Origin of the sequence: Buttiauxella cochleicola (assembly GCF_021283185.1) — a bacterium.
GTDB lineage: Bacteria > Pseudomonadota > Gammaproteobacteria > Enterobacterales > Enterobacteriaceae > Buttiauxella > Buttiauxella massiliensis.
Window position 1 is genome coordinate 1 of the sequence record NZ_JAJSOS010000017.1, and the last position, 57,671, is coordinate 57,671.

The 57,671-nt window shown below is 52.2% G+C and carries 49 protein-coding genes (1 of these 49 running past the window's edge); 28 read left to right on the top strand and 21 right to left on the bottom strand.

Going from position 1 to position 57,671, the window contains the following annotated elements; all coding sequences use genetic code 11:
- Positions 1-155 precede the first annotated feature (155 nt).
- On the bottom strand, positions 156-1,076 hold the full coding sequence (gene ldtB, locus LVQ76_RS20645) for a L,D-transpeptidase (protein WP_034458635.1): 921 nt from the start codon (positions 1,074-1,076) through the stop codon (positions 156-158).
- Between the two features lie 234 nt (positions 1,077-1,310).
- Here ldtB and LVQ76_RS20650 point away from each other — a divergent pair, with 234 nt between their 5' ends.
- The gene (locus LVQ76_RS20650) at positions 1,311-2,906 is read left to right on the top strand and encodes an ABC-F family ATPase (RefSeq protein WP_232865153.1); all 1,596 of its coding nucleotides are present in this window, start codon (positions 1,311-1,313) and stop codon (positions 2,904-2,906) included.
- A 48-nt stretch (positions 2,907-2,954) separates the two neighbouring features.
- Here the strand turns inward: LVQ76_RS20650 and LVQ76_RS20655 are convergent, their stop codons facing one another.
- Both LVQ76_RS20655 and LVQ76_RS20660 read right to left on the bottom strand, forming a co-directional pair.
- Positions 2,955-5,318 carry a glycoside hydrolase family 31 protein gene (locus tag LVQ76_RS20655; protein ID WP_232922358.1) on the bottom strand — a complete coding sequence of 788 codons (2,364 nt, stop codon included), beginning with the start codon at positions 5,316-5,318 and terminating at the stop codon, positions 2,955-2,957.
- A gap of 15 nt (positions 5,319-5,333) precedes the next feature.
- The gene (locus tag LVQ76_RS20660) at positions 5,334-6,635 is read right to left on the bottom strand and encodes an MFS transporter (RefSeq protein WP_151994476.1); all 1,302 of its coding nucleotides are present in this window, start codon (positions 6,633-6,635) and stop codon (positions 5,334-5,336) included.
- Positions 6,636-6,931: 296 nt separating this feature from the next.
- Between LVQ76_RS20660 and LVQ76_RS20665 the strand changes: the two genes are divergently transcribed.
- The gene (locus LVQ76_RS20665; protein ID WP_232865155.1) at positions 6,932-8,005 is read left to right on the top strand and encodes a LacI family DNA-binding transcriptional regulator; all 1,074 of its coding nucleotides are present in this window, start codon (positions 6,932-6,934) and stop codon (positions 8,003-8,005) included.
- On the opposite strand, the gene moeB is transcribed toward LVQ76_RS20665, so the two are convergent.
- Together moeB and moeA are read right to left on the bottom strand one after the other, a co-directional pair.
- Positions 7,993-8,754, bottom strand: coding sequence for a molybdopterin-synthase adenylyltransferase MoeB (gene moeB / locus LVQ76_RS20670; protein WP_232922359.1), 762 nt, complete (start codon positions 8,752-8,754; stop codon positions 7,993-7,995). The two genes, LVQ76_RS20665 and moeB, sit on opposite strands and share 13 nt — an antisense overlap.
- Before the next feature lie 2 nt (positions 8,755-8,756).
- Positions 8,757-9,989 carry a molybdopterin molybdotransferase MoeA gene (gene moeA, locus LVQ76_RS20675; RefSeq protein ID WP_232922360.1) on the bottom strand — a complete coding sequence of 411 codons (1,233 nt, stop codon included), beginning with the start codon at positions 9,987-9,989 and terminating at the stop codon, positions 8,757-8,759.
- A gap of 394 nt (positions 9,990-10,383) precedes the next feature.
- On the opposite strand from moeA, the gene LVQ76_RS20680 reads away from it, so the two are divergent.
- The 5 genes from LVQ76_RS20680 to gsiD all read left to right on the top strand — a co-directional run bounded on the left by LVQ76_RS20680 (position 10,384) and on the right by gsiD (position 16,666).
- Entirely contained in the window at positions 10,384-11,331 is a 948-nt protein-coding gene (locus LVQ76_RS20680; protein ID WP_232865158.1) for an isoaspartyl peptidase/L-asparaginase, read from the top strand.
- Complete coding sequence (gene gsiA / locus LVQ76_RS20685; RefSeq protein WP_232922361.1) at positions 11,331-13,181, top strand: glutathione ABC transporter ATP-binding protein GsiA; 1,851 nt, start codon at positions 11,331-11,333, stop codon at positions 13,179-13,181. Before LVQ76_RS20680 ends, gsiA begins: the two co-directional genes overlap by 1 nt.
- 37 nt (positions 13,182-13,218) lie before the next feature.
- Entirely contained in the window at positions 13,219-14,757 is a 1,539-nt protein-coding gene (gene gsiB, locus LVQ76_RS20690; RefSeq protein ID WP_232922362.1) for a glutathione ABC transporter substrate-binding protein GsiB, read from the top strand.
- 74 nt (positions 14,758-14,831) lie between these two features.
- Positions 14,832-15,752, top strand: coding sequence for a glutathione ABC transporter permease GsiC (gsiC, locus tag LVQ76_RS20695; RefSeq protein ID WP_232865161.1), 921 nt, complete (start codon positions 14,832-14,834; stop codon positions 15,750-15,752).
- Positions 15,753-15,754: 2 nt separating this feature from the next.
- A complete protein-coding gene (gene gsiD, locus LVQ76_RS20700; protein ID WP_232865162.1) occupies positions 15,755-16,666 on the top strand; it encodes a glutathione ABC transporter permease GsiD in 912 nt (303 codons plus the stop codon).
- 68 nt (positions 16,667-16,734) lie between these two features.
- Here gsiD and rimO read toward each other — a convergent pair whose 3' ends face one another.
- The gene (rimO, locus tag LVQ76_RS20705; RefSeq protein WP_232904360.1) at positions 16,735-18,048 is read right to left on the bottom strand and encodes a 30S ribosomal protein S12 methylthiotransferase RimO; all 1,314 of its coding nucleotides are present in this window, start codon (positions 18,046-18,048) and stop codon (positions 16,735-16,737) included.
- Between the two features lie 207 nt (positions 18,049-18,255).
- Here rimO and LVQ76_RS20710 point away from each other — a divergent pair, with 207 nt between their 5' ends.
- The 4 genes from LVQ76_RS20710 to LVQ76_RS20725 all read left to right on the top strand — a co-directional run bounded on the left by LVQ76_RS20710 (position 18,256) and on the right by LVQ76_RS20725 (position 21,523).
- Entirely contained in the window at positions 18,256-18,564 is a 309-nt protein-coding gene (locus LVQ76_RS20710) for a hypothetical protein (protein ID WP_232865163.1), read from the top strand.
- The gene (locus LVQ76_RS20715; protein ID WP_232922363.1) at positions 18,565-19,776 is read left to right on the top strand and encodes a serine hydrolase domain-containing protein; all 1,212 of its coding nucleotides are present in this window, start codon (positions 18,565-18,567) and stop codon (positions 19,774-19,776) included.
- A 142-nt stretch (positions 19,777-19,918) separates the two neighbouring features.
- A complete protein-coding gene (locus LVQ76_RS20720; RefSeq protein WP_255666865.1) occupies positions 19,919-20,302 on the top strand; it encodes a biofilm formation regulator BssR in 384 nt (127 codons plus the stop codon).
- Positions 20,303-20,404: 102 nt separating this feature from the next.
- Positions 20,405-21,523, top strand: coding sequence for a PQQ-dependent sugar dehydrogenase (locus LVQ76_RS20725; RefSeq protein WP_232922364.1), 1,119 nt, complete (start codon positions 20,405-20,407; stop codon positions 21,521-21,523).
- Positions 21,524-21,527: 4 nt separating this feature from the next.
- On the opposite strand, the gene LVQ76_RS20730 is transcribed toward LVQ76_RS20725, so the two are convergent.
- Positions 21,528-22,154 carry a glutathione S-transferase family protein gene (locus tag LVQ76_RS20730; protein WP_232922365.1) on the bottom strand — a complete coding sequence of 209 codons (627 nt, stop codon included), beginning with the start codon at positions 22,152-22,154 and terminating at the stop codon, positions 21,528-21,530.
- 250 nt (positions 22,155-22,404) lie between these two features.
- On the opposite strand from LVQ76_RS20730, the gene dacC reads away from it, so the two are divergent.
- Positions 22,405-23,610 carry a serine-type D-Ala-D-Ala carboxypeptidase gene (dacC, locus tag LVQ76_RS20735; protein ID WP_232922366.1) on the top strand — a complete coding sequence of 402 codons (1,206 nt, stop codon included), beginning with the start codon at positions 22,405-22,407 and terminating at the stop codon, positions 23,608-23,610.
- Between the two features lie 141 nt (positions 23,611-23,751).
- Here the strand turns inward: dacC and deoR are convergent, their stop codons facing one another.
- Positions 23,752-24,516 (bottom strand): DNA-binding transcriptional repressor DeoR, encoded by a 765-nt coding sequence (deoR, locus tag LVQ76_RS20740; protein ID WP_232922367.1) that lies wholly within the window; start codon positions 24,514-24,516, stop codon positions 23,752-23,754.
- A 71-nt stretch (positions 24,517-24,587) separates the two neighbouring features.
- Entirely contained in the window at positions 24,588-25,196 is a 609-nt protein-coding gene (gene ybjG, locus LVQ76_RS20745; protein WP_232904356.1) for an undecaprenyl-diphosphate phosphatase, read from the bottom strand.
- Between the two features lie 200 nt (positions 25,197-25,396).
- On the opposite strand from ybjG, the gene LVQ76_RS20750 reads away from it, so the two are divergent.
- Positions 25,397-26,617, top strand: a complete 1,221-nt coding sequence (locus LVQ76_RS20750; RefSeq protein WP_232865170.1) for an MFS transporter — start codon at positions 25,397-25,399, stop codon at positions 26,615-26,617.
- A gap of 84 nt (positions 26,618-26,701) precedes the next feature.
- Here the strand turns inward: LVQ76_RS20750 and LVQ76_RS20755 are convergent, their stop codons facing one another.
- The 7 genes from LVQ76_RS20755 to metG form a co-directional block, all read right to left on the bottom strand.
- Positions 26,702-27,760, bottom strand: a complete 1,059-nt coding sequence (locus tag LVQ76_RS20755; RefSeq protein ID WP_232922368.1) for an ABC transporter ATP-binding protein — start codon at positions 27,758-27,760, stop codon at positions 26,702-26,704.
- A gap of 3 nt (positions 27,761-27,763) precedes the next feature.
- Complete coding sequence (locus LVQ76_RS20760) at positions 27,764-28,123, bottom strand: carbohydrate ABC transporter permease (protein ID WP_232922369.1); 360 nt, start codon at positions 28,121-28,123, stop codon at positions 27,764-27,766.
- Positions 28,123-28,638 (bottom strand): carbohydrate ABC transporter permease, encoded by a 516-nt coding sequence (locus LVQ76_RS20765; RefSeq protein WP_232922370.1) that lies wholly within the window; start codon positions 28,636-28,638, stop codon positions 28,123-28,125. Before LVQ76_RS20765 ends, LVQ76_RS20760 begins: the two co-directional genes overlap by 1 nt.
- Positions 28,616-29,521: a carbohydrate ABC transporter permease gene (locus LVQ76_RS20770; protein ID WP_232922371.1), complete on the bottom strand. Its 906-nt coding sequence runs from the start codon at positions 29,519-29,521 to the stop codon at positions 28,616-28,618. The genes LVQ76_RS20765 and LVQ76_RS20770 overlap by 23 nt, the downstream gene beginning before the upstream one ends.
- A gap of 9 nt (positions 29,522-29,530) precedes the next feature.
- Positions 29,531-30,862 (bottom strand): ABC transporter substrate-binding protein, encoded by a 1,332-nt coding sequence (locus tag LVQ76_RS20775; protein WP_232922372.1) that lies wholly within the window; start codon positions 30,860-30,862, stop codon positions 29,531-29,533.
- 23 nt (positions 30,863-30,885) lie between these two features.
- Entirely contained in the window at positions 30,886-31,821 is a 936-nt protein-coding gene (locus tag LVQ76_RS20780; protein ID WP_232922373.1) for a TauD/TfdA dioxygenase family protein, read from the bottom strand.
- Between the two features lie 191 nt (positions 31,822-32,012).
- Complete coding sequence (gene metG, locus LVQ76_RS20785; RefSeq protein ID WP_232922374.1) at positions 32,013-34,046, bottom strand: methionine--tRNA ligase; 2,034 nt, start codon at positions 34,044-34,046, stop codon at positions 32,013-32,015.
- A gap of 163 nt (positions 34,047-34,209) precedes the next feature.
- Here metG and apbC point away from each other — a divergent pair, with 163 nt between their 5' ends.
- The 6 genes from apbC to LVQ76_RS20815 all read left to right on the top strand — a co-directional run bounded on the left by apbC (position 34,210) and on the right by LVQ76_RS20815 (position 39,702).
- On the top strand, positions 34,210-35,322 hold the full coding sequence (gene apbC, locus LVQ76_RS20790) for an iron-sulfur cluster carrier protein ApbC (protein WP_134185311.1): 1,113 nt from the start codon (positions 34,210-34,212) through the stop codon (positions 35,320-35,322).
- Positions 35,323-36,162: 840 nt separating this feature from the next.
- On the top strand, positions 36,163-37,851 hold the full coding sequence (locus tag LVQ76_RS20795) for a sensor histidine kinase (protein WP_232865178.1): 1,689 nt from the start codon (positions 36,163-36,165) through the stop codon (positions 37,849-37,851).
- Positions 37,845-38,573 (top strand): two-component system response regulator BtsR, encoded by a 729-nt coding sequence (gene btsR / locus LVQ76_RS20800; protein WP_232922375.1) that lies wholly within the window; start codon positions 37,845-37,847, stop codon positions 38,571-38,573. The genes LVQ76_RS20795 and btsR overlap by 7 nt, the downstream gene beginning before the upstream one ends.
- A gap of 56 nt (positions 38,574-38,629) precedes the next feature.
- A complete protein-coding gene (locus LVQ76_RS20805) occupies positions 38,630-38,893 on the top strand; it encodes a type II toxin-antitoxin system Phd/YefM family antitoxin (RefSeq protein WP_151994450.1) in 264 nt (87 codons plus the stop codon).
- Positions 38,877-39,146 (top strand): Txe/YoeB family addiction module toxin, encoded by a 270-nt coding sequence (locus LVQ76_RS20810; protein ID WP_232922376.1) that lies wholly within the window; start codon positions 38,877-38,879, stop codon positions 39,144-39,146. Before LVQ76_RS20805 ends, LVQ76_RS20810 begins: the two co-directional genes overlap by 17 nt.
- A gap of 85 nt (positions 39,147-39,231) precedes the next feature.
- Positions 39,232-39,702, top strand: coding sequence for a YehS family protein (locus LVQ76_RS20815; RefSeq protein WP_232904351.1), 471 nt, complete (start codon positions 39,232-39,234; stop codon positions 39,700-39,702).
- A gap of 45 nt (positions 39,703-39,747) precedes the next feature.
- On the opposite strand, the gene LVQ76_RS20820 is transcribed toward LVQ76_RS20815, so the two are convergent.
- Positions 39,748-40,716, bottom strand: a complete 969-nt coding sequence (locus LVQ76_RS20820; protein ID WP_232922377.1) for an XdhC family protein — start codon at positions 40,714-40,716, stop codon at positions 39,748-39,750.
- 2 nt (positions 40,717-40,718) lie between these two features.
- Entirely contained in the window at positions 40,719-41,291 is a 573-nt protein-coding gene (locus tag LVQ76_RS20825) for a nucleotidyltransferase family protein (RefSeq protein ID WP_232922395.1), read from the bottom strand.
- A gap of 205 nt (positions 41,292-41,496) precedes the next feature.
- On the opposite strand from LVQ76_RS20825, the gene LVQ76_RS20830 reads away from it, so the two are divergent.
- Genes LVQ76_RS20830 through LVQ76_RS20840 form a run of 3 tightly spaced genes read left to right on the top strand, consistent with a single transcriptional unit; the run spans position 41,497 to position 46,078 of the window.
- On the top strand, positions 41,497-44,286 hold the full coding sequence (locus LVQ76_RS20830; protein WP_232922378.1) for a xanthine dehydrogenase family protein molybdopterin-binding subunit: 2,790 nt from the start codon (positions 41,497-41,499) through the stop codon (positions 44,284-44,286).
- Positions 44,283-44,837, top strand: coding sequence for a (2Fe-2S)-binding protein (locus LVQ76_RS20835; protein WP_120065299.1), 555 nt, complete (start codon positions 44,283-44,285; stop codon positions 44,835-44,837). Before LVQ76_RS20830 ends, LVQ76_RS20835 begins: the two co-directional genes overlap by 4 nt.
- Entirely contained in the window at positions 44,834-46,078 is a 1,245-nt protein-coding gene (locus LVQ76_RS20840) for a cytochrome c (RefSeq protein ID WP_232865182.1), read from the top strand. The genes LVQ76_RS20835 and LVQ76_RS20840 overlap by 4 nt, the downstream gene beginning before the upstream one ends.
- 93 nt (positions 46,079-46,171) lie before the next feature.
- Here the strand turns inward: LVQ76_RS20840 and LVQ76_RS20845 are convergent, their stop codons facing one another.
- Positions 46,172-46,327 (bottom strand): hypothetical protein, encoded by a 156-nt coding sequence (locus LVQ76_RS20845; RefSeq protein WP_232922379.1) that lies wholly within the window; start codon positions 46,325-46,327, stop codon positions 46,172-46,174.
- Positions 46,328-46,946: 619 nt separating this feature from the next.
- Between LVQ76_RS20845 and LVQ76_RS20850 the strand changes: the two genes are divergently transcribed.
- The gene (locus LVQ76_RS20850; RefSeq protein ID WP_232865185.1) at positions 46,947-48,746 is read left to right on the top strand and encodes a carbon starvation CstA family protein; all 1,800 of its coding nucleotides are present in this window, start codon (positions 46,947-46,949) and stop codon (positions 48,744-48,746) included.
- A gap of 51 nt (positions 48,747-48,797) precedes the next feature.
- Here the strand turns inward: LVQ76_RS20850 and LVQ76_RS20855 are convergent, their stop codons facing one another.
- Complete coding sequence (locus LVQ76_RS20855; RefSeq protein WP_232865186.1) at positions 48,798-49,181, bottom strand: hypothetical protein; 384 nt, start codon at positions 49,179-49,181, stop codon at positions 48,798-48,800.
- Positions 49,182-49,382: 201 nt separating this feature from the next.
- A complete protein-coding gene (locus LVQ76_RS20860; protein WP_502258300.1) occupies positions 49,383-51,797 on the bottom strand; it encodes a DUF3772 domain-containing protein in 2,415 nt (804 codons plus the stop codon).
- Positions 51,798-52,235: 438 nt separating this feature from the next.
- Here LVQ76_RS20860 and fimA point away from each other — a divergent pair, with 438 nt between their 5' ends.
- The 5 genes from fimA to sfmF form a co-directional block, all read left to right on the top strand.
- Positions 52,236-52,787, top strand: a complete 552-nt coding sequence (gene fimA / locus LVQ76_RS20865; RefSeq protein ID WP_232904344.1) for a type 1 fimbrial major subunit FimA — start codon at positions 52,236-52,238, stop codon at positions 52,785-52,787.
- Positions 52,788-52,904: 117 nt separating this feature from the next.
- Entirely contained in the window at positions 52,905-53,600 is a 696-nt protein-coding gene (gene fimC, locus LVQ76_RS20870) for a type 1 fimbria chaperone FimC (RefSeq protein ID WP_255666861.1), read from the top strand.
- Between the two features lie 34 nt (positions 53,601-53,634).
- A complete protein-coding gene (locus LVQ76_RS20875; protein WP_232922380.1) occupies positions 53,635-56,202 on the top strand; it encodes a fimbrial biogenesis usher protein in 2,568 nt (855 codons plus the stop codon).
- Positions 56,203-56,219: 17 nt separating this feature from the next.
- The gene (gene fimH, locus LVQ76_RS20880; protein WP_232865188.1) at positions 56,220-57,224 is read left to right on the top strand and encodes a type 1 fimbria D-mannose specific adhesin FimH; all 1,005 of its coding nucleotides are present in this window, start codon (positions 56,220-56,222) and stop codon (positions 57,222-57,224) included.
- Positions 57,217-57,671: the 5' portion of a fimbria assembly protein gene (gene sfmF / locus LVQ76_RS20885; RefSeq protein ID WP_232865189.1), read on the top strand. 64 nt of this gene lie beyond the right edge of the window; 455 of the gene's 519 nt are visible here — the first part of the coding sequence; it begins with the start codon at positions 57,217-57,219; the stop codon falls past the right edge of the window. The genes fimH and sfmF overlap by 8 nt, the downstream gene beginning before the upstream one ends.

Here is a 57,671-nt window from a genome sequence, read left to right on the forward strand (position 1 = left end):
CAGTGAGATTGATAATACCGAGAGCTTGTGAAAGTTCCATTTAAAAAGGGTCCATGTTGTGCATGAACCCTTTTTACACGAGCCACCGGATCGGTCAACTGATCCTTAAACGATCAGCATTAACCCGCAGGTCGCTTTTTTGCTCAAGCAACAGATTAGTTCAGGCGAACCGGCATACCGGAACGGCCCAGAATAGCCTGGTCTACTACGGCGCTATCAACATCAGGCTGAGCGGTAATCGCAGTCACATTGCTTTTCAGCGTGATTGGCACGATTTCAGTCGAGTTGAACTGCTCTTCAGTCGTAGACAGTGGGTTGTGTACTTCAATGTAGCGCGAACCATCAGGCTCAACAGTTGCTTTCACTGGTTCATTGATGAACTGAACACGAGTCCCGACTGGCACTTTCTCGAACAGGAACTTAATGTCTTCATTACGCAGGCGCACACAACCGTGGCTTACACGCAGGCCGATACCAAAGTTCGCGTTGGTACCGTGAATTGCATACAGGCGGCCAATGTACAGTGCATACAGACCCATAGGGTTGTCTGGGCCAGCTGGAACAACGGCTGGTAATGGCGTACCGGCAGCGATGTACTCCGCATGCATTTTTGCAGTCGGCGTCCAGGTCGGGCCTGCTTTCTTACGTTCTACTTTGGTCGTCCAGTTCAGCGGGGTGTCTTTACCCAACTGGCCGATACCGATTGGCAACACGATTACAGTGTTAGTACCCGCAGGGTAATAGTAGAGGCGCATTTCAGCACTGTTGATGACAATGCCTTCATGAACGGTATCCGGCAGGATGAGCTGCTGAGGAATGTTCAGGATGGTGCCTGGTTTTGGCAAATACGGGTCAACGCCTGGGTTTGCTTCCAACATGTTGGAAAGCCCCATTTGGTAACGCGCTGCATATTCTTCCAGCGGTGCGGTGCTACCTTCAGGAATTGTAACAACCTGGTTTTGACCAATCAGACGGCTGCCATCGGTTGGCAGAGGATAGGTCACGGCAGAAGCTGTTTTGCTAAAAGCCACAACAGCCACAAATGCCAGTAAAATTGTGCGTAGTTTCATATTCATGTTATGCAATGTATTTATGGCCATGCAGGCTAGTTAGTGAAGAAACGGAGCGATTTGAGCGCGCATTATATGTGCATTCCCTCAGCCTGGGAAATCAGATGTGGATTAAATCACACTTTTTTGCACATTGATTATTTTATCACCAGCGCACAAGCAGAGCGATCTGCACGTTGAGTTATGGCATAATGTGCCCGATCTCACATAATACAAACCTTCTTTTACCAGGACATCTCTGTGCTAGTTTCCAGTAACGTCACAATGCAGTTCGGCAGTAAGCCGTTGTTTGAAAATATTTCTGTCAAATTTGGCGGCGGCAACCGTTACGGCTTGATCGGCGCTAACGGTAGCGGCAAGTCTACCTTTATGAAGATCCTCGGTGGCGATTTAGAGCCAACGCTGGGTAACGTTTCACTTGATCCGAACGAACGCCTCGGTAAGTTGCGTCAGGATCAATTTGCCTTTGAAAAATTCACCGTTCTCGACACGGTAATCATGGGCCACGCTGAACTCTGGGAAGTAAAAGAAGAGCGCGACCGTATTTACGCGTTACCAGAGATGAGCGAAGAAGACGGCTACAAAGTGGCCGACCTGGAAGTCCTTTACGGCGAAATGGACGGTTACACCGCTGAAGCACGCGCGGGTGAGTTGCTGTTAGGCGTAGGCATTCCTGTAGAACAACATTACGGCCCGATGAGCGAAGTTGCTCCAGGCTGGAAACTGCGCGTGTTGCTGGCGCAGGCACTGTTCTCGAACCCAGAAATCCTGCTGCTTGATGAACCGACGAACAACCTGGACATCGACACCATTCGTTGGCTGGAAACCGTGCTCAACGAACGTAACAGCACCATGATCATCATTTCGCACGACCGTCACTTCCTGAACATGGTGTGTACTCACATGGCGGATCTGGACTACGGCGAACTGCGTGTTTATCCAGGCAACTACGACGAATACATGACAGCGGCAACACAAGTGCGTGAACGTCTGTTGTCTGATAACGCGAAGAAAAAAGCGCAGATTGCTGACCTGCAATCCTTCGTTAGCCGCTTTAGTGCCAACGCCTCTAAATCTCGCCAGGCGACTTCTCGTGCTCGCCAGATTGATAAAATCAAACTGGACGAAGTTAAAGCATCCAGCCGTCAGAACCCATTCATTCGCTTCGAGCAGGACAAGAAACTGTTCCGTAATGCGCTTGAAGTTGAAGGTCTGGCTAAAGGCTTTGATAACGGCCCGCTGTTCAAAGGCGTTAACATGCTGCTGGAAGTGGGTGAGAAACTCGCCATTCTGGGTACCAACGGCGTGGGTAAAACTACTCTGCTTAAAACTCTGGTCTCTGAACTGACGCCAGATGCAGGTACTGTGAAGTGGTCTGAGAACGTGCAAATCGGCTATTACGCACAGGATCACGAATACGAATTTGAAAATGACCTGACTGTGTTCGACTGGATGAGCCAGTGGATGCAAGAAGGTGACGACGAGCAAGCGGTGCGCAGCATCCTTGGCCGTCTGTTGTTCAGCCAGGACGATATCAAAAAGCCTGCGAAGGTGCTGTCCGGTGGTGAAAAAGGCCGCATGTTGTTTGGTAAATTAATGATGGAACGTCCTAACGTTCTGGTCATGGATGAACCGACCAACCACCTGGATATGGAATCCATCGAATCGTTGAACATGGCGCTGGAAATGTACCCGGGCACGCTGATCTTCGTTTCTCATGACCGTGAATTTGTTAGCTCGCTGGCAACCCGCGTGATTGAGATTACGCCAGAGCGCTTGATTGACTTTACCGGTGGCTACGAAGATTACCTGCGTAGTAAAGGTATTGACGGCTAATTTAGCGTTAAAAGAAAAAACCGCCGAATTCGGCGGTTTTTTTATGTTTCAGATCTTCCAGCTATCCTGTTCTTTCCCATCAACGATCAAACGGCGTTTCTCACCCACCGGCAACGTTAACGTCATCTCTTTCCACGCTGGGATGTAATAACCTTTACGGGTGAACTCCACGCGGATCTCGTCTGCCGTACAGCGAATTTCCCAGTTCAGCCACAGCGCGTTGCCTTGCTGATAACCCCATGACTCGCCGTCATCTTCAAACAGGCTACCGTGAGAAACACCGCTACCTTGCAGCGGATACACTTTCAGCTCACGTACATTATCAGCGCTCGCTAACACATGCGTAATACGTGCAGAATGCGGCAGGGCAGCACCAGCGCGAACCAGTAGTGGCAGGCGTTCCAGCGGGGCGTCGATAACAATACTCTGGCCACCGCTATACCATTGGCCGGTGTAATAGTCGTACCAACCCGCGCCGTTTTCAGGCAGCCACACTTCACGCTCACGTTGGCCTTCTTCCACCACGCTTGCCACTAACACATCACGACCCAGCATAAAGTCGTCGCACTCTTCGAAAGTTTTCGCGTCGTGTTCGTGGTCGAGGAACGTCGGGCGCAGCATCGGCTCGTCGTCTGCATGCGCCTGCCACAGCAGGGTGTAGAAGTACGGCAACAGACGATAACGTGTTTCGATAGCACTGCGAATGGCTGGAGTTATCGATGCATACATCCACGGTTCGTTGACGGTGCTATCGTCATTCCACGAGTGAATAGTGAAACGCGGATGCATCACGCCGTTTTGTACCCAGCGCACAAACAATTCGGCTTCAGGTTTGTCGCCTGAAAAACCGCCGACATCGTGCCCCACGTTATACAACCCAGACAGACTCATGCCCACGCCCATACGGGTGTTGTAGCGCAGCGTATTCCAGTTGGTGCGGTTATCGCCGCTCCAGGTTTGCACGTAACGTTGCATCCCGGCGCAACCGGAACGTGAGATCAAGTATGGGCGTTTTTCGGGAGCAAACTTCTGCTGTGCTTCCAAAGAGGCGCGCATCATCAGCAGTGGCATCACGGGGCGGATATTTTTGATAGCGATCTCTTCACCAAACCCGTGGCAGCGCGCTTCGCCGTCCCACACTTCGTATTCGTTATTGTCATTCCAGGTCGAGTCGATGCCCATTTCCAGCAACTGCGTGGTGACCCCGTTCTGCCACCATTTCACCGTTGCCGGATTGGTGAAATCAAGATGCGAACCTTCGTCATCCCAGAATATAGATCGTTCCGGGCTATCTAACTCCGAATCCTTAATAAACAGACCTTGCTCTACCACTTCCTGATAACGCGGGTGATCCTGCAACAGGCACGGCTTAATATTTGCCGCCAGTTTAATGCCTGCGTCGTGGAACGACTGGCTCATCACTTTCGGTTGCGGAACCTTGTCGTAGTTCCAGTTAAACACGTAGCGCTTGTTATTGATCGAGGTATAACCCGATGACAACTGGAACGAATCGCAAGGGATCGCGTGCTCGTCGCACAGTTTGATAAAGCTCATTAGCTGGTTTTGCGCGTCCGGTGCATCGGTGTAATGCATGGTCGAACCGCTGTAACCGAGGCTCCATTTCGGGCCAAACAGTGTTTTACCGGTCAGACGTACAAACGCTTTGGTGACGTCTAAAACCTGCGGGCCGAGGAACAAGTAGTAATCGACATCGCCAGATTCTGCCTGCCAGCGACGGTAGGGCAGGTGATAGTTGTCGATCTCATTACCCAGATCCAACCAGCAACTGCTCAGGTTGTCGTAAAACATCCCGAAACTGACATCCGGACGGCGCGTAATGGTGAACGGAATGTGTTTGTACAGTGGATCGGTAGACTCCGCGTTATAGCCCATGGCATCGAGGTTGCGCATTTCATAACGCTTGCCGGTACGCTGCAACGGGCCCGCTTTTTCGCCTAAGCCGTAATACTGTTCTTCTTTATAGCGACGCTGATAGTGAGCCACACCGTCGCCATGGGTTTTTAGCAGATAAGCGCTGGTCGGGCGGTCGCTGGCGAGCATCTGCCATTCGTCTGCCTGATTCAGATATTCCCACTCCAGCCATAGCGGCTGGTGGACGGTGACACGCAGTTTATCGGTGCTAATGCGAAGCGTATCGCCGAGTTCTTCCATGGTGAAACCCGGCAACGCAAAACCTTCCAGGCTTTCGCGGTTACGCCCTTCCCAAGGCACATCATTTTCTGGCGCGATACTCCACGTACGGTTCAGCGCCAGCTTGTTTTCGCGTTTAATCAGCACGCGGAACATGCCTTGTTCCAGCACAAAAAGGTTCAGGCGGTGCTTCCCATCCACGCTCAATTCCACGTGGTTGGCATCAGACTTCAATAGTGACCAGTTCTTCAAAATTTTCATCGTTCACAATCCGTTTCAGGCACGCTTGGTGCGACGTTCAGCAATAAAAGAAATCAGGAATACAGCGCCAATCAGGTCAAAGAAGCCCATGGCGATAAAGAGAGGGTTGTAGCCAATTTTGTCAGCGGTGACACCAATCAGCAGTGAGAACAAGAAGCTGGCAATCCAGGCGGCAGAGCCACGCATGCCGTTGACTGTGGCCATCTGGCCTTTATCAAAGGAGTCCACTACCAGTGCACTCAACATGCAGGAGATGATCTGGTGCCCGAAGCCGCCGACTGAAATCAGGGCGATGGTGACGTACGGGTCTTTGGTGATGGCAACCAATGCCAGAGAAATCATCAGGAATGCGCCGGTAACCGAACTTGCCACGATGGAGTTGGTGCGGGAGCAACCAAACCAGCGGGTATAAAGCTTGGTCAGATAGCCACTTGCCACACTACCGAGGTCAGCTGCGAGGAATGGCAGCCAGGCAAACATGGCGATTTGTTTGAGGTCCATACCTCGTTCGTTTGCCAGATACAGCGGAACCCAAAAACTCAGTACCGCCCAGGCTGGTTCAGCCATAAATGCCGGAATCGCGATACCGTAGAAACGTTTATTTTTGCCAACCGTTTTCAGTGCAGTCAGGAAAGGTAATTTCACCGCAGCGGGTTCGTTATCCTGCTTGATGAACTCCAGTTCATCTTTGCTCAGATTCGGGTGTTGTTCAGGGTTGTGGTAGAACAACCACCACAAAATCACCCACAACATTGCCAGCACGCCGGTAAACATAAATGCACCCTGCCAGCCGAAAGAGGCATGAGCAAAATAGACAATTGGCGGAGCAAGCATCGCACCTATAGAGAAACCAACTCCAGCCCAACCTGCGGCAATCGGGCGTTCTTTTTTCGGGAACCATTCGCCAATCGTTTTGGCGTTCGCAGGCGTTGCGGCAGCTTCTGCGCCACCCATAAAGAAGCGCAAAATTGCCAGATGCATCCAGCTACCGGCACCCGCGTGCATCACGCACACCACAGCCCAGATCCCGGCACAAATCAGGAAGCCGAGTTTCAGGCCGATGACATCAATCAACCAGCCGCAAATTGGCTGGAACAGGGTATAGGCAAGCTGGAATGAGGCGACAATCCAAGAATATTGCTCGGTGGTAATGCCGAGGCTGGTTTTCAGCTCTGGGGCTAAAATACCCAGTGAGTTACGGGTGATGTAGTTAACGGTAACGCCTAACAAAAACAGGACCAGCACCCACCAGCGAAGGTTGCGGACGGTGCGCTTTGCCTTAATGGCGGTAACTCCCGGATTTATGCCATGACTCATGTCGTTCTCCACGTAGAAACAGTGTCTATCGGAATGTTTGCCACAATTTTGAAATTGTGAAAATTGTATCTAATTGATTAATAATTATTTTATTTGCTTATTGCCGCGATAAGGCAGGCTGAGTTGCGGCAATGGAGAGAGCGTAAAACAGTTATAAAATGGTCAATAGCGACTTTCATGCAAAAATTTTCATATGAAAGAAGAATTCGTGCGTTCGATAACGAAAATGCCAGTGATAAAGCCCTACACTTCATCGTGAAAATTTTTTCATTGGTGAAATGGGCGCAGATCACAAAATGAGTAAAAAGCTAAAAATTGCCGAAATTGCTGCCGAAACAGGGCTTTCAATTAGCACTGTGTCACGCGTGTTGGCTGGAAAATCGAACACCAGCGAACAAGCTCGCCTGCAAGTGCTGAACTGCGCTGGTCAAAAAGGCGTGCTGGCAGGAATGGCGGCGGGGCGCATGTTACTTAATAGTTTGGTCGTTTTTGCCCCGCAGCGTGCGTTCGATGAGCGATCTGACGTCTTTTATTATCGTGTTACACAGGGCGTGAGTAAGGCGTTGGCACCGCATGAAGTGCGGCTGCGCTACTGTGCTCTCGAAGAAAACGACAGTGATGCCAATATGTTTCTGAGCAAAATGAATGAAGTGGAGACGGAAGCGGCGATCCTATTAGGCATTGATGATCCACACATCCACGATCTGGCGTTCGATCTCGGTAAGCCCTGCGTGTTGATCAACTGTCGCGACCGCAAAATGCGCCTTCCCGGCGTTGCACCCGATCACCAACTGATTGGCGACTATGCGGCAAGCTACTTATTTGAGCAGGGGCACAAAGCTGTGGTTAATTTGCTCTGCCTGCGCCGCTATACGATGGAGTTACGTCTGGCCGGGATTCGTGATGCCTGGGATGCTAACAATCTGCGATTTGATGATGCGCAGCATCTGATTACCGCGCAAAATTTCAGTGCTAAAGAGAGCGAAAGATTAATCAGTGAGTTTCTGGAAAAGACGCCTCGTCATCAGCTACCAACCGCCTTGTTAGTGGGTGGTGATTTTATGGCTGCAGGGGCTGTAAGCGCACTTCAAAATGCGGGACTACGCGTGCCGCACGATATTTCAGTGATGAGTATCGACGGCTTTAACCTGGCCGCTATTCATGATGTGCCGCTGACCTCGGTTCATGTACCGCGTGACCAGCTTGGCGAAGAGGCCGTGCATATACTCCAGCAACGTTTAATTCGTCCGGATGCACCGGTCGGGAATTTACTGCTCAATGGCATGCTGGTAGTGCGCGATTCAGTGCGCCGTATTCGCCCAAACAAGAGCCATACGGCGGTCAGTAGTGTAGGGCTTTATGACGAGTGAGTTCCGCACACTTCACATTGCGGGTTACGCGGCAGTTTCATTTCGCGGAATTGGCAGGTCATCGCATCGTACATCACGATTTTCCCGCTCGCAGGTGTACCGTAATTGGCCAGTAGCTTGATGGCTTCCATCGCTTGCAATGAACCAATTATCCCGACTAGCGGGGCCATCACGCCCGCTTCCACACAGGTCAGCGCATTCTCGCCAAACAGGCGGCTCAGGCAGCGATAACAAGGTTCGCCATCCTGATAAGTGAACACACTGATTTGCCCTTCCATACGAATCGCCGCGCCGGAAACCAGCGGTTTTTTCAGCGTAAAACAGCACTGATTCAGCTGATTACGAATCGCCACGTTATCGGTGCAGTCGAGCACCAAATCGTGCTGCGCCACCCGTTCCAGAAGTTGTGCCTCGTCTAACAGCGCATTCACCGTTTCAATCTGAATATGGGGATTGATTGCCGCCAACATATCTCGTGCGGAATCGACTTTCGGCTGCCCAATCGTGGCATCGCGATGCAGCGTCTGGCGCTGCAAATTGGACAGCGCCACGGTATCAAAATCCAGCAATGTCAGGTGCCCGACACCCGCAGCGGCAAGATACGGGGCGGCAGCACAACCCAGCCCGCCAAGCCCAACAACCAATACACGCGCAGCTTTCAACGCTTCCTGTCCGTCGAAATCAAAACCGCGCAGAATAATCTGGCGGTTATAGCGCAGCATTTCCTGGTCGCTTAATTCAGCGCTCATCTTTAGCCCCCGAACAGGTGATTGAATGGTTCAACCTCAACCCAATCGCCTGCATCAACATTGCCACGCTCGCGTTCCAGCACGATAAAACAGTTGGCCTGGCTAAATGAGCTGAAAATATGCGAACCCTGGTGGCCGGTGCTCAGCACTTCTAATTGCCCGTCTTCACCGGTACGCATGATGCCGCGTTGGAAATCGAGGCGGCCCGGAGACTTTTTCAGGCGTCCGACCGTGCGAGCACGCTGGCGTGGTGGCAGGGCATTTCCTTGCTGACCACTTAATTTGGCTAATAACGGCTGCACGAGTTGATAGAAAGTGAGTGCCGCAGAAACCGGGTTACCCGGCAGGCCGCAGAACCAGCTGTTTTTCAGGCGGCCAAAGGCAAAAGGTTTGCCCGGTTTAATTGCCAGTTTCCAGAAACCAACTTCGCCTAACTCTTCGAGCAATTGCTTGGTGTAATCCGCTTCACCGACGGAAACACCGCCGCTGCTGATAACCACATCGGCCTGGCTGTCTGCTTCGATAAATGCGGCGCGCAGGGCTTCGGGGTCATCACGAATAATCCCTAAATCGATAACGTCACAGCCCAACTGCTCCAGCATGATATGCACAGCAAGGCGGTTGGTGTCGTATATTTGACCGTCGCCAAGTGGTGTGCCTGGCAGCTGTAACTCATCGCCGGTTGAGAACACTGCCGCGCGAACTTTGCGTAATACCGCGACTTCAGGAATACCCAACGAGGCAATCAGCGGTAATTCCGCCGCCGTCAGTTTTTTACCCGCAGGCAACACGCTGCCACCCTGGCGAATATCTTCACCGCGCAGACGCACGTTTTGCCCGTTTTTCACCGCTTCGTTAAAGCGCACGCCGCTTTCAGTCACGGTAGCTTCTTCTTGCATCACAACGGCATCGGTTCCTTGCGGCACAGGCGCGCCAGTCATAATACGAATGCAAGTGCCTTGCGGCCATTCGTCGGCAAAAGGCTGCCCGGCAAAGGCTTTTCCTGCTACCGGCAACGCCGTTCCCAGAGCCAGGTCTTTCAGACGCACCGCATAACCGTCCATTGCTGAATTATCAAAACCCGGAACATCAATTGGAGAAGTGACAGGGTGCGACGTAATACGCCCACACGCCTTCAGCAAGGGGATAGACTCAGATTCGGTGACAGGAACAATACGCGAAAGCATCTGTTCCATTGCGGTTTCAAGCGGGATAAGCCCGGCGGTAAATTCCATGAAAGCTCCTGCGGCGCGGGAAAAATATGTCGGACATTATGGCAGAGAAACGCCGCTGGCTGATATACCCGTCATACTTCAAGTTGTGGGGGTGTTGGCTGCACTCACTTACCCCAGTCACTTACTCAAGTAAGCTCCCGGGGATAAGCTCCCTTGCCGCGTTACTCGGCGAAGCCTCGCCCCTTTGGGGCCAGCGCAAGCGCTGTTCAAAAGGCTGAAGCCTTTTGTCCCACAACTCGAATTATTTAGGGTAAGAGGAGTAACCCAAGGCACCATTTACCTTTACATCACATTTACATCTTTCTATATTCAAAAATCGTCTCAAGCTGGTTCGACTAATCTGATATTTATAGAGAAAGTAAAACCGGACTTACCATGACAGGGCTACGTCGATATGACCAAAGCAGTAATTGCTATCCACGGTGGCGCAGGAGCCATCACTCGCGCGCAACTCAGCCCTGAAAAAGAGCTGCTTTACATCAAAGCGTTATCGGAAATCGTTGAAGCAGGCCAGGCGTTGCTCGAAGCGGGTGGCACTGCGCTGGACGCGGTGACTCAAGCGGTGCGCATGCTCGAAGAATGCCCGCTGTTTAACGCTGGGATCGGCGCGGTCTTTACCCACGACGGCACCCACGAACTCGATGCCTGCATTATGGATGGCAACACCCTTGAAGCCGGTGCGGTGGCGGGTGTGAGCCATATCCGCAACCCGATTCTTGCCGCGCGCCAGGTTTTGGAGCACAGCCCGCACGTTTTGCTGATTGGTAAAGGTGCTGAAAACTTTGCCGAACAGCAGGGGCTTGAGCCGGTTTCGCCCGACATCTTCTTTACTCAGCAGCGCTGGGATCAGTTACAGCTCGCCCGAGCAAGCCAGCAAACCGTGCTGGATCACGACGAGCCGATTAACCCCGGCACCAAATTTGGCACCGTCGGTGCCGTCGCGCTCGATCAATATGGCAATTTGGCGGCGGCTACCTCAACGGGTGGCATGACCAACAAAATGCCAGGACGCGTGGGTGACTCACCGATTATTGGCGCTGGCTGTTACGCCAATAACGCAAACGTTGCGGTCTCATGCACCGGAACCGGTGAAGTGTTTATGAAGACGCTGGCGGCCTACGATATAGCGGCTCTGATGGAATATGCAGGTCTCAGCCTGCATCAGGCGACAGAACGTGTGGTGATGGAAAAACTCCCTGCGCTAGAAGGCAGCGGCGGAGTGATTGCCATTGATAGCGAGGGCAATGTGGCACTGCCTTTTAACAGCGAAGGAATGTATCGCGGCTACGGTTACGTGGGTGATGCTCCGAGCGTCGGAATCTATAGCAGCCAGGAGCATTGATGCCCCATAGTCACGAACTGCCCGATGATGAAGTGCTATCTGTCAGTGCACTCAACGTTAGCTTTCGCCAGGAAAAAGTCGATACCCAGGCGGTGTCAGACCTGTCATTTACGCTAAAGCGTGGTGAAACACTGGCGATTGTCGGGGAGTCTGGCTCAGGGAAATCAGTCACTGCTTTGGCGTTAATGCGCCTGCTCGACAAGTCAGCGAGCCTTGTCGGAAGCGAAAAAGTCCTGCTGCGCCGCCGAAATGGCCAGGTAATTGAACCCGCAGAGTTAAGTTTATCGCAAATGCGTCATGTGCGCGGTGCGGATATTGCGATGATTTTTCAGGAGCCGATGACATCGCTAAACCCGGTGTTTCCGGTTGGCGAGCAAATCGCAGAGTCTATTCGTTTGCATCAAGGGCTCGATAAACACGCGGCGATGGAGGAAGCGCGCCGTATGCTCGAACGGGTACGTATCCCAGAGGCGAAAGCCATTTTAGGGCGCTACCCGCATCAGCTTTCAGGAGGCATGCGCCAGCGTGTGATGATTGCCATGGCGCTCTCATGCCGCCCGGCGGTGCTGATTGCCGATGAACCGACGACGGCACTGGACGTCACCATCCAGGCGCAAATCCTCCAGCTTATTCGCGTCCTGCAAGATGAAATGCAAATGGGGGTGATTTTTATCACTCACGATATGGGCGTGGTGGCGGATATTGCGGACCGCGTGTTGGTGATGTATCGCGGTAAGGCGGTTGAAACGGGGACTGTGGAGCAGATTTTTAATGCACCGCAGCATCCTTACACCAAAACATTACTGGCTGCGGTGCCACGCCTTGGTGCGATGAATGGGCGCGATTTGCCCTGCAAATTCCCGCTGATTGATCCAGATAATCCAGAGCAACAAGAACCGGAAACGGAGCAAGACACCGTCGCCCCCGGTTCCGTTCCCATTTTGCAAGTCAGCGATTTAGTGACACGTTTTGATATTCGCAGTGGCATTTTTAACCGCGTCACCAGCCGTGTTCATGCGGTGGAAAAAGTGAGTTTTGATTTATGGCCGGGCGAAACGTTAGGACTGGTGGGAGAGTCGGGTAGTGGCAAATCCACCACCGGGCGGGCGTTATTGCGGCTGGTAGAAACCCAGGGCGGCAGCATTCGCTTTAACGGGCAGCGCATCGACACGCTGTCAAATGCGGACATGCAGCATGTACGCAAAGACATCCAGTTTATCTTCCAGGACCCCTATGCCTCGCTCGACCCACGCCTGACGGTGGGTTATTCGATTATGGAACCATTACTGGTACATAACGTAATGCCCAAAGAGCAGGCTCAGCAACGTGTAGCCTGGTTGTTGGAGCGTGTTGGTTTGCTGCCCGAACACGCCTGGCGTTATCCGCACGAATTTTCTGGCGGGCAACGCCAGCGTATTTGCATTGCACGAGCGCTGGCACTTAATCCCAAAGTGGTGATTGCCGATGAATCCGTCTCGGCGCTGGATGTTTCGATTCGCGCGCAAATCATCAACTTATTACTCGACCTACAGCGCGAATTTGGCATTGCCTTTTTGTTTATTTCTCATGATATGGCGGTGGTGGAGCGTATTTGCCATCGCGTTGCGGTGATGTATCTCGGGCAAATTGTTGAAATAGGCCCGCGACGCGCGGTGTTTGAAAACCCGCAACACCCGTATACCCGAAAATTAATGGCGGCGGTCCCGGTTGCAGATCCCGCACATCGTCGTCCAAAACCGGTTTTGCTTTCTGATGACATCCCCAGTAGCACGCACAAACTGGGGAGTGAACCGAAGGTTGCAACGCTTGTAAATGTGGGACCGGGGCATTTTGTCGCCCGGCCCCAGTAAAAATAATATTCCGGCCAAGGATAAACAGGGGAACACAATGACCATATTTGAGAATAAAAAATGGCTGCTGGCAGCGGGTCTTGCGACCAGCGTCATCGCTACACCGGCATTTGCTGCAAAGGATGTTGTCGTCGCTGTTGCATCCAACTTCACCACGCTTGACCCGTATGACGCCAACGACACGCTTTCACAGGCGGTGGCGAAGTCGTTTTATCAGGGCTTATTTGGCCTCGATAAAGAGATGAAACTGCAAAACGTGCTGGCTGAAAGCTACAGCGTTTCTGACGACGGGCTGGTTTACACCATCAAATTGCACCCTGGGGTGAAATTCCAGGACGGCACGGATTTCAACGCCGAGGCGGTAAAAGCCAACCTCGACCGCGCCAGCAATCCTGAAAATCATCTCAAGCGCTATAACCTGTATAAAGCCATCGCGAAAACAGAAGCCGTTGACGCCAACACCGTGAAAATTACCCTGAAACAACCGTTCTCGGCGTTTATCAATATTCTCGCCCATCCGGCAACGGCGATGATTTCCCCGGCGGCGCTGAAAAAATACGGCAAAGAAATTGGCTTCCATCCGGTCGGCACCGGCCCGTATCAGCTCGATACCTGGAACCAGACCGATTTTGTGAAGGTGAAGAAATTCGACGGTTACTGGAAACAGGGCCTGCCAAAACTTGACACTATCACCTGGCGCCCGGTAGTAGATAACAACACCCGCGCGGCCATGCTGCAAACCGGCGAGGCGCAGTTTGCCTTCCCAATCCCTTACGAGCAGGCAGGGGTGCTTGAGAAAAACGACAAGCTGGAACTGGTGGCTTCGCCATCCATCATGCAGCGCTATCTCAGCATGAACGTGACGCAAAAGCCGTTTGATAACCCGAAAGTACGTGAAGCGATTAATTACGCGATTAACCGTCAGGCACTGGTGAAAGTGGCGTTTGCCGGATATGCGACCCCAGCCGAAGGCGTTGTGCCGCCATCAATCGACTTCGCGCAAAAATACAAACCGTGGCCGTATGATCCGGCAAAAGCGCGTGAACTGCTGAAAGAAGCGGGTTACCCGAACGGTTTCGAAACCACGTTGTGGTCATCGCACAACCACAGCACCGCCCAGAAAGTATTGCAGTTCACCCAGCAGCAACTGGCGCAGGTCGGCATTAAAGTGAAAGTCACGGCGATGGATGCCGGGCAGCGTGCCGCTGAAGTAGAAGGCAAAGGGCAGAAAGAGAGCGGTGTGAGAATGTTCTACACCGGCTGGTCGGCCTCGACCGGCGAAGCAGACTGGGCACTGTCGCCATTGTTTGCCTCATCAAACTGGCCGCCAACACTGTTTAACACGGCTTTCTACAGCAACCCGAAGGTTGATAAAGATTTGACTGAGGCGCTGAAAACCACCAATCGTGATGACAAAGCGAAGTTGTACAAAGACGCGCAGGACACTATCTGGAAAGAGTCTCCGTGGGTGCCACTGGTGGTTGAAAAACTGGTTTCTGCACACAGCAAAAACCTTAGCGGTTTTTATGTGATGCCGGATACCGGATTTAGTTTTGATGATGCGGATTTGAAATAACAACGGACTGTGCTGTTGTAAGGTGGATTAGCGTAAGCGACATCCACCGCAATACTTAACCCGATGGAGCGCCATTGTTTAACTACTTCCTCAAACGTCTGCTGGGTCTTATCCCTACGCTGTTGATTGTCGCGGTGCTGGTGTTTTTGTTCGTCCATATGTTGCCTGGTGACCCGGCACGCTTGATTGCCGGGCCGGAAGCAGACGCCACAGTTATCGAGATGGTGCGTAAACAGTTAGGACTGGATTTGCCGCTGTGGCAGCAGTTTTTGCATTACATCGGTAATATTTTGCAGGGCGATTTCGGCACATCAATGGTCTCGCGCCGCCCGGTTTCCGAAGAGATCGCCAGCCGCTTTATGCCGACCTTCTGGCTGACTATCACCAGCATGGTTTGGGCAGTTATTTTCGGCCTGTTCACTGGCATTGTTGCTGCCGTCTGGCGCAACCGCTGGCCAGACCGGCTAAGCATGACCATTGCGGTTTCCGGTATCTCTTTCCCGGCATTCGCCCTTGGTATGTTGCTAATGCAGGTTTTCTCTGTCGAACTGGGCTGGTTGCCGACCGTAGGAGCCGATAGTTGGCAGCACTATATTCTGCCCTCGGTGACGCTTGGCGCAGCGGTAGCGGCGGTAATGGCGCGCTTTACGCGAGCCTCGTTCGTTGATGTGTTGCAAGAAGATTACATGCGTACCGCACGCGCTAAAGGTGTGAGCGAAACGCTGGTAGTTATCAAACACGGGCTGCGCAATGCGATGATCCCGGTTGTCACCATGATGGGCCTACAGTTCGGCTTCCTGCTTGGCGGCTCAATTGTGGTCGAAAAGGTGTTTAACTGGCCGGGCCTTGGGCGCCTGCTGGTGGATTCGGTTGAGATGCGTGATTACCCGGTGATTCAGGCGGAAGTGTTGCTGTTCTCGCTGGAATTTATTGTTATCAACTTAGTGGTGGATCTGCTCTACGCCGCCATTAACCCAGCTATCAGGTACAAGTAAGGATGCGACTCTTTAACTGGCGCCGCCAGGCGGTACTGAACGCGATGCCGATAGTTCGGCCACAGCAGGTGCGCACGCCCTGGCACGAATTTCTGCGCCGCTTGCGTAAGCAACCTGTGGCAATGTTTGCTGGGATGTTCGTACTGTTTTTGATTGTTATTGCTCTGATTGCACCGTGGATTTCCCCATTCGATGCGGAAAACTATTTTGATTACGACCGGCTCAACGATGGCCCGTCGATGCTGCACTGGTTTGGCGTGGATTCCCTCGGGCGCGATATCTTCAGCCGCGTGCTGGTTGGCGCACAAATTTCGCTGGCAGCGGGCGTATTTTCTGTATTAATCGGCGCGTTGATTGGCACGTTCTTCGGTTTGCTGGCCGGTTATTACGAAGGCTGGTGGGACAGGGTGATTATGCGCATTTGCGATGTGCTGTTTGCCTTCCCTGGGATTTTGCTGGCGATTGCCGTCGTCGCGGTGATGGGCAGCGGCATGTCGAACGTGATTATCGCGGTCGCCATTTTCAGTATTCCGGCCTTCGCCCGCCTGGTGCGCGGCAACACGCTGGTACTCAAACATCAAACTTTTATCGAATCGGCGCGCAGTATCGGTGCCTCGGACGCGACCATCATCTTTCGCCATATTCTGCCGGGTACGGTTTCGTCGATTGTGGTCTATTTCACCATGCGCATTGGCACGTCGATAATTTCTGCGGCGAGTTTGTCGTTTTTGGGTTTAGGTGCACAGCCGCCAACGCCGGAGTGGGGCGCGATGCTCAACGAAGCGCGAGCGGATATGGTGATCGCGCCGCATGTGGCGATCTTCCCGAGCCTGGCGATTTTCCTGACGGTGCTGGCGTTTAATTTGCTGGGGGATGGGTTGAGGGATGCGTTGGATCCGAAGATAAAAGGGTAATTTCAGCGATAAAAAAGGCGGATGACGCTTGCGCTTATCCGCCCTACAAATGCTAACTTCGTTAAAACTTAAACCACTGAACCCCACAGGTCATATTCGTCCGCGTTTTCAACCTTCACGCGCACCACATCACCTGGTTTCAATTTGGATTCGCCATTCAGGTAAACCGCGCCGTCGATTTCTGGAGCATCAGCCATACTGCGGCCAATCGCGCCTTCTTCGTCAACTTCATCAACGATAACCAGAATTTCGCGACCCACTTTTTCTTGCAGACGTTCAGCAGAGATCTGCTGTTGTAGCTGCATGAAACGGTTCCAGCGTTCTTCTTTTACTTCTTCTGGCACAGGATCGGCCAGTTCGTTGGCAGTAGCACCTTCAACCGGGCTGAACTTAAAGCAACCGACGCGATCCAGACGCGCTTCTTTCAGGAAGTCGAGCAGCATCTGGAAATCTTCTTCGGTTTCGCCAGGGAAGCCAACGATGAAGGTAGAACGCAGAGTCAGATCCGGGCAGATCTCGCGCCATTGCTTAATGCGCTGCAACTGGCGATCAACACTGCCTGGGCGCTTCATCAGCTTCAGAATACGTGGACTGGCGTGCTGCAGTGGGATATCCAGATACGGCAGGATTTTGCCTTCCGCCATTAATGGGATCACATCATCAACGTGCGGATATGGGTAAACGTAGTGCAGACGCGTCCAGACGCCGAGTTTAGCCAGTTGCTCACACAGGCTAACCATGCTGGTTTTCACCGGCTCACCGTTGTAGAAACCGGTGCGGTGCTTCACATCCACGCCGTAAGCTGAGGTATCTTGCGAAATCACCAGCAGCTCTTTCACGCCCGCATCAACCAGACGTTTGGCTTCAGACAACACATCGCCAATCGGACGGCTGTCCAGATCGCCACGCATTGAAGGGATGATGCAGAAGGTACAACGGTGGTTACAGCCTTCGGAAATTTTCAGGTAAGCGTAGTGACGCGGGGTCAGTTTCACGCCTTGTTCCGGCACCAGGCTCAAGAACGGGTTGTGTTTTGGTTTCGGCACATAGTGGTGAACGTGCTGCAAAACTTGTTCGTAGCTATGCGGGCCGGTGATTTCCAGAACTTTAGGGTGCACTTCGCGGATTTGATCTTCTTTGGCCCCTAAACAGCCGGTCACAATCACTTTGCCATTTTCGTTCAGCGCTTCACCGATCGCTTCGAGCGACTCTTGTACGGCACTGTCGATAAAGCCACAGGTGTTAACGATAACCATATCGGCATCATCATAGCTAGGCACTACATCGTAACCTTCGGTGCGCAGCTCAGTCAGAATTCGTTCAGAATCGACGAGGTTTTTTGGGCAGCCGAGGGAGACAAAGCCAATACGGGGTTGTTGCATGGGTTTTACGCTCACAAATTAAACAGAAATAAAAACCGGGCGATTCTACACGGGTTTGGGGCGTGGCTCTACTGGTTGTTTTTTTCCAGCGCACAAGATGAAATTTCAGAATCATTGAAGTGCCTTAGTTTTTGCTTACCAGGGGCGCTGGTTCTATTATCTTCCCGCCTTGTTTATTCTTAACGTCCCGCTTAAAGAGATAATCACATGATGAGAAAAATTATAGCCCTTTCCGGGATGCTGGCCGGTGCCTTGCTGTTATCCGGCTGCAACATTATTCCTACTCCGCTGAACACCCCGCCAGCCACGGCGCAGAAGTTTGTTTGCGGTGGTGAGAAACTGGCAATTGATGGTGATTATGCCTGGTACAACGGCGACCGTTATTCTTACCAACGTATGAGCGGCGGCCAGGCGTTTTACCGTTACCACAGCAGCAATTTCGGCCTGAAGAAAGTCGGTGAAACCCGCACCATGTTCATCGGCCTCGACGCCAAACCTTGTGTGGCGGCAAACTAATTGAAGAATGCATCCCGTCGCCTGAGTACGCTGCTGCTCGGTTTTATGTTGGCGGGGTGTGGAACGCTGTCGAACGTCGCTCCTGAGGCTGAAGTGCCGCAAAAAGCGCAGCGAGCCTGTGGTGCAACGGAGCCACGCGATATCAACCAGTGGCTTCCCGCCATGGTTGAGCAGCAATCCCCGGCAATGGTAGTTGGGGTGATAGATGCTAGTGGGCAGCGCCATTACTGGCATTTTGGTATCACCGATACCGAACACCGTTATCCGGTCAATGAACACACTTTGTTTGCCGTGGGTTCGCTCAGTAAAGGCATGACCGCTGAGGCAACGGCGGTGTTAGTGGCGCAGGGGCGCTTGCACTGGTCAGATACGCTCGAAACCTTGCTGCCGCCATCGCTGCCATTAAGCCGTGATGCTAAAAAAATCACGCTGCTGCAACTGGTGACGCACACTTCTGGCCTGCCACGGCAAAATATGGATTTGCCAATGTTGACGGCCTTTATTCGTTATCTTGGCAACGGTGAGAATTTCTATTCGCATCTTGATAGTGACGATGTTGTTGCAGACCTGGCTGACTTCAGCAAACCTGGCAATGCCGAACCGCGTTACTCAAACCTGGGTTATGCGGTGCTCGATTATGTTCTGCGCTACCAGACCGGCCAGCGAGCAGACCAACTGGTGCAATCTATGATCTTTGATCCTCTCGGGATGCATAACAGCAGCTTTACCCCGCAAAAACTGAAAAGCTATCCGCTACGAGCCATTGGCCATGCGGGAAGCCAGCCGAAGTTTATTCCGCGTGGGCAAGTCGTGCCTGACTGGCAGTTCACCGGCAATATGCTTGGCGCGGGTGGTTTGTATACTGACACTGCCGATTTACTGACTTTTGCCGCCGCGCATCTCGCCAGCACTGGTGATGCAACGTTGGATAAAGCGATTCACGATACGATGCAGGTCTATTATCCGCGGGATAAAGAAGCCGCCAATATTGCCTGGGTGACAGATACCTATGGCGAGCAATCCATCACTTATCAGGTGGGATATATTGGCGGTTACTCCAGCTATATAGGTATTGATCGCGTGAATCATTTTGCCGTTGTGGTGCTGCAAAACAGTTTCACCTGGCAAAATAACCTTGGGCACAGTGTGTTACGCCAGATGCTTGAGGAGCAGCGTCAGGCTGCGACCTGTAGTGTCAATGCCGCTGCGTAATCCTTTGTTTCACTGCGATTGTTAGCCATTGTAAAGGTTGTTGCCGGGGATCAAAAAACACGGCAAAAAAGACAGAGTAGCTTAAAATTTATCCATACTATAAGTGTGTGTTATCGATTTCAACCACATGGAGGGTAAATGCATGACTGGGGAGCCACTCAAACGAGATCTCTTGAAAAAGATGATTATCGCCAAAATAGACATCGCCGCTTATCTCTCTTTGAGAAAAGCCAAAGGCTATATGTCTGTGATTGAAACTGAGCATCTGCGCGATAACCTGTTCGACCTGTCTACTGAGTATCGTGAGAAGGCCATACGCCTCAAATTCCACCTTGCAGCGCAAGAAATGGAAAGTATTAACCATGGAATGAGTGCGGTGTGTTCTGCCGGAGTTTGCCTGATGACCGGGCGCCACGATTGCCCACAATATATCGCCATCGATGCCGAAAAACTGGAAAGCTGCCTGTCTGAACTTTCCGACAGCCTGAAAGATATTATGGGCCACCAACTGGCCGTAGAGTCGTGATATATGGGGGAGGCGACTCCCCCAATTTAAGTTTTTGTAAAATTGCCATCCTACCAATCCTGGAAGACTAACCTTATCGGGTAAACCGATAAGGAGAAGGTTATGCCACGGTCGCCATTACGCTCATTCATCGCTGCAACATTATTATTTTCAGCAAGCTTCAGTTGGGCTGCGGAAGTCAAAGTTGAGGTGCTTCAAAGCAAGCTCGACCACCCATGGTCGTTAGCTTTTTTGCCTGACAGTAAAGGGATGCTTATCACGCTGCGTGATGGGCAATTGCGCCGTTGGCAGCTAGGTGAAGGGCTGAGTGACCCGATTGTGGGTGTGCCGAAAGTCTGGGCGCATGGGCAAGGCGGGTTACTGGATGTTGTTCTGGCACCGGACTTTGAAAAAAGTCGCCGCATCTGGCTGAGTTTTGCCGAAGGCAACAGCGAAGACAAAGCGGGAACTGCCGTGGGTTACGGTACTTTGAGTAACAATATGCAGCGGCTTGAGAATTTCAAAATAGTTTTCCGCCAGGCGCCAAAACTCTCCACCGGCAACCACTTCGGCGGACGCATGGCATTTGATGGCAAAGGCTATCTATTTATTGCGCTTGGTGAGAATAACCAGCGCGCTACCGCGCAGGATCTGGATAAGCTGCAAGGCAAAGTGGTGCGCCTGACGCAAGACGGTGAGGTGCCACAGGACAATCCATTTGCAGGTAAGCAGGGCGCTCTTAGCGAAATATGGTCTTACGGGCACCGCAACCCACAAGGGCTAGCGTTTAATCCCGCCAATGGCGAGCTGTGGCTTAATGAGCATGGCCCACGTGGGGGCGATGAAATAAACGTCTCGCAACCGGGTAAAAACTACGGTTGGCCGCTGGCAACCTGGGGCATTAACTATAGTGGTTTGCCGATTCCCGAAGCGAAAGGTGAAATCGTAGCAGGCACGGAACAGCCTGTTTATTACTGGAAGGTTTCCCCGGCGGTGAGCGGCATGGCGTTCTATAACAACGATAAATTCCCGCAATGGAAAGGGAAGCTGTTTATCGGTGCGCTAAAAGAGAAGAACCTGATTGAGTTGACGCTGAACGGCGATAAAGTCACCGGGCAAAAGCGTTTGCTGGATGACCACGGGGCGCGTATTCGTGATGTGCGCGTCGGCCCGGACGGTTATCTTTATGTCCTGACCGACGAGTCTGACGGGCAATTACTGAAAATTAGCCCATCAGCCTAGTGTATTAACTTAACGGAATCATCACGACTTTCTTGAATGCCGGGCGCTGGGTCAATTGCTGATACCAGCGTTGCAAGTTCGGGAAATCGTTCCACTGCACGTCGAGATTAAGCAGGTTGTAAACGCTTGGGGCAAGGGCGATATCCGCAACGCTAAACTCGTCGCCTCCCAGCCATTTTTGCTTCGTTAGTTCCGCTTCAACGATGGCAAACAGCGTGTTGCATTGCGCGATACTCTCGTCGATCAGTTTTTGGCTGCGCTCTTCCGGCGCGATTCGCACCAGGCTGAAAAACACGCCGCGATGTGGGCCAGCAAGCGTTGTGCCTGCCCAGTCCATCCATTTTTCACCACGCGCGCGAGTGGCGGGGTCGGCAATCCACAAAGTCTCTTTGCCATACTGCGCGGCAAGATAACGCACGATGGTATTGGACTCCCATAACGTTAAGTCGGTGGCGTCATCATGAATACACGGCACCAGCGCGTTGGGATTCATTGCCAGATATTCAGCATCGTGGGTTTTACCAAATTTGCCACCCGCAGGAACTGATTGATACGCCACACCTAATTCTTCCAGGCACCACAACACTTTCTTCACATTTGTCGAATTGTCTCTGCCCCAAACTGTGATCATTTTGTTTCCTCTGTATGTGGGTTTGCACTTCAGTATGCCGTGGGCTGATGAAGAAAACAGCAGTGAACATCAACGGCAGGTAAAAAACTCATCAACGTGGCGGCAAGTCGCGCAGTTATCGAATAAACTTAAAAAACTTTACCAACACTATGTTTCATTATGTGGTTTCGCAAGTTAGCTTACTGGCAACTTGAACGATTGAGTAACGGCGTGCGTCGTGACTTTTTTAGAATGGATACTGGGTGGTGTTATGAAAACTTTGCAAATCCCTGCTTCGCTACGAGCATTACTGGCAGGTACAACCCTGCTGTTGATAGCCGCGCCTGCGGTTAGTGCAGAACAGACTGCTGATGCACCGCAAGTTGATGCTAAAGCCTGGATCTTAATGGATTATGCCAGCGGCAAAGTTCTGGCCGAAGGCAGTGCGGATCTACAACTGGATCCCGCGAGTCTGACTAAACTGATGACCAGCTATGTGGTTGGGCAGGCTATCAAGGCTGATAAGATCAAGCTTACCGATATGGTCACCGTTGGCAGAGACGCGTGGGCAACCGGTAATCCTGCGCTGCGTGGTTCCTCACTCATGTTCCTGAAACCAGGCGATAAAGTCTCGGTTGAAGATTTGAATAAAGGTGTAATTATTCAGTCAGGTAACGATGCTAGTATTGCAATTGCTGATTATGTGGCAGGCAGTCAGGATTCTTTCGTCAGTTTGATGAACAACTATGCGCAGAAACTCAACCTGACCAATACCACTTTTAAAACGGTACATGGCCTGGACGCACCTGGGCAGTTCAGTACCGCACGCGATATGGCACTGCTCGGCAGGGCATTGATTCATGATGTGCCAGAAGAGTACGCCATCCACAAAGAGAAAGAGTTCACCTTTAACAACATCAAGCAGCCGAACCGTAACCGCTTGCTGTGGAGCTCTAACCTTAACGTCGATGGCATGAAAACCGGCACCACTACAGGGGCGGGCTACAACCTGGTGGCTTCGGCGACTTCTGGTGACATGCGTTTGATTTCCGTGGTGCTGGGCACTAAAACCGATCGTATTCGTTTCAATGAAAGTGAAAAATTGCTGACGTGGGGTTTCCGCTTCTTTGAAACCGTTACACCGATTAAACCGGATGCCACTTTTGTTACGCAACGCGTGTGGTTTGGGGATAAAAGCGAAGTGAATCTGGGGGCCGGTGAAGGTGGCTCTGTCACTATTCCTCGCGGCCAGTTGAAGAACCTGAAAGCGAGCTTCTCGCTGACCGAACCGCAGCTTACCGCGCCGCTCAAGAAAGGCCAGGTGGTTGGCACTATCGATTTCCAGCTTAATGGTAAATCAATCGAACAACGCCCGCTGATGGTGATGGAAGCAGTCGAAGAGGGTGGTTTCTTTAGCCGGATGTGGGATTTTGTGTTGATGAAGTTTCATTCTTGGTTCGGCAGCTGGTTCTCGTAATTCCTCCTTCATACTTCGAGCCGCAGATGCGTTGGCTGCGCTCGTGAACCCCAGTCACTTACTTATGTAAGCTCCTGGGGATTCACTCCTTTGCCGCCTTCCTGCGACTCGAATTATTTTGGAGGAGTTGTAGAGGACACTTCACCATTGCAAAGAAACATTCTCCGACGCGGCAAATTCAACAAACGCCGCGTCAGGTTCTTCGTTACTGATAATCAAATCAAAAGCAGCAAGTGGCCCCATACAGGCTGAGCGCACTTTGCCAAATTTGCTGCTATCTACCACCAGCACACGCTGTTGCGCCATCGCTAACGCCCAATTTTTTACTGGCAGCTCATCGAGATTAAAACAGGTTGCCCCGTGACGGGTATGAATGCCTGCCGCTGAGAAGAAGGCGATATCCGGGCAAAAATTGTTCAGGCACTCCTGGAAGTTAATCGGCTTGAAAATCGCATTGCTGGAATGAAACTCACCCCCGCTCAAAATCACCCGGCAGCCTGGTTTATCTTGTAGCGCCAGGAAGGTGTTTAACGAATAACATACTCCAGTAAATTGCAGCTCATCGTCCAGCGCTTCAATGATGTATGGCGTGGTGGTACCGCAGTCAAAAAATACCGTCTGATGTGGGCGAACCATTGCTGCTGCCAGGCGCGCGGCATGGCGTTTCTCGTCAATACGGCGGGTTTTCTGATCGCTTAACAAATAATGGTTGGCGGTGACGCTACGTGGTTCGAGCACCACATAGCCGCCCAATAACACCACGGGACCGGATTCACTGTTGAGATCGCGGCGAATAGTCATTTCAGAGACACCGAGTAGCGCGGAAGCCTCTTTAAGGTGAATTTTGTCGCTGCGTTTAAGCGCCTGAATCAGGCGGTTGATGCGTTCGTCGCGCCGGGTTTCCATGATGCCCTCTGAATATGAAAAACCCGGCATCGCCGGGTTTCGATTAACGCATCTTACCTTTGCAAAAACAGTTAGTCACGCACCCAGCCTTTGCGGATTGGCAGGGCAAAACAGAATCGATAAGCCTGATGCAGGCGGGCGTGAAGTTGTACCCCGAACCAGTTCCATACCATTTGAGCCAGTAAACAAGAACACAGGCCCACCAGTAACCCGCCGAGCATATCCAGCGGCCAGTGCACGCCGAGATACACACGCGACCAGGCAATCGCACAGCCAATCACAAATAACACTACGCCCGACCACACGCGGTGCCAGAACAAAAATGCCAGCGCGAAGGTGAAAATCACCGTGCCGTGGTCGCTTGGGAAGGAGTCATCCGGTGCGTGGTGCAGGAAGTTGTAGCCAAAGCCTGTGACAAACGGCCTGTCATGTGGGAATACATGGCCGATAACCCACGACAGCGACACGCTAATAATGATGGCTAGTGCGGTCTTAATCACCACAACACGTTGCGCGGTCATCTGGCGGCGTTGCCCCCATAACCACAAAATGGCAATCAGCAATGGCACAATGCTAATCAAATCTTTGGCGATAAAAATGGCAAATTTAATCAACCATTCAGAAGAATCCGGTGTTGCATTAATCAGCAGAAAGAGCGACTGATTGAGTTGTTCGATCATAACGTTTTGAGTTCCTTAGCCCGTCAAATGAAGATGATGCCGCACGCCCTGCATCGTGACTATAGGACGACAGCCTACTTTGAGCTTCTTAAGAAAACCTTAAACAAAACAGCGATTCTCTCCCTTAAATAACAATTCACTATCTACCGCGCAGGCAATTTATTACACTTCGTTCGTTTTTCTTCTCCTTTGAGTTTCTCATGCAAAATAATAAGCGACTGGGTCGCCAGGCACTGCTATTCCCGCTGTGCCTGGTGCTCTATGAATTTTCTACGTATATCGGCAATGACATGATCCAGCCAGGCATGCTGGCGGTTGTCGAACAATACAACGCGGGGATCGAGTGGGTGCCGACCTCCATGACCGCATATCTGGCTGGTGGCATGTTCTTGCAGTGGCTGCTGGGGCCGCTGTCCGACCGCATTGGCCGTCGCCCGGTCATGTTGACCGGCGTGGTGTGGTTTATCGTCACTTGTCTTGCGACATTGCTGGCGCAAAACATCGAACAGTTCACATTCCTGCGGTTCTTGCAGGGTGTGAGCCTGTGCTTTATTGGCGCGGTGGGTTACGCGGCGATTCAGGAATCGTTTGAGGAAGCGGTGTGTATCAAAATCACCGCTTTGATGGCGAACGTTGCGCTGATTGCACCGCTGCTCGGCCCGTTGGTTGGGGCCGCATGGATCCACTACGCACCGTGGGAAACGATGTTTGTGTTGTTTGCGGCGCTGGCGGCATTCTCATTCTTCGGTCTGCATCGTGCGATGCCGGAAACTGCGACGCGCCTGGGCGAAAAGCTCTCGCTGCGCGATTTAGGCCATGACTACAAACTGGTGCTGAAAAACGGACGCTTTGTGGCCGGTTCGCTGGCCATCGGTTTTGTCAGCCTGCCGCTGCTGGCGTGGATTGCCCAATCCCCGATTATTATCATTAGCGGTGAAAAGCTCTCGACCTATGAATACGGTTTATTGCAGGTGCCAATTTTTGGCGCGTTGATTATTGGCAACCTGGTGCTGGCGCGGTTAACTTCTCGTCGTAGCGTGCGTTCGCTGATTATCATGGGCGGCTGGTGGATTGTGCCGGGGCTAGTAGTTGCCGCTGTGGCGACAGTGGCATCAACGCACGCTTATTTGTGGATGACTGCCGGGTTGAGTCTCTACGCATTTGGTATTGGCCTTGCTAACGCAGGACTGGTGCGCCTGACACTGTTTGCGAGTGATATGAGCAAAGGCACCGTTTCGGCAGCGATGGGGATGTTGCAGATGTTTATCTTCACCGTGGGTATCGAAGTGAGCAAACATGCTTATCTGTTAGGTGGGAATGGTTTGTTCAGCCTGCTGAATTTGTTGGGTGGTGTGATTTGGCTGGGCCTGATGTTTGTATTCTTAAAAGATAAGACGGTCGGCAACAGAACGGATGCGTAATCTTCTGGTCTTGCGGTAAAGGGTCATTGAGGATTCGTCACGTTCAGGGGAAGCCGGTGTGTGCTGTTCCCCTGAACGCCAGCGCTAGTTAATCCGTGCGCCGCTGTGCTCATCAAACAGATGCGCTAGCTGAACGTCTGGCAGTAACCGCATTTCACTCCCCGGTTTTGTTTGTATCCTGTCTCTGAATACCGCAATCGCCTTTTGATTACCGATATTAAGGGCAATCTGTGTTTCCGCACCGGTGGGTTCTACGACATTCACTTCTGCCACCACCCCTCCTTGTGTAACCTGAGAAAAATGCTCTGGCCGCACGCCGTACAAGACTCGCTGCCCCTGTACGACGGCAGGAACGTTGGCTAACGGCAGGCGCAAACCATCATCGGTGACCACCGATTCACGGTCGACTTTGCCGCTAAGTAAATTCATTGAAGGTGAACCAATAAACCCGGCGACAAAAGCATTGCGTGGGCGATCGTACAGCTCAAGTGGCGTACCGACTTGCTCGATGACACCATCTTTGAGCACCACAATCCTGTCGGCCATCGTCATCGCTTCGACTTGATCATGAGTCACATAAACCATGGTGGCGTTCAGGCGCTGGTGCAGTGCTTTAATTTCGGTTCTCATCTCGACCCGCAGCTTGGCGTCAAGGTTTGACAGTGGTTCGTCAAAAAGGAACACGCGCGGGTTGCGCAGAATAGCTCGCCCCATGGCCACACGCTGACGCTGGCCGCCAGAAAGCTGGCCAGGTTTACGCTTGAGCAACAAGGATAAACCCAGCGTTTGTGCCACCTGAGCGATGCGTTCATCAATCAGCAGTTTTGCCACGCCCTGCATCTTAAGCGAAAACCCCATGTTCTCTGCCACGGTCATATGCGGGTATAACGCATAATTCTGGAACACCATCGCGATGTTTCGATCCTGTGGGGAAATATCGTTAACGATTTCACCATCCAGCGCGATTTCGCCGTCGGTAATGCTTTCAAGCCCGGCGATCATGCGCAGCAGGGTGGATTTCCCACAGCCAGAAGGGCCAACCAGCGCGACAAACTCGCCTTCGTGAATGGTTAAGTCCAGCCCGTTGATTATCACGTTATCTTCATAACGTTTATGAATATTGCTTAACGTAATCGTTGCCATGATTTAGTCCTTGAGACCGCCAGCAGTCAGGCCGTGAACCAGATAGCGGCGCACCAGCAGCGTAAATGCCACAACCGGAAGCATGACCAGCGTGCCGCTGGCCGCTATTTTGCTCCACTCCCACCCCTCGTACTGGAGAAAGTTAACGATAGCCACTGGTGCCGTGACGGCCTGAGTGCGAGTCAGGATCAAGGCATAGAAGAAATCGTTCCACGAAAAAATAAAACACAGAATGGCGGTCGCCGCTAAGCCAGGAGCCACAAGCGGTAGCGTGATGGTCCAGAACGTTCGCCATATAGAACAGCCATCAAGCCAGGCCGCTTCTTCTAAAGCTGTAGGGACGGCTGCAAAAAAGGTCTGCATCAGCCAGATAACAATCGCCAGATAACAATCGCCAGATTAAAGGTGAGATAGACAATCGCCAGCCCGATGACGGTGTCCTGCAACCCTAACCAGCGCCAGGCGAGATAAAAGGGGATGGTGAACGCGATGGGCGGTGCCATACGGGTCACCAGAATCCACAGCGCCACATATCTGCGCCCGGGGAATTGCCAGCGTGTTAATACCCATGCCGCGGGAACGCCGATGATCAGCGAAAGCCCCGTTGACAGCGTACTCACCAGCAGACTGTTACCGAACGAGTGGAGAAAATTCCCCTGCCAGAGTGCGCGAAAGGCGTCCAGCGTCGGGGTAAACCACAGCGTGAGATCAAACACCTCAATGGCCGGGCGAAATGCCATCACCACCATCCACAGGAAGGGGGAAAGCACGACCAACAGTAATAGCCAGGTCGCGACTTCCCTACTACCTCGCAGACGAAATGGCTTTCTGCGTCTGGCGTTGCCAGACACTTGTTCAAGCGCTAGCTTTTCGCTCATCGCTCCACCCCGCTCTGCCAATGATATAGCTCAGTACAAATACCCCGACCAGAATGACCACCGCGATCGCGCTGCCATAGCCCCAGTACGAGAAATTAAACGCCTGAATGAAGCCGTAATAGTTGGTGACTTCAGTGACTGTGCCTGGCCCGCCGTCGGTTAAAATGTAAATCAACGGAAAGGCTTTAAAGCTGTCGATAAGCCGGAAGAGGGCGCAGACCACCAGCACCGGTTTGATGTAGGGCAACACGATATAGCGGAAGATATTATGTGCACGCGCGCCGTCCAGACTTGCGGCTTCCAGCGGGTCGCGGGGGATCATCTGCAAAGCCGCGAGCACCATTAACATGGTAAACGGGAACCACTGCCAGATATCTGCCACCGCAATCGCCCATAATGCCGTCGCAGGATTGGCAATCAGCGAATTGAGGGTGATTCCCCATAGCTCTAAGACTTGATGCAGTGGGCTAATATCCGGGGTGTAAATGATTTTCCAGATAAGCGCCACGATAATAGGGGGGAGCACCATGGGAATCAAAAATAATGTCCTGGCAGTATGCAACCACGCAGAGGTGCCATTTAATAGCAACGCTAAACCCAGCCCAATAATCACCTGGAATAACACGCTGACTAACGATAATTTTATTTGCGTAATAATAGAACTAAGAAAACGTGGGTCCTCGAGAAGTTGCCGATAATTAATTAACGGGTCGCTAAAATTAAATGTTTCCTGAGGATTAGTCAGGCTTAATGGTGTCAGGCTGGTAATGACTAATGCCATCGCCGGTAATAACGTAATCACCACCAGCAAAATAATCGACGGCATTAACCCAGCCAGCCAGGCGTTGCGCTGTTGGCTACGCCAGTTGGTTTTACCCTTCATCAAGGCTCCTTAGATTTTCGCACCCGAGCGTCTGAGATCGGCAATCGACGCGGTTTGAGCCTGCTGCATCGCTTGTTTCGCTGAAAGCTGACCAGAAATAATCAACGCGATAGCCTTGTTGAGCTGCTGATCAACCTGAGGGTAAACATCCACGGTGCGGTATTTCATATAGCCACCCTGGGCTGCACGTTCAATGGCGCTGAGCGAAAGCTGGGCCAAATCGACACCGTTGATAATTTGCTTACTGCGATAGGCCTGGGAATCAATATCGCTTCGGCGTGTTGGCGAACCATACCCCGCCTGAACCGCCCGCTGCGTGGTTTGCTTAGAAAGCGCCCACTGAATAAATGCCCACGCCGCTTCTTTATTTTTCGAACCGGCAGGGATGCCCAGAGCGTGTACCGCCATTCCAGGGAAGCGCCCTGCAGGCCCTTGTACCAGTTGGCCGAAATTCACGGTTTTTAATGTGCGTGAAGATGCCGGATCGCCAAGCTGCGCCAGGTAGGCCTGGCTTGAGTCGGAGAAATTAACGCGTCCTAATTTTAGTGCCTGAGTCGATTGATCCGCGGTGTAAGTCAGGCCACCGTTCGGGCCAAACTCGCGGATAAGTCGTGCAAAATAGTCCGCAGCGGCGATAGCCTCTGGGGTATCAAGTGTCGGGAACAGGTCGTCAGGCGGATTGCGAAAGACGTTGCCACCAAATGCTTGCAGATAAGGAATGAACGTCCAGCCGTAATGGCTATCGGTCACATAAGCAGACACACGTTCCTTTTTATTGACGGCCTGGAAAACCTTAACCAGATCGTCGGTGGTATCGGGATATTTAAGCCCGGCTTGCGTCACCAAATCAAAGCGCGAGGCACCTGATAGCATCCCTTCGAGCACCCAGGGAATACCGTAAAGTTTGCCATCCCGCCCGGTTTCCGGCCCGAGTCCGCCTGCCAGGAAGTCGTGTACATCCCATTCGGCACTGGTCAGATTTGGGTTGGCGATAAATTCGTCCAGCGGCGTTAACCAGCCGGAGTTGATCCAGCGACTGGTGTAGATAAAGGTCACGTTGACTACGTCGTAGGCGGAACCTTTGGTGGACAACTCGAGATCCGCTCGCTGGTTATAAACCGGAAACGCGGGCGTATCGAAGTTCACTTTCGCTCCGGTCAACGCTTCAAATTCTGGTAGCCACTGGCGCAGTAAAGTGGGGTAGGCGGTGCTAAACGTCGAGACATTCAGCGTCACGCCATCATACTTTTTGGCACCGTTAGCGCCGCGTGCAAAAGACGGTACCATCGCATAAACCCCGAAGGCCGCCATCGCTTTCAATAAATCCCGACGTTGCATCATTCTCTTCCTTTTTATTTCGCGGCTTAGGCCACTTCGCTGACGGGAGATTGCGCATCCGGGCGGCTCAAGGTGCGGCTACGGCTGCCATCAACGGCAACAGCGGCATCGCCCTCAATGGTGACGCGGCGTACGAGGCGCGGTTGCGTACCGTAATCATTGACCGCGTAATGCTGGGTGGCACGATTATCCCAAATCACCACGTCATCTTGTTGCCACTGCCAGCGCACGGTATTTTCCAGTTGGATGACACGGTTTTGCAGCAGCTCAAACAGGCGTGCCGATTCACGGCTGCTAAAGCCAGATAAGCGTTTGAAGAAATGCCCGAGCAGCAGTGCCTTTTCGCCACTGACCGGGTGGACATGGACCACCGGATGCTCTGCCTCATAAACCGCAGAAACAAAGACCTTACGGTGATGATCCAGACGCTGCTGTTCGGCCACAATACGGTCTGCGCCATAGTCATAATCATTGCTGTGAACCGCTCGCAGGCTTTCAGCAAAGCGCTTTAACTCTTCAGGCAGGTTTTCATAAGCCGTCGCAGTGTTTGCCCACACGGTATCGCCACCGTATTCAGGAATTTTCACGCCACGCAAAATAGAAATTTTTGGGAAAGCTTCAACGAAGGTGACATCGGTATGCCAGGAATCCGCTCTGCCGCCGCCTTTAGAGGCATCCAGTTCGAAGAGTTTGGTACCGGTAGGTGCCGGAACGGTAGGATGTGCGACAACTTTGCCAAATCGTGCACCAAATGCCTGGTGAGATTCGTCATTTAATTGTGTCTGCTTACGGAAAAAGAGAACTTTATATTTCACCAGCGCAGCTTCTATTTGCGAAAATATATTTTCATCGATGTCAGGTGTTATTTTGAAGTCAACAATCTCAGCGCCAATATTTCCGGCAACGCGGCGAATAGTCAGGTTTTTAAATTCAACGTCAGAATGTGAAGAATGAATTGTCATAGTGGCGGACCATTAATGGTGAAGTGAGTCCGCAGTATAAAAATTACAAATTGATAACTTAAATAACGATTACGCATAACTTAAAGATTCGCTGGTGGCAAAGCTAAGTTAATTTTTAGATATATACCCTTGGCGGGAAATAAAAATGGCTCCCGGTTAGGGGAGCCATTAAAGATGTTACTCAGTTGCGATTACTTAACTGCCATACCGGCTTGCGCACCGCTGTCCGGGCTTAACAGGAAGATATCTTTCCCGCCAGGACCTGCCGCCATCACCATCCCTTCCGAGATGCCGAAGCGCATTTTACGCGGTGCCAGGTTTGCCACCATAATCGTCAAACGGCCTTCCAGCGCTGCCGGGTCTGGATAAGCAGAACGAATGCCGGAGAACACGTTGCGTTTCTCACCGCCAAGATCCAGCGTCAGGCGCAGCAGCTTGTCAGAGCCTTCAACAAATTCCGCTTTCTCAATCAGTGCAACGCGCAGGTCCACTTTCGCGAAATCATCAAACGCGATGGTTTCACCAATCGGGTCATCAGCCAGTGGGCCTGTTACCGGAGCGGCAGCCGCTTTCACTTCTTCTTTCGACGCTTCGACCAGTGATTCAACCTGCTTCATCTCAATGCGGTTATACAGCGCTTTGAAATTATTTACTTTGTGGTCGAGCAGCGGCTGCTGGATAGCATCCCAGCTCAGTTCGCAGTTCAGGAATGCTTCAGTACGTTCAGCAAGCGTTGGAATAACTGGTTTCAGCCAGGTCATCAGCACGCGGAATAGGTTGATACCCATGGTGCAGATGGCTTGCAGGTCAGCATCGCGGCCTTCCTGTTTTGCCACAACCCACGGAGCCTGCTCATCGACATAACGGTTTGCCACGTCTGCCAGCGCCATGATTTCACGCACAGCTTTACCGAATTCACGGCTTTCCCATGCTTCACCAATTGACTGCGCCGCATCGGTAAAGGTTTTGTACAGTGCTGGGTCAGCAATTTCAGCAGACAGCTGGCCGTCAAAACGCTTGGCGATAAAGCCTGCGTTACGCGATGCCAGGTTAACCACTTTGTTAACGATGTCGCTGTTCACACGCTGCACGAAATCTTCCAGGTTCAGGTCGATATCGTCGATACGTGAAGAGAGCTTAGCGGTGTAGTAGTAACGCAGGCTATCGGCGTCAAAGTGGTTCAGCCAGGTGCTCGCCTTAATGAACGTGCCGCGAGATTTGGACATCTTCGCGCCATTCACCGTCACATAGCCGTGAACAAACAGGTTGGTTGGCTTGCGGAAACCGCTGCCTTCCAACATGGCAGGCCAGAACAGGCTGTGGAAATAAACGATGTCTTTACCGATGAAGTGATACAGCTCGGTGGTGGAATCTTGCTTCCAGTATTCGTCAAAGCTTTCGGTATCACCGCGTTTGTCGCACAGGTTTTTGAATGAACCCATGTAGCCAATTGGCGCATCCAGCCAGACGTAGAAGTATTTGCCCGGTGCATCAGGAATTTCGAAACCGAAATAAGGCGCATCGCGGGAAATATCCCACTGTTGCAGACCAGACTCGAACCACTCCTGCATTTTGTTCGCCACTTGTTCTTGCAGCGCACCGGAACGAGTCCATGCTTGCAGCATTTCGCTAAACGACGGCAAATCAAAGAAGAAGTGCTCGGAATCACGCATTACAGGTGTTGCGCCAGAAACCACGGATTGCGGGTTAATCAGCTCGGTTGGGCTGTATGTTGCGCCACAAACTTCACAGTTATCGCCGTACTGGTCAGGTGCTTTACATTTCGGGCAGGTGCCTTTTACGAAACGGTCAGGCAGGAACATGCCTTTTTCCGGGTCGAAAAGCTGAGAAATAGTGCGGTTTTTAATAAAACCGTTCTCTTTCAGACGGCCATAAATCAGCGACGCCAGCTCGCGGTTTTCATCGCTGTGCGTGGAGTGATAGTTATCGTAGCTGATGTTAAAGCCAGCAAAATCAGTCTGATGCTCCTGACTCATTTCGGCAATCATCTGCTCTGGAGTAATCCCTAACTGCTGTGCTTTCAGCATGATAGGCGTACCGTGTGCATCGTCCGCGCAGATGAAGTTAACCGTGTTGCCGCGCATTCGTTGGTAACGGACCCAGACGTCAGCCTGGATGTGCTCCAGCATGTGACCAAGGTGGATTGAGCCGTTAGCGTACGGAAGTGCGCACGTTACCAATAATTTTTTCGCGGTATGAGCCATAGTAGAAATTGCATCTTCTAAATAGAAAAGGGCCTTAGATGTTAACTGAGAGCCGCCTTGTGGTAAACCACACAAGGCGATCAAGGAAATTTTATCGCGCCTGGTCGCATCTGGTATGCTTAACAAACTGCAATGTCCGACAATAAAAACATAAGGAGCCGGGATGAATTCGCAATCCCCGTCAAGTCGTTCCCCCGAGCAGCTACGCGCTATGGTCGCCGGGACACTGGCCAATTTTCAGCACCCAACCCTCAAACATAATCTGACCGCGCTTAAAGCCTTGCATCATGTCGCGATGTTAGACGACACGCTGCATGTTGAGCTATTGATGCCATTCGTTTGGCGCAGTGGTTTTGAAGCGCTGCAAGAGCAGTGCAGTTCGGATTTGCTACGCATTACTGGGGCGAAAGCGGTGGACTGGAAACTCAGCCACAACATTGCCACCTTAAAGCGTGTGAAAAATCACCCCGGCATTAATGGCGTGAAGAACATTATTGCGGTGACCTCAGGCAAAGGCGGTGTCGGCAAGTCGAGTACCGCGGTGAACCTGGCGCTGGCGCTGATTGCCGAAGGGGCGAAAGTCGGGATTCTGGATGCGGATATTTATGGCCCGTCTATCCCAACGATGCTGGGTGCGGAACACGAACGCCCAACGTCTCCCGACGGCACGCATATGACGCCAATTCTGGCGCATGGCCTGGCAACCAACTCCATTGGTTATCTGGTCACTGATGAAAACGCCATGGTGTGGCGCGGGCCGATGGCCAGCAAGGCACTCTTGCAGATGCTGCAAGAAACCATGTGGCCGGATCTCGACTATCTGGTGCTGGATATGCCGCCAGGCACCGGTGATATTCAACTCACACTTGCGCAGAACATTCCCGTAACGGGTGCTGTTGTGGTGACCACGCCGCAAGATATTGCGTTGATCGACGCCCGTAAAGGCATTGTGATGTTTGAGAAAGTTGATGTGCCAGTGCTGGGTATCGTTGAAAACATGAGCATGCATATTTGCAGCAACTGCGGTCACAATGAGCCGATTTTCGGCACCGGCGGCGCACAGAAACTGGCGGATCAATATCACACCAGATTACTGGGCCAGTTGCCGCTGCACATTACTTTGCGTGAAGATCTTGATGCCGGTAAGCCAACGGTGATCAACCGTCCAGAAAGCGAGTTTACCGCTATCTACCGTCAACTGGCGGGTAGCGTTGCAGCGCAGCTTTACTGGGAAGGCGAAGTGATCCCAGCGGATATTGCGTTCAGAGCCGTGTAATTTAAAACCACCTTCATCCCAGCCTTCTCCCCGAGGGAGAAGGAGCAAACTAGCTGTCTCTTAGTTACAACTCACCCGGGCATTTTGTCAGGGTGAGACCTGTAAGCCTCGTTGATTTTCCGTTCACCCGTGCGTTCTGTTATCTCTTTAATTCCCGAAAACGGTGAACGTATCAAGGGGTTAACGCCAACCCCTTGATAATCCAGGCGCCCGGTCATTAAATTGCCGCTGCGCGGTAAACCCCAGCTTATCCCCAACGTTCAGGGTCGTTCGCGATTCGTTCCTGACGATCGCTCACTTTCGCTGCTCCCGGCAGCTCAACCCTGACTTATGGGGAACACTGGGGCAATTTATACCGGGTACAAGGTCAAAACCGGTTCGGTGTGGTCTTTAGGTTTTGACGTTGACCTTGTGTTCCGGCTTCAATCGCACCGTTTTTTACCCTTCAGTCGGGGTCACGTGGCCGGGAGCCACGTGAGTGAGCGATCGTCTGGAACGAGTCGCGAACGACCGCGAATGTTGGGTGAAAAACGGTGTTTACCGCTTGCGGCGATTGATTTGCCGGGAGTCCGGGTTCTTAGGGTGACGACGGTGGTCACCCTAAGACGTTCACCAGTTCAGTGGCTATATGAAACAATGAACATCGGGTGAACGGAACTGTCTCCCTTCTCACAAAGATGTGACTAAGAGACAGCCTGGGGAGAGGGCCGGGGTGAGGGCATACACTATCCGAAATAGTGCGATTCCCGGCACCAAATCAAAAATTATTGAATCCCTTCAAAGAAAGTTAAGCCACATCGTTGTATGTTACGCGCCGTTTAACACTCAATGGCGGGCGCAATGTACGAGTTTAACCTGGTGTTACTGCTGCTTCAGCAGATGTGCGTCTACCTGGTTATCGCCTGGTTGATGAGTAAAACGCGACTGTTTATCCCGCTGATGCAGGTCACAGTACGTTTACCACACAAATTACTCTGCTATGTCACGTTCTCCATCTTCTGCATTATGGGCACCTATTTTGGGCTGCACATCGACGATTCCATTGCTAACACGCGGGCGATTGGCGCGGTTATGGGCGGGTTACTCGGCGGGCCGCTGGTTGGCGGACTGGTGGGTTTAACCGGGGGCTTACATCGTTATTCGATGGGAGGCATGACTGCGCTAAGTTGCATGGTTTCCACCATTGTCGAAGGGCTACTTGGTGGGCTGCTGCACCGTTTGCTGATTCGCCGTGGGCGCAGCGATTTACTGTTTAATCCGTTGACCGCAGGCGGTATTACGCTGCTGGCTGAATTCTTCCAGATGGGCATTATTTTGTTGATTGCTCGCCCGTTTGCCGATGCGTTGAATCTGGTGAAAAGTATCGCCGCTCCGATGATGATAACCAACACCGTGGGTGCTGCGTTATTTATGCGTATTTTGCTCGACAAGCGCGCGATGTTTGAGAAATACACCTCGGCATTCTCGGCAACCGCGTTAAAAGTTGCGGCCTCGACAGAAGGGATTCTGCGCCGGGGTTTTAACCAGGAAAACAGTATGAAAGTGGCACAGGTGTTACATCTGGAGCTGGATATCGGAGCCGTTGCTATTACCGATCACGAGAAGCTGCTGGCGTTTACTGGAATCGGTGCCGACCATCATTTACCTGGCAGCCCGATCTCGTCTGAATATACCTGGCAGGCAATTGAACGTGGCGAAGTGGTCTATGCCGACGGCAATGAAGTGCCGTACCGTTGTTCACTGCACCCGCATTGCAAACTCGGTTCGACGCTTGTTATCCCTCTGTACGGTGAAAATAGCCGCGTGATTGGCACCATCAAACTTTATGAAGCGAAGAACCGCCTGTTTAGTTCAATTAACCGCACGCTGGGGGAGGGCATCGCGCAGCTGCTATCTGCGCAAATTTTAGCGGGGCAATATGAACGACAAAAGCAGATGCTTACGCAGTCAGAGATCAAGCTTCTGCACGCGCAGGTGAACCCGCACTTTCTGTTTAACGCTTTGAATACGCTGGTGGCGGTGATCCGCCGGGATAACGAGCAGGCATGCCAACTGGTGCAATATCTCTCGACCTTCTTTCGTAAAAACCTCAAGCGCCCAAGCGAGATTGTGACGCTCGCCGATGAAATCGAACATGTAAATGCGTATCTGCAAATCGAACAGGCGCGTTTTCAGTCACGTTTACGCGTGCAACTGAATATTCCTCAGTCACTTTCGCAGGTGCAGTTACCGGCTTTCACTCTGCAACCCATTGTTGAAAATGCCATTAAGCACGGCACTTCGCAGTTGCTTGGTGTTGGGGAGGTGACGGTTAATGCTTGCCAGAATGGAGATTATTTGCAGCTTTCTATTGAAGACAACGCCGGTTTATATCAGGAAAAAAACACGTCCAGTGGACTTGGGATGAGTCTGGTAGATAAACGTCTGCGCGCCCGTTACGGCGATGATTGCGGTATTAAAGTGGATTATGAGTCAGATCGATTTACCCGTATTACTCTACGTTTACCTCTGGAGGAAACCCCATGTTAAAAGTGCTGATTGTCGATGATGAACCGCTGGCGCGAGAGAATTTGCGCATCATGCTGCAAAACGAGCCTGACATTGAAGTCGTGGGGGAGTGTGGTAATGCGGTAGAAGCCATCGGCGCGGTGCATCGCTTGCATCCGGACGTGGTGTTTCTTGATATCCAGATGCCGCGCATCAGTGGGCTGGAAATGGTGAGCATGCTTGACCCTGAACAGCGCCCCTACATCGTATTTCTCACCGCCTTTGACGAGTACGCGGTGCAAGCTTTTGAAGAACATGCGTTCGACTATTTGCTTAAACCAATAGACAGCAAACGGCTGGAGAAAACCCTACACCGCCTGCGCCATGAGCGCGTCGATCAGGATATGACACTGCTTGCGCCTAACCAGGAAGATCTTAAATTTATCCCTTGTACCGGGCAGAGCCGGATTTACCTGCTCCAGATGGAAGAAGTGATGTATGCCAGCAGCCGCATGAGTGGGGTATATGTCACCAATGCGCAGGGCGCTGAAGGCTTTACCGAACTGACGTTGCGCACGCTCGAAAGCCGCACACCGCTGGTGCGCTGCCATCGTCAATACCTGGTCAATATGGTGCATCTCAAAGAGATCCGCTTTGAAGATGGCGGGCAAGCCGAGTTGATGCTGCGCGACGGGCAGTCAGTCCCGGTGAGTCGGCGTTATTTGAAGAGCCTAAAAGAGGCACTGGGGCTAAAGGCAGTCTAGTTTTTATCCATTTGCTGACTTGTACTTGTACCATAAATTGCACAAGTGGAGCGATCATGCAGGTTATTACATTCTCCGAAGCCCGTAATCGGCTCAAAACGGTTCTTGATGAAGTTGTAGACAATGCCGATATCACGGTGATCACCCGCCGGGATGCTGAAGATGCAGTAGTGATGTCACTGGATTACTACAATTCTTTGATGGAAACCGTACATCTGCTGAGTTCTCCGGCAAATGCGACTCGCCTGATGGAATCCATTGCGCAGGCACAGGCAGGCAAAATCTCACGGAGAGAGATTATCGATGAAGACGGCGAATAGGCTGCTCGCGTGGACCGATCACGCCTGGGAGGATTATCTCTGGTGGCAAACGCAGGATAAAAAAACCTTAAAGCGCATCAATAAGCTCATTGAAGATGCTCAAAGAAATCCTTTTGATGGACTGGGAAAACCTGAACCTTTACGTGAAAACCTCAGCGGGCTGTGGTCCCGACGAACCAATGATGCTGACCGTCTGGTTTATAGTGTTAGTGGCGACCTCCTCACCATTTTCCAGTGCCGACTTCATTACTAAATCTGCGCGCGGCGGCAGAACGCTATATACTGCCCGCTTTAGAAATACCCCCGCTTGCAAGATTTAGAACGAGAGAATCACCACTATGATGAATAACGACGTATTACGCAGCGTGCGCTACATGCTGAATTTGGGCAACGACGACATGGTGAAAATCTTCGCCCTGACCGACACTGCCGTTACTGCCGAGCAGATTGTTAGCTGGACCAAAAAAGAAGACGAAGAGAACTTTAAACTTTGCCCGGATATCCTGATGGCAAACTTCTTGAACGGCCTGATTTACTTCAAGCGCGGCAAAGACGAAAGCAAACCGGCACCAAAAATCGAACGCAAGATGACCAATAACATCATCCTGAAAAAGCTGCGTATTGCGTTTGATTTGAAAACTGACGACGTGCTGGAAATTCTGACCTCACAAGAATTCCGTATCTCTATGCCAGAAATCACCGCGATGATGCGCGCCCCAGAGAACAAAAACTTCCGCGAATGTGGCGACCAGTTCCTGCGCTACTTCCTGCGTGGTTTAACTGCACGCGTACACGTAGCGAAGAAGTAAGATTTATTGCGGTGGATGTTGCCTACGCACATCCACCCAAAAATACTATCCCCGCGCTTCGTTCTTCCGCTTCACAATATCTGCCATCACCGCCAACGCAATTTCAGCCGGCGTTTTGCTGCCCAGCGGCAGGCCAATCGGCGCATGAATACGCTGCAACTCTTCAGGATTTAATTCGGCGATTTTTTGCAAACGCTCCAGCCGCTTTGCGCTGTTTTTCTGCGAACCCATTGCGCCAATATAAAACGCGGGCGTATTCACCGCTTCCATCATGGTTAAATCATCCATGCGTGGATCGTGGGTTAGCGCGACAATTGCCGTATTCGCGTGGCAGGAATTTTGTTCGAGATAGTTCGCGGGAAATTGTTTCAGCAGCGTGATGTCGGCTTTAAGCTGTGCGGAGAAATTTTCCAGCGCTTCCGGGCGATTCTCGCAAACTAAGACTTCAAAACCCAACGAGCTGGCAAAATCGGCGCAGTACAGCGCAACGCTGGAAAGCCCGGCAATTAGCAGGCGCGGGGCGGCGGCGACATGCAAAGTAATCTGCTGCCCGTTGCGCTCAACCTGGGTGATATCGGCAAATTCGGTAACTTCAAGGTGGCGACAAGGCTCGGGAAGCGTCAGACGTTTTTGCAAGGCAAAATGGCCAGCCAGCGCAGCGGCCATCTTTTCCAGATACATAATATTGCTGGGGGTGGCAGAGAGATATTCGACCAAAATATCCAGCACCCCGCCGCAGGGCAACGCAATACCCGGCTCCAGACCACCTTCGCCATAACGCACAATCTGGCTGGCTTGCTGGTATTCACCCTGAGCAATACGCTGCAAAAAATCCTCTTCTACACAGCCACCGGAAAGTGAACCACAAAAACGATTGTCGGCTGTTGCCACCATTAACGCACCTGGTGAACGGGGTGAGGAACCATAGGTATTTAAAACCGTACATAACCAGACGGGTTGTTGTTCCAGCCATTCACGAGCCTGGTTAATCACACTAATATCAATGTGTTGCATGATTACTCACTCCTTTGAACCAGTTGTGATGGGAGATCAATATCGCGCTGGGAATCGGCATCTTCAATTTCGATGAGGTGCACGGATTCGCCACGTAACAACTCACGTGCGCCGTTGTCACCGGTTAACTGACTGAGTTTGCTGTACCAGTTACGGTCGAAGGCCACGGGATGACCCGGTTGCGTGCTAACACATGGCCGCACCAGCGTGTGAGATTTCAGTGCATCGGCCACCTCCACAAACACCGCCGGTGGAACAAAAGGCATATCCGCAAGATGAATCAGCCAGCCTTGCCAGTTCGCATTCGCGCGAACACCGGCTGCGATCGACTCACCCAACCCAGAACTTTCAATCAGCGTAACGGGAATCTGCTGTGCGAGGCACAACGCCTGAACCTGGCTGTTTTCCGGCCGCGTCACTACGTGCACTTGCAGACCAGAAGCCAGTGCATTACGTAGCGTTTGCGCAAACATGCTTCTGTCGTTGAGCAACGCGTTAAGTTTATTGCCTTCGCCGCCCGCTTTTTTGAAGCGTTCGGCACATCCTGCGGCGGCAATAATAATGCCTGCTTTCATGTTCAAGGGTGATTCCTCACTACCTTCCTGATTACGCAATATGATGAGTAATTTGCGCAACAATGTTTTTTTTATGAAAATGAGATGTTAATTCTCACATGGTTTAGCTTAAATATATATATACTTATATTCACTACGGAAATGAATAAGAACTACGCATAATTGTTTGAAAAAAAGACAATAATAAATTTAAATGGGATGTTTTATGAGCAATTTTAATCCATCACGGCGCAGTTTTATTAAACGCGCGGTGGTAGCCGGAGTCGCGGTGTATCTTGCCCCTCTCTATAGCCGTGCGTATGCCGCGCTGTTCGAACAAAAAATCCTTCACTCGCCGAACTGGGATGCCAAAAACAAGCGCATCCGTTTCCGAATCGACGGGAAATCAAAAGTGATGGGGCAGAAAGTCTTTGCCCGCGATATTCGCGCGGTAGACATGCCTCATTGGCCGCAGAAACAGGCTCACGCCTTTATTCTGCGCACCACCAAAGCCGACAGACTGTTTAGCGGTATCGATCTCTCTTTATTGGGTGATGAGCTGAAACCGGATCGCATCGTCACCGCTGAGGATCTGGCGCGTGATGGCCTGGCATTCCCGGCGTTCTACGGCGAAGACATGCTGCTGCCAACCGGCAAAACGCCTGCCTATCTCGGCCAGGCCGTGGCGATTTTGATCTACCACGATTTTGCCCGTTTCCGTTTCGCCAAAGACAAACTGAAATTCAAAGATGAAGTGATTCAGTACGGTGCCGAAACCGGCCCGCTGGAACGTGACCCATGGGGAACCTTCCGCTTCGTGCGCGTCGGCGGCGCTACCTCGCAGGACGACGATCATTTCTCCAGCCTGAAAGACATGCCGATTTTCCCGGTGTCGATGAAAAAGCATTTGCCGGTTTGGCCGGAAGGGCGCGAAGGCGGCAAGCTGGATGAGGAAGGCATGTTCTATGCTTCTCAAATTGCCGCCGAGCTGAAAAACCCGCCGCAGAACTGGCTGGTGATGAACCGCCGCTACACCTCGCAATCCATCGACACCGCCGCCCTTGAGCCGGATAACGCCAACGGCTGGTTCGACCCCGCCACGCAAACGCTGCATATGGTGGTGCCGACGCAGTCCCCGCAGGAGGTGGCCGACGAAATGCCGCGCATGCTGGCAAAAGCCACTTCACCGGTAAAACAGCTAATTCTGCATCCGTGTTACACCGTGGGCTACGGCTCGAAAGATCACTATAACTTCCCATATTACGGTGCGGTTGCCGCGATGTATGGCGATGGCCATCCGGTGCGCCTCGCCAATGACCGCTACGAGCAGTTCCAGACCTCAATCAAACGCCACGCGTTTGACATGAATTACACCATCGCGGTGAACAAACAGACCGGCGTGCTGCAATCGTTTTTAGGTGATATGACCGCTAACGGCGGCGGGCGCAGCAACTTTACGCCATCAGTTGCCATGGTCGGCGCGACGGCTGCGCAATCCATTTACTACTTCCCGAAAAGTGATTTGTCGGCGGTTGGCATAGCTTCCCGCGCTATCGACGCCGGTTCCGCTCGCGGCTACGGCACGTTGCAAAGCATGGCCGCCACCGAAATGATGGTTGATGAAATCGCCGCCGAGCTGAATATCGACCCGATTGAATTCCGTATGCGCAACGCGCTGAAATCCGGCATGAAAAACACCCAGGGCGCCATTCCGGCCGGGGCGATTCGCGTGGATGAAGTGCTGGCGAAAGCGGCAAAACATGAAATCTGGCTGAAACGTGCTGAACGCAAAGCCGAATTTGAAATGAAAAATCCGGGCAAGCGCTACGGCGTCGGCTTCGGCTGCGTGCAAAAAGACTTTGGCACTGGTGCCGAAACCTCGTTTGCGCGTGTGGAATTGAGCGCCGACGGGCGCATCACGCTGCACCACAGCGGCGCGGAAATGGGCACCGGCATGTCGACCTCGCAATCGGTATTGTGCGCGCAATGGTTGGGGAAACCTGCCGACGAAGCGCATTTCTCCGTCACCGACTGGAGTTCACTGCCGATTGTCACCAGCGGCGACCCGTACATTATGTCCCAGGAAGAGCAGGACAAACTGGCGGCTAATCCGGCGTGGTCACCGTCTTACTGCTCGCCATCGAGCGCCAGCAACTCGGCCTTTTACTTCTCGCACAGCACGCGTGAAGCGGCGCGTTTAGTGTTCGAGCAGGGCGTGTGGCCTGCGGCGATGGCAATCTGGAGTACCGGAATCGGCGGCGGCCAGGCGGCACCGTTAGTGGTGCGTATCGACGATGCCCGTTGGGTTGAAGGTGGCTTAACCGCGGCCGGAATGGAAATTATCAGCATCGAATTGTTGGCGAAAAAAGCCCATGAAATGGGGCTGATGACCGGTGCTGCGGTGCACGTATTCAACCGCTGGCAGTGGGCAGAAGCCGATTTCAAACTGGGAGAACAAAGCCGACGTCTGCCGATTGACGGCCTGTCGGTGCGCAACGGCAACGGCGAATTCGTAACGCTTGCTCGCGAACACGTTTATTACCCGCCAACCCAGCGTAACAACGCGGCGGTGACGTACTACAGCGCGGTCGGCACCCTGGCAGAAATTGCGGTCAGCCTCGCAACCGGCGATGTCGAACTGCTCAATCACCACTCGATTATGGAATGCGGCAACTTGATCGTGCCGGAACTGGTTTCCGGGCAGTTGCAGGGCGGCCTGGCGATGGGTATCGGCCACGCGCTCCACGAATATTTACCTCTCTACGAAGACGGGCCGGGTAACGGCACATGGAACTTCAACCGTTATCACATGCCGCGCGCCAGCGATGTTGCCGTCTGGAAACAGACCGGCGATATCCTGCCTGCGCTTTCGGAAACAGACCCGCCTAAAGGCATGGCAGAAGTCGTGATGATCCCGGTGGTTGCCGCGATTGTTAACGCCCTTGCCGACGCCACCGGTCACCGTTTCCGTGATTTGCCTGTCCGTGCTGAAAATATTCGTGAGGTATTACCATGAGCATCAAAACCAAACCAATGACCCTGACCATCAACAATAAACCGTACGGCCCGATTGACGTGCCGGAAGGGTTGATGATGATCGATTTCCTCCACGAATACGTTTATCTGACCGGTTCGCGCCTCGGCTGTGGGCAGGGCATTTGCCACGCCTGTGTGGCGATTGTCGATAATCCAAGCGGCACCAGCGAAGAAGTGCGCACCTGCATTACCGGCGCGCATTTCTTTAACGGCAAAAAAGTCCGCACCGTGGAAGGCCACGCTAAAGTTGACGAGCAGGGCGAAGTCGTCGAGCTTTCGCCAATCCAGCAGTCATTCCTCGATCACTACAGCTTCCAGTGCGGCTACTGCACGCCGGGCTTTGTGAATGCCGCGACGATTTTTGTTGAGAAACTCAAGCGCGAGCCGATCGAGCGCGACGAACTGGAAGGCGCAATTTCCCAGGCGCTGGAAAACCACATCTGCCGCTGCACCGGCTACGTGCGTTACTACGAAGCCGTGCGCGACGTGGTGCTGAAAACGCCGGGGCTGGTGAAGGAGGCGGTGAAATGAAAAAGCGTCTCACGCTAATCGTATTGGTGATTATCGCCATTATCGTGGCGATTCTGTACTGGCGGGAATACCGCACCTATGACGGCCCGGTGCAAAAAGTCACCGCCAGCAAAGAGCAAATCGAGCGCGGCAGTTATCTTGCCAAAGCGGCTGACTGCGCGGCTTGCCACACGGCATCCGGCGGCGCACCGCTGGCGGGCGGCTACCCGCTGGAATCCCCATACGGCACGATCTACGGCAGCAACCTGACCCCGTCGGCTGATTACGGAATTGGTCGCTGGACGAAAGATGATTTCTATAAAGCGTTGACCGAGGGCGTTGGCCCAACCGGACGCCATCTGTTCCCTGCGATGCCATACACCTCGTACAAAAATATTTCGCGCCAGGATTCTGACGATATTTACGCGTATCTGATGACCCGCCCGGCGGTAGACGTGAAGACGCCGGATAACGAAATGACCTTCCCGTTCAACCAGCGTATCGCGCTGATTGGCTGGAATATTATGTTCCATGACAAAGATCCATTGCCTGCTATTTCCACCGGCAACTCAGCCGACTGGCAGCGTGGGCGTTATCTGGCTGACGTGCTTGGGCACTGTGGCGAATGCCACACCGAACGCGGATTACTCGGCCAGATGAAGCTCGACAAAGCGATGCAGGGCGGCGAGTTAGGGCGCTTTATGGCACCGGATATTACGCCGAAAGCGTTAGCGCAACGCGGCTGGACGCCGGGCGACGTGAAGCAATTCCTCACCACTGGCATTGCGCCACAGGGCAGTGCGTTTAGCGAAATGCACATGGTGGTGGATCTGAGCACGCAGCATTTGACGCCTGAAGATCAAAAAGCGATGGCGACGTACCTGATGGGCGAAGCGCCTCCGGCGGCGATCCCGGCGAAACTCGGCCAGGGCAACGAAGCAGGGCGCATGACGTATCTGGATCAGTGTGCAGGCTGCCACGCCCGTGAAGGCGAGGGCAAACCGCACGTTGCGGTTTCGATGCTGAACAACGCGACGCTGCGCCAGCCCGATGCGAAGAACCTGATCGTTTCGGTGATGGACGGCCTGCCTGCGCAGAATTTCCCTAACGGGGAGAGTATGCAAAGTATGCCAGGGTTTGGTGATCGTCTGAACGACGAGCAAATTGCCGAATTGGTGAATTATCTGCGTGTGACATGGGGTGGTTTGCCGGGGGATGTGACGGTGGATCAGGTTAAGGCGCTGAGACCAGCGCAGAAGTAAACTGGGGGATTATGTTGGGCACGGTGGTGTTCCGTTCACCTGGAAGTTATTAGATCCCATAAATATCGATGAACGGTGAACGGGTAAGGGGGATTACGACATCCCCCTTACGACCCCGTCGCCCGGCAAATCAATCGCCGCTGCGCGGTAAACACCGTTTTTCACCCAACATTCGGGGTCGTTCGCGATTCGTTTATTCGGCACATCCCTGTGCCGAACCACTTCGTGGCCAACGCAAGCGTTGTTCAAAAATGTTCCTGACATTTTTGTCCGACGATCGCTCTCTCACGTGGTTCCCGACCACGTGACCCCGACTGAAGGGTAAAAAACGGCGCGATTGGAGCCGGGAACAAGGTCAAAACCAGCGCGGTGTGGTCTGTTGGTTTTGGTTTTGGTTTTGGTTTTGGTTTTGGTTTTGGTTTTGGTTTTGGTTTTGAAGTTGACCTTTGGTTCCGGCTTCAATCGCCTCCATTTTGAGTCCAGGTGGCCGGGTCCAGCCGTCGGGAACGGCTGGAGGGCGCGATCGTCTGGAACGAATCGCAACCGACCCGGACACGGAGGCAAAATGGAGGTTTACCGCTTGCGGCGATTGATTTGCCGGACGCCGGGGTTGCCAGGGGGCTGGCGTGAGCCACCTGGCACGTTCACCGTTCGCAGATTTATGAAGGATCGAAGTACTTTTAGGTGAACGGAAAACCACCGTCCTGGCATAGGACTCACTCTGACAAGAGGAAATCCAAAACCGCTCCCCCCCCATTTGCAACCGCTTAACTCCCCATTCAACCGCTCACCAAAACACCCGCCTATTGCATAACCAACCCATGCCAGCATAGCGCTGAACTTTTTACCTTTGGCAATGGAGTGGGTTATGCAACACGCACTAACTTTTGTTATCGCGACTTTGTGTGTTCTGACCATCTGCTATCGTCTTTATGGGGTGTTTTTCGTCCGTAAAGTTCTGAATGCTGATGACTCAGAAATCACACCGTCACATGTTCTTGAGGACGGCAAAGACTACGTCCCGACAAAAAAATGGGTTAACTTCGGCAGCCACTTTGCCGCAATTGCGGCAGCAGGGCCGTTAGTCGGCCCTGTTCTGGCGGCACAATACGGTTATCTACCGAGCTTCTTATGGCTGCTTATCGGTTGTGTGGTGGGTGGTGCGGTGCACGACACCGTAGTGCTTTTCGCCTCGATGAAACACCGCGGGAAGTCACTCTCAGAAGTGGCAAAAGCGGAGCTCGGCCCGGTGGCTGGCTGGTGTACCGGGCTTGCTATGCTATTCATCATCACCATTACCATGGCGGGTTTGTCGATGGTGGTGGTGCATGCACTCGAACGTAACCCATGGGGCACGTTCGCGGTGTTTATGACTATCCCTGTAGCGATTTGCGTTGGCCTCTGGGAGCGTTATACCGGCAGTATGCGCGGTGCAACCTGGGTTGGGATTATTGTTATCTTCGCCTGTGTGATCATTGGCCCATATATTCAGGAATCTTCATTTGGCGAGTGGCTGAGCCTTCGTGCCTCAACAGTGAGCCTGGTGCTGCCGTTCTACGCGTTCTTCGCCACAGCGCTGCCTGTCTGGATGCTGCTGACACCACGTGGTTATCTCTCAAGTTTTATGAAAATCGGTGTTTTCGGTGCGCTGGTCGTTGGTGTGGTGTTCATCAACCCGGAAATTCAGTTCCCGGCGGTGACGCAGTTTATCCACGGTAATGGCCCTGTGCTGGCAGGACCGGTATGGCCGTTTATTTCTATCACCATCGCCTGCGGCGCGATTTCCGGTTTCCATGCATTTATCGGTTCCGGTACCACGCCTAAGCAAATCGACAAATGGAACGATATTCTGCCCGTTGCTTTCGGTGCGATGCTTGCGGAATGTGTAGTCGGTGTGATGGCGCTTATCGCTGCCACCTCGTTGCATCCTGCTGACTACTTTGCCATTAACTCCTCGCGCGAAGTGTTTGCTGGCCTTGGTATGGATGTGGTGAATTTGCCGCAGCTTAGCGAATCTATCGGTCTTGACCTTTATGGACGTACTGGTGGGGCTGTAACACTTGCCGTCGGTATGGCTGATATCTTTACGCGTATTCCGTGGTTCAGCCATCTGGCATCCTACTTCTTCCAGTTTGTCGTGATGTTTGAAGCGGTGTTTATTCTGACAGCCGTAGACTCCGGTACTCGCGTTGCACGTTACTTGCTGCAAGATTTCCTCGGCGATATTTGGCCACCACTCAAACGCACTAACTGGATGCCGGGTGCAATTGGTTGCAGCATCGTCGCTTGCCTGTTGTGGGGCTATTTGCTGAACTCTGGCGATATCAACTCAGTGTGGGCATTGTTTGGTGTTTCTAACCAGCTAATGGCTTCAATCGGACTGATGATTGGCGCAACCATTATTCTGCGTATGTCGGAAAAACGCTGGTACGTGCTGACCTGTCTGGTGCCACTGTCTTATCTGTATGTGACAGTAAACTATGCGGCTTACTGGATGGTGAAAAACGTCTACTTCAATAGTGCAGCCAAAGGCTTCAACATTTTCAATGGGACGATTTCAATTGTGATGGTGGCATTGGGGCTGGTGATTATGGTGGCGTCGATTCAACGCTGGGTGGTGTTGTGGCGTGCTCGCGGGAATTCCGAGCCAATTGAGTTGTTGTCTTAATAGCAATTGATTTGAACAGTGCTAAAAGCCGGTCTTCCATGACCGGTTTTTTTATTGGCAGGCTTTCGCTTCTGCTTTGGTCAGGTCACTACGGCTGCAATCCAGTGGACGACCGGATACGCCTTTAGCGTCAATGGCGGCTTGCTCTGCAGAGACAATCATTCCGTTTGCGCGATGTTTACCGGTCCAACTGACACCTGCAGTTCCGTCCGGATTTATGGAGATAGACAACACAACGCCCTGGCCTGTCGCTTCGTAGTAGTTATCGTTCACCTTCTTCAGCTTCATCTCTTTGCCGTTCAGGTAAACCGGGCCGCCCTGGTCGATATGTACATCACCCGGGTGGCCTTTACCGTTGAACAGCGGCAGCGCAGCACTAGCAGAAAAAGCGACAAAACCCAGAACCATCACTAACGTTTTCAGTTTGCTCATCATTAACTCTCTTATCAGAATTTGTTCTCAATCTATTCACAAGCGTGAATATGAGAAGGGAAATATTTCCGGAGCGAGATAATGCTGCCGGGCGAGATGACCGATACTGATTTATATCAAATTGGTGAATGGGTTTTATGGTGAATATTCTTAATAGTGATAAATGATGGCCGCAATCTGGTTTAGCACATTGCGGCCAGGTATTTACTCTTCGGTTACAACTTTGCTTGTTGGCTGCTCAAGGATCATCGTTTGTGTCTGGCTAAGGCTAATTCCTGCCGCGCGCAGCATTTTGAGGATCTCATAAAGCAGGTCACTTCGCGTTGAGCTGACCATTCGCGGGCTGTTCACATAACCGGTAACGCTCAGCACAATCCCGGTTGGCCCCAGTTCTTTAAAGCTGACTGAGGGCTGAGGTGTTTCCAGAATTGATTCATGCAGATTATATGCCTCAAGCAGTAAATTACGGACTTGCTCAGGGTCGATATCCAGCGGGAAAGTCAGGCTAATCGTTGCGACACCCTGCGCATTGCCCATAGTGGCGTTTCGTACGTTCTGCGAAATAAGCTGGGAATTCGGCACAATGACCGTTGATTTATCGCCTAATTGAATCTCTGTGGCACGTACGTTGATACGCCGGATATCTCCTTCAACCCCGCTGATACTCACCAGATCGCCCACTTTTACCGGACGCTCGGTCAACAGAATTAAGCCGGAAATAAAGTTCTTCACAATTTCCTGCAAGCCAAAACCGATACCAACCGACAGGGCGCTGACTATCCATGCCAGTTTGTTCCATTCGATACCGAGCATCGACAACGTGAGCATGATAATCAGCACGTAACCGACGTTAGTGAACAGTGTTACCAGCGAAGCACGCAGGCCGCGGTCCATATTGGTTTTTGGCAGGAAATCGTTATCCAGCCAGCGACGAGTTGAGCGCAGAACGTACCAGCCCACCACCAGACACAACACCGCATTAAGTGCATGTGCCGGGATGATGTTCATCCCTTCGAGGCCTTTACCACCCCACATATCAGCGATTTTAGTCAGTAACTCCATTGGCGTTGTAGTGCCGAAGGTACCGTTAAGCAAAGCGACTGCGGCCATTACCAGCAGTGATGTCTTCCCAACCGCTGAAAACAGAGTCGCGGCAAGCGACAGATGGCGGTCGTTGAGACTCAGCGTGCTTTTAAGGATTTTCCCGCTGTGGGTTGACGGAGAGAATACCGCTTCACACAAGTCCACCACGAAGTGAATCAGCAGATACAGGCTGCAAACCACCAGGCCAATCCACAACAATTCAAAGGTGACGAAACGGGCCAGTGGAATGTAACCAATCAACAGCGCCAGCAGGATAACAAAAGCGGTGAGGCTGATGACGAGGTGAATAAGGCCCGCAACGGTTGAACGCGCTTCTGTTTGCTCACCTTCGGCACGCATTTTCCTGCGTATCCGGTTGACGCGAACAGGTGCAATCAGGCAGTTGAGTGCAACCAGCAAAGCGGCCAGACCATTACCAAATAACGTGGCATCAATACTCGCTCCAACCAGCGAGTTCAACTGCTCGATGATACCGAAGATAAATATGAAGGCTGCCAGTAAAATCGGGAATGACGCCAGCGTTTTTGCCAGCGGGTCGGCAATACCCGGCAGACGCCAGGAGGGGTGACTATTGGAGAGCAATGCGATGCCAAGACCGGCAATCACCGCGGAAAAATAGGTCAGCTCGACCAATTGTCCGGCAAACTCATTAACCCATGGCGAGGTATCAGGCAGGCGCGTGAAGGTATAGCACAGCAACTGCATGCTGATACCCAGCGTCAGCGTAGTACTTAAAGTTGTGAAACAGGCGAGGAAACTGCGGCGAAAGCGGCCTTGCGGCAGCCAGCGAGGCAGAATCCAGTTCATTGGTTTATCCAGCCCGAACCGACCAAATACCCCAATCCCCAGCGCGAGTAACAGATAGATACCCGAACCTATTCGCCATTCATCGCTCCAGGCCTCGGCCCAGGCATCACTAATCTGAGTGCCAAATTCACCGAAGCGTGCAGCGTCTTTGTCGTTGGGTTCGAATACGGGTGACCAGAATTTTTCGCCAAGAATACTGCCGGTATTCAGGGCAATTTGTGTTTTCAGCGCATCGCGGCGCAATCCAGAAATTTGCGAAGAGAGGTTTTGCGCGGCAACTGCAATGGCTTTGGTTTGCTCGATTTGTGTGGTGAGCAAGGTTTTACTGTTGTTCAGTTGTTTGCGTTGGCTAACAACTTGCGGCGTTTCGGCCAGTGCCCCTGGTGCCGGTGCCGGTCCAAGAACATCCAATTGCGCCTGAACCTGAGTTAATTGTGGTGCCAGTGCAACGGCGAGCTTATCGGCTTCACTCACCAATTTTTGCGAATCGTCATTTAGGCTGGTGAATTGTTTATCGGTTTTTGCCGCGGATACTCGCTGCTTAAGTGAATCCAGGCGCTTTTGCAACGCGGGAATGACCGTGCTGGCATTGATCTTAACCGGCTCTTCACTGGCTGTTTGCTCGGTAGGGTCATCCGCATGAGACGGGAAAGGCATCACCATTAAACAAGACAACAATGCCAACAGCAGCAAAGGCATTTTTAACATTTTTGGTATCATCAGGACAGATCCAGTGAATCAATAAATTAGCGGCGTAAAAACAATTTGCTAAGAATATCTTGAATTGGCGCTGAGTGTACCAGGTTTTATCTGCTTAATTCACCAGACGTCACCCTTCATGGTGCTTCTTCGTCAGCATCACTCATCCATCCGGAAGTCGTAGGTCGATATCTTAGAGCTTAATAGGACATTGCTGAGGCAAGATAAAGGTTTGTTACATGTTATTAAATATTCATTTAACTTAAATTGCTCATCGTCGAAGAGATGGTGTTTTAAATATTAATTTAGACTTCATTGCTAACGATAAATAAATGTCTCCTTAAGGATTGAGGTGAGGGGGTTGGCTATATATGACCCCGGTTATTCACTGGAATAATGAAGGATGCATTATTCACACAGGGTAATTTAATAATTAAAGGAATCTCGATGAAATTCAGCAAAATTGCGTCCTCTTTGGTTGCAGGTATTGCATTAGTGAGCGGTGCAGCACAGGCCGATGTAGTGACTGTAAATGGCGGTACGGTTCACTTTAAAGGTGAACTGGTGAATGCGGCCTGTGCGGTAAGCACGCAGTCTTCCGATCAAACGGTGAAACTGGGCCAATACCGTACGGCGGCGTTTACTAAAGTGGGTGACACCTCCGCGCAGATCCCATTCACCATCGTGCTTAACGATTGCGATACCACAGTCTCCACCCTGGCTTCTGTCTCATTCTCAGGCCAGACTGACGGCACCAACCCTACGCTTCTGGCGATTAACTCGGGTGACAACAGCACCACAGCAGGCGGCGTCGGTATCGAAATCCTCGACAGCAAATCGAAAGTGTTGACCCCGGATGGTTCTGTCTTCTCCACCGCGCAGACACTGATTGACGGGACGAACACCTTGCCGTTCACCGCGCGCTATAAATCTACCGCAGCCATCGCAACAGCAGGCCAGGCCAACGCTGATGCGACATTTGTAATGAAATACGAATAAGCAAGTTTTGCAGGGATAACGCAAGCCTCAGAAATGAGGCTTCTTTCATTGATGAACAGAAATTCATTATTCCTGAGTTAAGTATTTTAATAATAGTAATAATGATGGTGCCGTGTGATGACGACTTTATTTAAACAAGGCTCGGCCATAATGTTGTGCCTGTTAATGCTGTGCTTCAATGCACAAGCTGCCGGGGGCGTTGCGCTGGGTGCGACACGGGTTATTTATCCTGCCGAGGCAAAACAAACTTCGCTCTCAATTAATAATAGCGATAGCAAAGAACGCTTTCTGGTGAACTCGTGGATTGAAAATAGTGCAGGTGCCAGAGATAAAAGCTTTATTGTCACGCCTCCGCTTTTTGTTAGTGAGCCATCGAGCGAAAACACACTGCGTATTATTTACGCCGGGCCACCGTTGCCAACAGACCGCGAAACTATTTTCTGGATGAACGTGAAAGCGATTCCCTCGGTCGATAAAAATAATCTCGACGGCAGCAACGTACTGCAACTGGCGATTTTGTCGCGCATCAAGCTGTTTGTGCGTCCTCAAAACTTGAAAATGCAGCCAGAAGAGGCGCTAAAACAACTGCGCTTTAGCCGCAGCGGCGGGCAACTGAGCGTTCACAATCCTTCACCGTATTACGTCAGCACCGTCAATCTGAAAGTCGGCAACGAAAAACTCGCCAATACCATGGTCGCGCCAAAGAGCGTGTCGCAAGTGGCGGTTTCGCCTGTGCTGAAAGGTGCTATCTCCTTCCAGACGGTGAACGACTACGGCGCGGTGACGCCTGTGCAAGCGGGCGTAATGCTGTGATGCAGGTAATCTGCGTAACAAGGATATCTGGCAGATGATCAACAAGTCAGTCACCCCGCTTGCAGCGATGATAGTAACCGCACTGTGGCCGGTAATCAGCTCCGGGGAAAGCTACTTTAACCCTGGGTTTTTGTCGGCAGAAGATGCCGCCGTGGCAGATTTATCGCGTTTTGAAAAAGGTAGCCATCAGGCACCGGATGTCTATCGCGTGGACATCTGGCGTAACGATGAATTTATCTCGACCCAGGATCTCCGTTTTATTGCCAGCGACGCCAGTGGCGGAAAAGCAGAATCGAGCGGCCTGGTACCATGTCTCGACACTGACTGGTTGAAGCGCCTGGGCCTGAACATGCTCGCTTATCCAGCGCTTGCGAAGTTTAAGTCCGGAGAATGTGTGCCGCTCGCGGTGCTGATCCCTGACTCTGAGACAAATTTCGATTTTGCCAAACTACGCCTGAATATCAGTTTGCCGCAGGCATCGCTGCTTAACAGTGCCCGGGGCTATATACCGCCGCAGGAGTGGGACGAAGGGATTCCGGCAGCGCTGCTCAACTACAGTTTTACCGGCAACCATGGCAGCGACGACGATAACTATTATTTAAGCCTGCAAAGTGGTGTGAACTACGGAGCCTGGCGGCTGCGTAACAGCGGTGCCTGGAACTACACTCGCGGTGATGGCTACCACGCTAACAGTTGGAACAACATCAGCACCTATGTGCAACGGACGATTATTCCACTCAAAAGCGAGCTGGTATTAGGCGATAGCAACACGGGTAGCGATGTGTTCGACAGTCTGGGATTTCGCGGGGCGCGGCTCTACTCGGCTGACAGTATGTACCCCGACAGCCTGCAAGGTTACGCGCCAACGGTACGTGGTATCGCGCGAACCCACGCTAAAATCACCATTCGCCAGAACAGTTTTGTGATCTACCAAAGCTACGTTTCACCGGGTGCATTTACTATCAGTGACCTCAATCCCACCTCTTCCAGCGGCGATCTGGAGGTCACTCTCGAAGAAAAAGACGGTACCCAGCAAAAATACACCGTGCCTTATTCCACCGTCCCGTTATTGCAACGGGAAGGGCGGCTGAAATTCGACCTGGTGGCCGGGGATTTCCGTAGCGGAAGCGACCAACAGGATACGCCATTCTTCACCCAGGCCACCCTGATTGCGGGTTTACCCTACGGTTTTACCGCCTATGGCGGCACTCAGCTTGCCGAAGACTACACCTCAGTGGCGCTGGGGGGCGGGAAAAATCTCGGGGAGTGGGGGGCACTTTCAATGGATATTACCCACGCCAGCAGCCGACTTGCAGATGACAGCAAACATCAGGGCCAGTCGCTACGATTCCTGTACGCCAAATCCCTCAGCGGTTACGGCACTAACTTCCAGTTGTTGGGATATCGCTATTCCACGCGTGGTTTTTATACGCTTGATGAGGTGGCATACAAAAATATCGAAGGCTACGAATATGCCGACGAAGCGGATGGTGGACGCAAAGATGAGCCGGTTGTGCAGAGCTACCACAACTTGCGTTACAGCAAGCGCGGGCGATTTCAAATCAACGTTTCTCAATCGCTCGGTGATTACGGGTCGCTCTATGTTTCAGGCAGCCAGCAAACTTACTGGGAAACCAGCCAGAATAACACCTGGTATCAGGCCGGGTATGCCAGCGGCTGGCGCGGGATCAGCTACTCACTTTCGATGTCGTGGAGCAAATCCGTCGGGATCGCCGATAGCGATCGCATTATGGCCTTTAACCTTTCGGTGCCATTTAGCACCTTGCTGGGACATGGCTATTCGCGCACCAGCACCATCGATCGCGCTTACGCCACTTTTGCTGCCAGTAACAACGCAGATGGCGATGCCACTGTGCAAACAGGTATCGGCGGAACATTACTTGAAGATCGAAACCTCAATTACAGCGTCACTCAAGGCCACAGCGACACTAACGGTTACAGCGGAAGTGCCTCGGCTAACTGGCAGGCTACCTACGGCACATTGGGGCTGGGCTACAACTACGACCGCGACCAACACGACTACAACTGGCAGGCTTCTGGCGGCGTGGTGGGTCACGCCGATGGCATCACGTTTAGCCAGCCGCTTGGTGACACCAACGTATTAATAAAAGCACAGGGAGCCAGCGGGGTTGGTGTCGAAAACCAGCCCGGGGTGAAAACCGACTGGCGCGGATATGCGGTGATGCCTTACGCCACGGTATATCGCCACAACCGTATCGCTCTCGATACCAACACCATGGATAACCACACCGACATTGAAAACAACGTCAGCAGCGTGGTGCCTACGGATGGCGCATTGGTGCGTGCGGAATTTAAGGCGCGCGTGGGCGTGCGGGCAATCATCACCGTAACCCGTAGTGGGCGAGCAGTACCGTTCGGCTCGGTGGTGCGCGAAGAAATCACGGGCATCACCAGTATGGTCGGCGATGACGGGCAAATTTACCTCAGCGGCTTGCCACTCCAGGGAAAACTACTGATTCAGTGGGGCGAGGGCAAAGGGTCACAGTGTTTCGCACCATTTACATTACCGCCTGAAAGCCTGAATCAGGCGATTGTCGTGGCGAATGCGACCTGTTCATAGGATTCAGGGATCTGTTTATGAAATTGATGACATCTTTAGCAGGGGCGGCGCTGTGGGTATATGCACTTCCGGCGTTTGCCACTGTCTGCCAAAACTCCAATGGCGTGCCAGCGGATATTTTTTACGATCTGTCCGACGTCTTCACCAGCGCAAACAATAACGTCGGGCAAATCATCACCCTCGCGGAAAAGTCGGGTTGGATCGGTGTCAATGCCACTTGTCCGCAAGGAACCACCGGCAACACCACGATGCGCAGTTACGTGAGTACCTTGCCGGTGCAAGAAGTGATCGGCGGTTACCAGTACATCAAGCTCAATGATTATCTCGAAGGGGCGATGAGTATCACGGACAGCTACGCCGGGCAATTTTACCCGCCGCGCAACTATATTCAGATGGGAACCCACGGCAATGTGTCCAAACAGCAGCCGTTTCCGGTTCAGGATTCGAAGCTGGTTTTTAAACTCAAAGTGACAAGGCGTTTTATCAATATGGTGCCGATTCCACGGCAGACCATGTTTACGGTATATGTCACGACGCGAAACACCGACCCACTCACCACTCCGGTTTATACCATTAGCTACAGCGGCAAAATTGAAGTGCCACAAAGCTGTGAAATCAACGCCGGCCAAATCGTTGAATTTGATTTTGGCGACATTGGTGCCGCGCTGTTTAGCCAGGCCGGGGCCGGGAATCGACCGCAAGGTGTGACGCCGCAAACTAAAACCATCGCTATTAAATGCACCAATGTGGCGGCGCAGGCCTATCTTTCTCTGCGGGTGGAGGCGGAGAAAGCGTCCGGTAATATGATGGTTTCAAATAATAACGATCTCGGGTTTATCGTCGCCGATAGCAGCGGAACGCCATTTATTCCTAACAATTTGGGCAGCAAAATCAATTTCCGTCTCGACGATGCAGCTGCGGCGCAAGTGGGGATTCGGGCCTGGCCGGTAAGCGTGACAGGGAACAAACCGTCGGAAGGGCCGTTTAGTGCGCGGGGCTATTTGCGGGTGGATTATGACTAAAATTGCAATGCTGCTGTGGTTGGCGGCAAGTCTGGCGAGTCATGCTCAGGCTGACACTTCGCTCGGGGCCATCAATATAGAACTTCGCGGCAACGTGGTGGATTTCAGTTGTTACGTCGAAATTGGGGATGACAATAAAACAGTGCAGCTTGGGCGTTGGCCGACCAAACAACTGCGCACCGCAGGCAGCACTACGCAAAGCATGCCTTTCACGTTGAAGCTGAACGGCTGCCCGCCGGGTGCAGCATCAATTACCTTTTCTGGGAAGCAAGCCACGGGTAACCCCGGTTTACTGGGGCTTAATAACACAAGCGGGGCGACAAATGTGGCCGTCGAGTTGCGCGATAAAGATAAAACCCGTCTGCCCCTTGAGCAGGCAAGCCAGGATGTGCCAGTCGATGCCAACGGAAATGCGGAATTAACCTTTTTTGCAAATTACATCGCGCT

Excerpts from the sequence above, each read along its gene's own strand:
- ldtB (WP_034458635.1), bottom strand. The coding sequence starts at position 1,076 with ATGAATATGAAACTACGCACAATTTTACTGGCATTTGTGGCTGTTGTG.
- LVQ76_RS20655 (WP_232922358.1), bottom strand. The coding sequence starts at position 5,318 with ATGAAAATTTTGAAGAACTGGTCACTATTGAAGTCTGATGCCAACCAC.
- LVQ76_RS20660 (WP_151994476.1), bottom strand. The coding sequence starts at position 6,635 with ATGAGTCATGGCATAAATCCGGGAGTTACCGCCATTAAGGCAAAGCGC.
- LVQ76_RS20665 (WP_232865155.1), top strand. The coding sequence starts at position 6,932 with ATGAGTAAAAAGCTAAAAATTGCCGAAATTGCTGCCGAAACAGGGCTT.
- moeB (WP_232922359.1), bottom strand. The coding sequence starts at position 8,754 with ATGAGCGCTGAATTAAGCGACCAGGAAATGCTGCGCTATAACCGCCAG.
- moeA (WP_232922360.1), bottom strand. The coding sequence starts at position 9,989 with ATGGAATTTACCGCCGGGCTTATCCCGCTTGAAACCGCAATGGAACAG.
- LVQ76_RS20680 (WP_232865158.1), top strand. The coding sequence starts at position 10,384 with ATGACCAAAGCAGTAATTGCTATCCACGGTGGCGCAGGAGCCATCACT.
- gsiA (WP_232922361.1), top strand. The coding sequence starts at position 11,331 with ATGCCCCATAGTCACGAACTGCCCGATGATGAAGTGCTATCTGTCAGT.
- gsiB (WP_232922362.1), top strand. The coding sequence starts at position 13,219 with ATGACCATATTTGAGAATAAAAAATGGCTGCTGGCAGCGGGTCTTGCG.
- gsiD (WP_232865162.1), top strand. The coding sequence starts at position 15,755 with ATGCGACTCTTTAACTGGCGCCGCCAGGCGGTACTGAACGCGATGCCG.
- rimO (WP_232904360.1), bottom strand. The coding sequence starts at position 18,048 with ATGCAACAACCCCGTATTGGCTTTGTCTCCCTCGGCTGCCCAAAAAAC.
- LVQ76_RS20710 (WP_232865163.1), top strand. The coding sequence starts at position 18,256 with ATGATGAGAAAAATTATAGCCCTTTCCGGGATGCTGGCCGGTGCCTTG.
- LVQ76_RS20720 (WP_255666865.1), top strand. The coding sequence starts at position 19,919 with ATGACTGGGGAGCCACTCAAACGAGATCTCTTGAAAAAGATGATTATC.
- LVQ76_RS20725 (WP_232922364.1), top strand. The coding sequence starts at position 20,405 with ATGCCACGGTCGCCATTACGCTCATTCATCGCTGCAACATTATTATTT.
- LVQ76_RS20730 (WP_232922365.1), bottom strand. The coding sequence starts at position 22,154 with ATGATCACAGTTTGGGGCAGAGACAATTCGACAAATGTGAAGAAAGTG.
- dacC (WP_232922366.1), top strand. The coding sequence starts at position 22,405 with ATGAAAACTTTGCAAATCCCTGCTTCGCTACGAGCATTACTGGCAGGT.
- deoR (WP_232922367.1), bottom strand. The coding sequence starts at position 24,516 with ATGGAAACCCGGCGCGACGAACGCATCAACCGCCTGATTCAGGCGCTT.
- ybjG (WP_232904356.1), bottom strand. The coding sequence starts at position 25,196 with ATGATCGAACAACTCAATCAGTCGCTCTTTCTGCTGATTAATGCAACA.
- LVQ76_RS20750 (WP_232865170.1), top strand. The coding sequence starts at position 25,397 with ATGCAAAATAATAAGCGACTGGGTCGCCAGGCACTGCTATTCCCGCTG.
- LVQ76_RS20755 (WP_232922368.1), bottom strand. The coding sequence starts at position 27,760 with ATGGCAACGATTACGTTAAGCAATATTCATAAACGTTATGAAGATAAC.
- LVQ76_RS20760 (WP_232922369.1), bottom strand. The coding sequence starts at position 28,123 with ATGCAGACCTTTTTTGCAGCCGTCCCTACAGCTTTAGAAGAAGCGGCC.
- LVQ76_RS20765 (WP_232922370.1), bottom strand. The coding sequence starts at position 28,638 with ATGAGCGAAAAGCTAGCGCTTGAACAAGTGTCTGGCAACGCCAGACGC.
- LVQ76_RS20770 (WP_232922371.1), bottom strand. The coding sequence starts at position 29,521 with ATGAAGGGTAAAACCAACTGGCGTAGCCAACAGCGCAACGCCTGGCTG.
- LVQ76_RS20775 (WP_232922372.1), bottom strand. The coding sequence starts at position 30,862 with ATGATGCAACGTCGGGATTTATTGAAAGCGATGGCGGCCTTCGGGGTT.
- LVQ76_RS20780 (WP_232922373.1), bottom strand. The coding sequence starts at position 31,821 with ATGACAATTCATTCTTCACATTCTGACGTTGAATTTAAAAACCTGACT.
- metG (WP_232922374.1), bottom strand. The coding sequence starts at position 34,046 with ATGGCTCATACCGCGAAAAAATTATTGGTAACGTGCGCACTTCCGTAC.
- apbC (WP_134185311.1), top strand. The coding sequence starts at position 34,210 with ATGAATTCGCAATCCCCGTCAAGTCGTTCCCCCGAGCAGCTACGCGCT.
- LVQ76_RS20795 (WP_232865178.1), top strand. The coding sequence starts at position 36,163 with ATGTACGAGTTTAACCTGGTGTTACTGCTGCTTCAGCAGATGTGCGTC.
- btsR (WP_232922375.1), top strand. The coding sequence starts at position 37,845 with ATGTTAAAAGTGCTGATTGTCGATGATGAACCGCTGGCGCGAGAGAAT.
- LVQ76_RS20805 (WP_151994450.1), top strand. The coding sequence starts at position 38,630 with ATGCAGGTTATTACATTCTCCGAAGCCCGTAATCGGCTCAAAACGGTT.
- LVQ76_RS20810 (WP_232922376.1), top strand. The coding sequence starts at position 38,877 with ATGAAGACGGCGAATAGGCTGCTCGCGTGGACCGATCACGCCTGGGAG.
- LVQ76_RS20815 (WP_232904351.1), top strand. The coding sequence starts at position 39,232 with ATGATGAATAACGACGTATTACGCAGCGTGCGCTACATGCTGAATTTG.
- LVQ76_RS20820 (WP_232922377.1), bottom strand. The coding sequence starts at position 40,716 with ATGCAACACATTGATATTAGTGTGATTAACCAGGCTCGTGAATGGCTG.
- LVQ76_RS20825 (WP_232922395.1), bottom strand. The coding sequence starts at position 41,291 with ATGAAAGCAGGCATTATTATTGCCGCCGCAGGATGTGCCGAACGCTTC.
- LVQ76_RS20830 (WP_232922378.1), top strand. The coding sequence starts at position 41,497 with ATGAGCAATTTTAATCCATCACGGCGCAGTTTTATTAAACGCGCGGTG.
- LVQ76_RS20835 (WP_120065299.1), top strand. The coding sequence starts at position 44,283 with ATGAGCATCAAAACCAAACCAATGACCCTGACCATCAACAATAAACCG.
- LVQ76_RS20840 (WP_232865182.1), top strand. The coding sequence starts at position 44,834 with ATGAAAAAGCGTCTCACGCTAATCGTATTGGTGATTATCGCCATTATC.
- LVQ76_RS20850 (WP_232865185.1), top strand. The coding sequence starts at position 46,947 with ATGCAACACGCACTAACTTTTGTTATCGCGACTTTGTGTGTTCTGACC.
- LVQ76_RS20855 (WP_232865186.1), bottom strand. The coding sequence starts at position 49,181 with ATGATGAGCAAACTGAAAACGTTAGTGATGGTTCTGGGTTTTGTCGCT.
- LVQ76_RS20860 (WP_502258300.1), bottom strand. The coding sequence starts at position 51,797 with ATGTTAAAAATGCCTTTGCTGCTGTTGGCATTGTTGTCTTGTTTAATG.
- fimA (WP_232904344.1), top strand. The coding sequence starts at position 52,236 with ATGAAATTCAGCAAAATTGCGTCCTCTTTGGTTGCAGGTATTGCATTA.
- fimC (WP_255666861.1), top strand. The coding sequence starts at position 52,905 with ATGACGACTTTATTTAAACAAGGCTCGGCCATAATGTTGTGCCTGTTA.
- LVQ76_RS20875 (WP_232922380.1), top strand. The coding sequence starts at position 53,635 with ATGATCAACAAGTCAGTCACCCCGCTTGCAGCGATGATAGTAACCGCA.
- fimH (WP_232865188.1), top strand. The coding sequence starts at position 56,220 with ATGAAATTGATGACATCTTTAGCAGGGGCGGCGCTGTGGGTATATGCA.